General features: G+C 72.0%; 48 protein-coding genes (1 of these 48 only partly in view). 16 read left to right on the forward strand and 32 right to left on the reverse strand.

Annotated elements, in window-relative coordinates; genetic code table 11:
- Positions 1 to 158: 158 nt before the first annotated feature.
- Positions 159 to 3,698 carry a DNA polymerase III subunit alpha gene (dnaE, locus tag ACFV88_RS03545; RefSeq protein WP_385485539.1) on the reverse strand — a complete coding sequence of 1,180 codons (3,540 nt, stop codon included), beginning with the start codon at positions 3,696 to 3,698 and terminating at the stop codon, positions 159 to 161.
- A gap of 268 nt (positions 3,699 to 3,966) precedes the next feature.
- Between dnaE and ACFV88_RS03550 the strand changes: the two genes are divergently transcribed.
- The 4 genes from ACFV88_RS03550 (at position 3,967) to ACFV88_RS03565 (ending at position 7,785) form a co-directional block, all read left to right on the forward strand.
- Positions 3,967 to 5,346, forward strand: coding sequence for a DUF2252 domain-containing protein (locus ACFV88_RS03550; protein WP_385485541.1), 1,380 nt, complete (start codon positions 3,967 to 3,969; stop codon positions 5,344 to 5,346).
- A gap of 101 nt (positions 5,347 to 5,447) precedes the next feature.
- The gene (locus tag ACFV88_RS03555; RefSeq protein ID WP_385485543.1) at positions 5,448 to 6,143 is read left to right on the forward strand and encodes a hypothetical protein; all 696 of its coding nucleotides are present in this window, start codon (positions 5,448 to 5,450) and stop codon (positions 6,141 to 6,143) included.
- Positions 6,144 to 6,265: 122 nt separating this feature from the next.
- The gene (locus tag ACFV88_RS03560) at positions 6,266 to 7,084 is read left to right on the forward strand and encodes a thioredoxin domain-containing protein (protein ID WP_385485545.1); all 819 of its coding nucleotides are present in this window, start codon (positions 6,266 to 6,268) and stop codon (positions 7,082 to 7,084) included.
- Between the two features lie 314 nt (positions 7,085 to 7,398).
- Positions 7,399 to 7,785, forward strand: coding sequence for a hypothetical protein (locus ACFV88_RS03565; protein WP_385485547.1), 387 nt, complete (start codon positions 7,399 to 7,401; stop codon positions 7,783 to 7,785).
- 68 nt (positions 7,786 to 7,853) lie between these two features.
- Here ACFV88_RS03565 and ACFV88_RS03570 read toward each other — a convergent pair whose 3' ends face one another.
- Both ACFV88_RS03570 and ACFV88_RS03575 read right to left on the reverse strand, forming a co-directional pair.
- A complete protein-coding gene (locus ACFV88_RS03570) occupies positions 7,854 to 8,555 on the reverse strand; it encodes a bleomycin resistance protein (RefSeq protein ID WP_385485548.1) in 702 nt (233 codons plus the stop codon).
- Positions 8,556 to 8,746: 191 nt separating this feature from the next.
- Positions 8,747 to 9,646, reverse strand: coding sequence for an alpha/beta fold hydrolase (locus ACFV88_RS03575; RefSeq protein WP_385485550.1), 900 nt, complete (start codon positions 9,644 to 9,646; stop codon positions 8,747 to 8,749).
- Between the two features lie 81 nt (positions 9,647 to 9,727).
- Between ACFV88_RS03575 and ACFV88_RS03580 the strand changes: the two genes are divergently transcribed.
- Entirely contained in the window at positions 9,728 to 10,348 is a 621-nt protein-coding gene (locus ACFV88_RS03580; RefSeq protein WP_385485552.1) for a CGNR zinc finger domain-containing protein, read from the forward strand.
- A gap of 61 nt (positions 10,349 to 10,409) precedes the next feature.
- Positions 10,410 to 11,450 (forward strand): mechanosensitive ion channel family protein, encoded by a 1,041-nt coding sequence (locus ACFV88_RS03585; protein WP_385485554.1) that lies wholly within the window; start codon positions 10,410 to 10,412, stop codon positions 11,448 to 11,450.
- A 7-nt stretch (positions 11,451 to 11,457) separates the two neighbouring features.
- Here the strand turns inward: ACFV88_RS03585 and ACFV88_RS03590 are convergent, their stop codons facing one another.
- The 3 genes from ACFV88_RS03590 to ACFV88_RS03600 all read right to left on the reverse strand — a co-directional run bounded on the left by ACFV88_RS03590 (position 11,458) and on the right by ACFV88_RS03600 (position 14,289).
- Positions 11,458 to 12,399, reverse strand: coding sequence for an RluA family pseudouridine synthase (locus ACFV88_RS03590; protein WP_385485556.1), 942 nt, complete (start codon positions 12,397 to 12,399; stop codon positions 11,458 to 11,460).
- Between the two features lie 89 nt (positions 12,400 to 12,488).
- On the reverse strand, positions 12,489 to 13,118 hold the full coding sequence (gene lspA / locus ACFV88_RS03595; RefSeq protein WP_385485558.1) for a signal peptidase II: 630 nt from the start codon (positions 13,116 to 13,118) through the stop codon (positions 12,489 to 12,491).
- Positions 13,119 to 13,233: 115 nt separating this feature from the next.
- Positions 13,234 to 14,289, reverse strand: coding sequence for a TraR/DksA family transcriptional regulator (locus ACFV88_RS03600; protein ID WP_385485560.1), 1,056 nt, complete (start codon positions 14,287 to 14,289; stop codon positions 13,234 to 13,236).
- Positions 14,290 to 14,862: 573 nt separating this feature from the next.
- Between ACFV88_RS03600 and ileS the strand changes: the two genes are divergently transcribed.
- A complete protein-coding gene (gene ileS / locus ACFV88_RS03605) occupies positions 14,863 to 18,030 on the forward strand; it encodes an isoleucine--tRNA ligase (RefSeq protein WP_385485562.1) in 3,168 nt (1,055 codons plus the stop codon).
- Positions 18,031 to 18,126: 96 nt separating this feature from the next.
- Here the strand turns inward: ileS and ACFV88_RS03610 are convergent, their stop codons facing one another.
- The gene (locus ACFV88_RS03610) at positions 18,127 to 19,038 is read right to left on the reverse strand and encodes a LysR substrate-binding domain-containing protein (protein ID WP_385485564.1); all 912 of its coding nucleotides are present in this window, start codon (positions 19,036 to 19,038) and stop codon (positions 18,127 to 18,129) included.
- Positions 19,039 to 19,189: 151 nt separating this feature from the next.
- Between ACFV88_RS03610 and ACFV88_RS03615 the strand changes: the two genes are divergently transcribed.
- Complete coding sequence (locus ACFV88_RS03615) at positions 19,190 to 19,495, forward strand: DUF1330 domain-containing protein (protein WP_385486024.1); 306 nt, start codon at positions 19,190 to 19,192, stop codon at positions 19,493 to 19,495.
- 255 nt (positions 19,496 to 19,750) lie between these two features.
- Here ACFV88_RS03615 and ACFV88_RS03620 read toward each other — a convergent pair whose 3' ends face one another.
- The 16 genes from ACFV88_RS03620 to rsmH all read right to left on the reverse strand — a co-directional run bounded on the left by ACFV88_RS03620 (position 19,751) and on the right by rsmH (position 38,210).
- Entirely contained in the window at positions 19,751 to 20,992 is a 1,242-nt protein-coding gene (locus ACFV88_RS03620) for a DivIVA domain-containing protein (RefSeq protein WP_385485566.1), read from the reverse strand.
- A gap of 62 nt (positions 20,993 to 21,054) precedes the next feature.
- Entirely contained in the window at positions 21,055 to 21,339 is a 285-nt protein-coding gene (locus tag ACFV88_RS03625; RefSeq protein WP_385485568.1) for a YggT family protein, read from the reverse strand.
- 75 nt (positions 21,340 to 21,414) lie between these two features.
- Entirely contained in the window at positions 21,415 to 22,068 is a 654-nt protein-coding gene (locus tag ACFV88_RS03630; RefSeq protein WP_385485570.1) for a cell division protein SepF, read from the reverse strand.
- Between the two features lie 139 nt (positions 22,069 to 22,207).
- Positions 22,208 to 22,927, reverse strand: a complete 720-nt coding sequence (locus ACFV88_RS03635; protein ID WP_385485572.1) for a YggS family pyridoxal phosphate-dependent enzyme — start codon at positions 22,925 to 22,927, stop codon at positions 22,208 to 22,210.
- Positions 22,928 to 22,930: 3 nt separating this feature from the next.
- A complete protein-coding gene (gene pgeF / locus ACFV88_RS03640) occupies positions 22,931 to 23,662 on the reverse strand; it encodes a peptidoglycan editing factor PgeF (RefSeq protein ID WP_385486026.1) in 732 nt (243 codons plus the stop codon).
- Positions 23,663 to 23,679: 17 nt separating this feature from the next.
- On the reverse strand, positions 23,680 to 24,897 hold the full coding sequence (gene ftsZ, locus ACFV88_RS03645) for a cell division protein FtsZ (RefSeq protein ID WP_385485574.1): 1,218 nt from the start codon (positions 24,895 to 24,897) through the stop codon (positions 23,680 to 23,682).
- A 275-nt stretch (positions 24,898 to 25,172) separates the two neighbouring features.
- Entirely contained in the window at positions 25,173 to 25,994 is an 822-nt protein-coding gene (locus ACFV88_RS03650) for a cell division protein FtsQ/DivIB (RefSeq protein WP_385485576.1), read from the reverse strand.
- Positions 25,995 to 26,038: 44 nt separating this feature from the next.
- A complete protein-coding gene (murG, locus tag ACFV88_RS03655) occupies positions 26,039 to 27,133 on the reverse strand; it encodes an undecaprenyldiphospho-muramoylpentapeptide beta-N-acetylglucosaminyltransferase (protein WP_385485578.1) in 1,095 nt (364 codons plus the stop codon).
- Between the two features lie 6 nt (positions 27,134 to 27,139).
- Positions 27,140 to 28,498: a putative lipid II flippase FtsW gene (gene ftsW / locus ACFV88_RS03660; protein ID WP_385486028.1), complete on the reverse strand. Its 1,359-nt coding sequence runs from the start codon at positions 28,496 to 28,498 to the stop codon at positions 27,140 to 27,142.
- A 95-nt stretch (positions 28,499 to 28,593) separates the two neighbouring features.
- Positions 28,594 to 30,060, reverse strand: coding sequence for a UDP-N-acetylmuramoyl-L-alanine--D-glutamate ligase (murD, locus tag ACFV88_RS03665; protein WP_385485580.1), 1,467 nt, complete (start codon positions 30,058 to 30,060; stop codon positions 28,594 to 28,596).
- Complete coding sequence (gene mraY / locus ACFV88_RS03670) at positions 30,042 to 31,115, reverse strand: phospho-N-acetylmuramoyl-pentapeptide-transferase (protein ID WP_385485582.1); 1,074 nt, start codon at positions 31,113 to 31,115, stop codon at positions 30,042 to 30,044. The genes murD and mraY overlap by 19 nt, the downstream gene beginning before the upstream one ends.
- The gene (gene murF / locus ACFV88_RS03675) at positions 31,112 to 32,548 is read right to left on the reverse strand and encodes a UDP-N-acetylmuramoyl-tripeptide--D-alanyl-D-alanine ligase (RefSeq protein ID WP_385485584.1); all 1,437 of its coding nucleotides are present in this window, start codon (positions 32,546 to 32,548) and stop codon (positions 31,112 to 31,114) included. Before murF ends, mraY begins: the two co-directional genes overlap by 4 nt.
- Before the next feature lie 4 nt (positions 32,549 to 32,552).
- Entirely contained in the window at positions 32,553 to 34,217 is a 1,665-nt protein-coding gene (locus tag ACFV88_RS03680; RefSeq protein ID WP_385485586.1) for a UDP-N-acetylmuramoyl-L-alanyl-D-glutamate--2,6-diaminopimelate ligase, read from the reverse strand.
- 208 nt (positions 34,218 to 34,425) lie between these two features.
- The gene (locus ACFV88_RS03685; RefSeq protein WP_385485588.1) at positions 34,426 to 36,603 is read right to left on the reverse strand and encodes a peptidoglycan D,D-transpeptidase FtsI family protein; all 2,178 of its coding nucleotides are present in this window, start codon (positions 36,601 to 36,603) and stop codon (positions 34,426 to 34,428) included.
- 4 nt (positions 36,604 to 36,607) lie between these two features.
- Entirely contained in the window at positions 36,608 to 37,213 is a 606-nt protein-coding gene (locus ACFV88_RS03690) for a hypothetical protein (protein WP_385485590.1), read from the reverse strand.
- 52 nt (positions 37,214 to 37,265) lie between these two features.
- Positions 37,266 to 38,210, reverse strand: a complete 945-nt coding sequence (gene rsmH, locus ACFV88_RS03695; protein WP_385486030.1) for a 16S rRNA (cytosine(1402)-N(4))-methyltransferase RsmH — start codon at positions 38,208 to 38,210, stop codon at positions 37,266 to 37,268.
- Positions 38,211 to 38,784: 574 nt separating this feature from the next.
- Here rsmH and ACFV88_RS03700 point away from each other — a divergent pair.
- The 4 genes from ACFV88_RS03700 (at position 38,785) to ACFV88_RS03715 (ending at position 44,480) form a co-directional block, all read left to right on the forward strand.
- Positions 38,785 to 39,333 carry a beta-class carbonic anhydrase gene (locus ACFV88_RS03700; protein ID WP_385485592.1) on the forward strand — a complete coding sequence of 183 codons (549 nt, stop codon included), beginning with the start codon at positions 38,785 to 38,787 and terminating at the stop codon, positions 39,331 to 39,333.
- Between the two features lie 346 nt (positions 39,334 to 39,679).
- Positions 39,680 to 40,726 carry an AAA family ATPase gene (locus ACFV88_RS03705; protein WP_385485594.1) on the forward strand — a complete coding sequence of 349 codons (1,047 nt, stop codon included), beginning with the start codon at positions 39,680 to 39,682 and terminating at the stop codon, positions 40,724 to 40,726.
- Complete coding sequence (locus ACFV88_RS03710; protein WP_385485596.1) at positions 40,726 to 42,087, forward strand: DUF58 domain-containing protein; 1,362 nt, start codon at positions 40,726 to 40,728, stop codon at positions 42,085 to 42,087. The genes ACFV88_RS03705 and ACFV88_RS03710 overlap by 1 nt, the downstream gene beginning before the upstream one ends.
- A complete protein-coding gene (locus ACFV88_RS03715) occupies positions 42,084 to 44,480 on the forward strand; it encodes a transglutaminaseTgpA domain-containing protein (protein ID WP_385485598.1) in 2,397 nt (798 codons plus the stop codon). Before ACFV88_RS03710 ends, ACFV88_RS03715 begins: the two co-directional genes overlap by 4 nt.
- 500 nt (positions 44,481 to 44,980) lie before the next feature.
- On the opposite strand, the gene ACFV88_RS03720 is transcribed toward ACFV88_RS03715, so the two are convergent.
- The 3 genes from ACFV88_RS03720 to ACFV88_RS03730 all read right to left on the reverse strand — a co-directional run bounded on the left by ACFV88_RS03720 (position 44,981) and on the right by ACFV88_RS03730 (position 47,183).
- The gene (locus ACFV88_RS03720) at positions 44,981 to 45,385 is read right to left on the reverse strand and encodes a DUF3040 domain-containing protein (RefSeq protein ID WP_385485600.1); all 405 of its coding nucleotides are present in this window, start codon (positions 45,383 to 45,385) and stop codon (positions 44,981 to 44,983) included.
- Positions 45,386 to 45,659: 274 nt separating this feature from the next.
- Positions 45,660 to 46,430: a class I SAM-dependent methyltransferase gene (locus ACFV88_RS03725; protein ID WP_385485601.1), complete on the reverse strand. Its 771-nt coding sequence runs from the start codon at positions 46,428 to 46,430 to the stop codon at positions 45,660 to 45,662.
- 192 nt (positions 46,431 to 46,622) lie between these two features.
- Positions 46,623 to 47,183, reverse strand: a complete 561-nt coding sequence (locus tag ACFV88_RS03730; RefSeq protein ID WP_385485603.1) for an SAV_6107 family HEPN domain-containing protein — start codon at positions 47,181 to 47,183, stop codon at positions 46,623 to 46,625.
- A 173-nt stretch (positions 47,184 to 47,356) separates the two neighbouring features.
- Between ACFV88_RS03730 and ACFV88_RS03735 the strand changes: the two genes are divergently transcribed.
- From ACFV88_RS03735 to ACFV88_RS03750, 4 genes are all read left to right on the forward strand, one after another.
- The gene (locus ACFV88_RS03735) at positions 47,357 to 48,097 is read left to right on the forward strand and encodes an ATP-binding cassette domain-containing protein (RefSeq protein ID WP_385485605.1); all 741 of its coding nucleotides are present in this window, start codon (positions 47,357 to 47,359) and stop codon (positions 48,095 to 48,097) included.
- Positions 48,084 to 50,276 carry a YhgE/Pip family protein gene (locus tag ACFV88_RS03740; protein ID WP_385485607.1) on the forward strand — a complete coding sequence of 731 codons (2,193 nt, stop codon included), beginning with the start codon at positions 48,084 to 48,086 and terminating at the stop codon, positions 50,274 to 50,276. Before ACFV88_RS03735 ends, ACFV88_RS03740 begins: the two co-directional genes overlap by 14 nt.
- A 32-nt stretch (positions 50,277 to 50,308) precedes the next feature.
- The gene (locus tag ACFV88_RS03745; RefSeq protein WP_385485609.1) at positions 50,309 to 50,914 is read left to right on the forward strand and encodes a TetR/AcrR family transcriptional regulator; all 606 of its coding nucleotides are present in this window, start codon (positions 50,309 to 50,311) and stop codon (positions 50,912 to 50,914) included.
- A gap of 418 nt (positions 50,915 to 51,332) precedes the next feature.
- Positions 51,333 to 52,853 carry a phytoene desaturase family protein gene (locus ACFV88_RS03750; RefSeq protein WP_385485611.1) on the forward strand — a complete coding sequence of 507 codons (1,521 nt, stop codon included), beginning with the start codon at positions 51,333 to 51,335 and terminating at the stop codon, positions 52,851 to 52,853.
- A 33-nt stretch (positions 52,854 to 52,886) separates the two neighbouring features.
- On the opposite strand, the gene ACFV88_RS03755 is transcribed toward ACFV88_RS03750, so the two are convergent.
- The 6 genes from ACFV88_RS03755 to ACFV88_RS03780 form a co-directional block, all read right to left on the reverse strand.
- A complete protein-coding gene (locus ACFV88_RS03755) occupies positions 52,887 to 53,783 on the reverse strand; it encodes a hypothetical protein (protein WP_385485613.1) in 897 nt (298 codons plus the stop codon).
- Between the two features lie 45 nt (positions 53,784 to 53,828).
- Positions 53,829 to 54,749, reverse strand: coding sequence for a methylenetetrahydrofolate reductase [NAD(P)H] (metF, locus tag ACFV88_RS03760; protein WP_385485615.1), 921 nt, complete (start codon positions 54,747 to 54,749; stop codon positions 53,829 to 53,831).
- 129 nt (positions 54,750 to 54,878) lie between these two features.
- A complete protein-coding gene (gene thiE / locus ACFV88_RS03765) occupies positions 54,879 to 55,535 on the reverse strand; it encodes a thiamine phosphate synthase (RefSeq protein ID WP_385485617.1) in 657 nt (218 codons plus the stop codon).
- A gap of 255 nt (positions 55,536 to 55,790) precedes the next feature.
- Positions 55,791 to 56,156, reverse strand: coding sequence for an Rv2175c family DNA-binding protein (locus ACFV88_RS03770; protein ID WP_385485619.1), 366 nt, complete (start codon positions 56,154 to 56,156; stop codon positions 55,791 to 55,793).
- A gap of 91 nt (positions 56,157 to 56,247) precedes the next feature.
- Complete coding sequence (locus ACFV88_RS03775) at positions 56,248 to 57,411, reverse strand: NAD(P)/FAD-dependent oxidoreductase (protein WP_385486032.1); 1,164 nt, start codon at positions 57,409 to 57,411, stop codon at positions 56,248 to 56,250.
- A 259-nt stretch (positions 57,412 to 57,670) separates the two neighbouring features.
- Position 57,671, reverse strand: a 1-nt sliver of a protein-coding gene (locus ACFV88_RS03780) for a hypothetical protein (RefSeq protein WP_385485621.1). The gene runs 416 nt beyond the window's last position; only 1 of the gene's 417 nt is visible here; its start codon lies off the right edge, out of view — the gene reads right to left on this strand; its stop codon straddles the right edge of the window (only 1 of its three bases is visible, at position 57,671).

Genomic DNA, 57,671 nt, shown 5'->3' on the forward strand with positions numbered 1-57,671 from the left:
CTTTTTTCACCCCCCCCCCCCCCCCCTCAAAAAACCCCCCACCTACGGCCCCCCCCCTACTGTTTACTACCCCCCCCCCCCCCCCCCCCGGGGGGGGCCCCCCCCCGGCCCGCCCCCCCCCCTCTCGCTCGTTCACCCCCCGCACGGGGGTGCGGAACTCAGCCGGCCAGGCAGGACGGGCCGAGCAGCACCTTCAGGTCGCCGAAGAGCGCCGGGTCGGGCTGCACCCGGTGCCGGTCCAGCCGCAGGACGGTGGTCTTGCGGGGGCCCTCCAGCCTGATCCGCACCTCGCTGTTGCCCTTGTGGTGCCCGAGGATCTCCCCGAGGCGGCTGATCATCGGCGGGGTGACCTTCACCGCCGGGATGGTGATCACCACGGCGGCGTCGGTGCCCGCGTTCGACAGGTCGGGGACCATCAGCTCCATCGCGACCAGCCGGGGCACGTCCTCCCGCTTGTCGAGACGGCCCTTGACGAAGACCACGGCGTCCTCGACCAGCTGCGTGGACACCAGTTGGTAGGTGGCCGGGAAGAACATGCACTCGATGGAGCCGGCCAGGTCCTCCACGGTGGCGATGGCCCAGGCGTTGCCCTGCTTGGTCATCTTGCGCTGGAGGCCGGAGATGATCCCGCCGATGGTGACGACCGCACCGTCCGCGTGTTCCCCGCCGGTGAGCTGGGAGATCGAGGCGTCCGCCTTGTCCGACAGGACGTGCTCGATGCCGAACAGGGGGTGGTCGGAGACGTACAGGCCGAGCATCTCGCGCTCCTGGGCCAGCAGGTACGTCTTCTCCCACTCGTCGGGCGAGAACTCCACGTCCAGCCCGAAGCCCGGCTCGTCGGCGGCCTCGTCACCCATCCCGCCGAAGAGGTCGAACTGCCCCTCGGCCTCCTTGCGCTTCACCTGGACGACGTTGTCGATCATGGGTTCGTACTGGGCGGTGAGGCCCTTGCGAGTGTGCCCCATGGTGTCGAAGGCGCCGGCCTTGATCAGGGACTCGGTGGTGCGCTTGTTGCAGACGACCGCCTCGACCTTGTCCAGGTAGTCGGGGAACGACCCGTACTTCCCCTTGGCCTTGCGGCTGCGGATGATCGATTCCACGACGTTCGTGCCGACGTTGCGCACCGCGGAGAGCCCGAAGAGGATCACGTCGTCACCCTGCGCGGCGAAGTTCGCCATCGACTCGTTGACGTTGGGCGGCAGCACCTTGATGCCCATCCGGCGGCACTCGTTGAGGTAGACGGCCGACTTGTCCTTGTCGTCCTTGACCGAGGTGAGCAGCCCCGCCATGTACTCGGCGGGGTAGTTCGCCTTGAGGTACGCCGTCCAGTACGAGACCAGTCCGTACGCCGCCGAGTGGGCCTTGTTGAACGCGTACCCGGCGAACGGCACCAGCACGTCCCACAGGGACTGGATGGCCTCGTCGCTGTACTCGTTGCGCCGGGCGCCGGCCTGGAAGATCGCGAAGTTCTTCTCCAGTTCCTCCGGCTTCTTCTTGCCCATCACCCGGCGCAGGATGTCGGCCTCGCCGAGCGAGTAGCCGGCGACGATCTGGGCGGCCTTCTGCACCTGCTCCTGGTAGACGATCAGGCCGTGGGTGACGTCCAGGACCTCCTTCAGGGGCTCTTCCAGCTCCTTGTGGATGGGCGTGATCTCCTGCTGGCCGTTCTTGCGCAGGGCGTAGTTCGTGTGCGAGTTCATGCCCATCGGGCCCGGCCGGTACAGGGCGGACACGGCGGAGATGTCTTCGAAGTTGTCGGGCTTCATCAGCCGCAGCAGGGACCGCATGGGTCCGCCGTCGAACTGGAAGACGCCGAGGGTGTCGCCGCGCTGGAGGAGTTCGAAGGTCTTCGGGTCGTCCAGCGGCAGTCCCAGGAGGTCGATGTCGACGTCCTTGTTGGACTTCACCATCTTGACGGCGTCGTCCATGATCGTCAGGTTGCGCAGCCCGAGGAAGTCCATCTTCAGCAGGCCGAGCGACTCACAACTCGGGTAGTCCCACTGGGTGATGGTGACCTGGTCGGAGTGGCGCACCCAGACCGGCACGTGGTCGGTGATCCGCTCGCTGGACATGATCACGCCGGCGGCGTGCACGCCCATCTGCCGGACCAGGCCCTCCACGCCGCGCGCGGTGTCGATGACCTTCTTGACGTCCGGCTCGTTCTCGTACATCCCCCGCACCTCGCCCGCCTCCGAGTAGCGCGGGTGGGCGGGGTCGATGATGCCGGACAGCGGGATGCCCTTGCCGAGGACGTCGGCGGGCATGGCCTTGGTGATGCGGTCGCCCATGGCGTACGGGTAGCCGAGGACGCGCGCGGAGTCCTTGATCGCGTTCTTGGCCTTGATGGTGCCGTAGGTGCCGATCATGGCGACCTTGTCGGCGCCGTACTTCTCCGTCACGTACCGGATCACCTCGACGCGCCTGCGCTCGTCGAAGTCGATGTCGACGTCGGGCATGGAGATGCGCTCGGGGTTGAGGAAGCGCTCGAAGATCAGACCGTGCGGGATCGGGTCGAGGTCGGTGATGCCGAGCGCGTACGCGACGATCGAGCCGGCCGCGGAGCCCCGGCCGGGGCCCACCGCGATGCCCTGGTTCTTGGCCCACATGATGAAGTCGGCGACCACGAGGAAGTACCCCGGGAACCCCATCGAGATGATCGTGTCCATCTCGTACTCGACCTGCTTGATCCGGTCGTCCGGGATGCCGCCCGGGAAGCGGCGGTCCATGCCGCGCATGGTCTCCTCGCGGAACCAGGAGACCTCGGTGTAGCCCTCGGGGATGTCGAACTTCGGCATCAGGTCGCGCTTGCCGAACATCCCTTCGGTGTCGACCTGCTCCGCCACCAGCAGCGTGTTGCGGCACCCCTCCTGCCAGGCGTCGGAGGAGTCGATGGCGTACATCTCCTCCGTCGACTTCAGGTAGTAGCCGGTGCCGTCGAACCGGAACCGGTCCGGGTCCGAGAGGTTCTTGCCGGTCTGGATGCACAGCAGCGCGTCGTGCGCCACCGACTCCGACGCGTACGTGTAGTGCGAGTCGTTGGTGACGATCGGGGGGATGCCCAGCTTCTTGCCGATCTCCAGCAGCCCGTCGCGCACCCGCCGCTCGATCTCGATGCCGTGGTCCATCAGCTCCAGGAAGTACCGGCCCTTGCCGAAGATGTCCTGGTAGTCGGAGGCGGCCTTGAGCGCCTCGTCGAACTGGCCGAGCCGCAGCCGCGTCTGGAGTTCGCCCGAGGGGCAGCCGGTGGAGGCGATCAGCCCCTCCGACCACTGGGCGATGGTCTCCCGGTCCATCCGCGGCCACTTCTGGAGCCAGCCCTCGGCGTACGCGTCCGAGGACAGCCGGAAGAGGTTGTGCAGTCCCGTCGCGTTCGACGCCCAGATCGTCTTGTGGGTGTAACCACCCGAACCGGACACGTCGTCCCGCTTCTGGTGCGGCTGACCCCACTGGATCTTGCGCTTGTTGCGCCGGGACTCCGGCGCCACGTACGCCTCGATCCCGAGGATCGGGGTGATGCCCGCCTTCGTCGCCTGGTGGAAGAAGTCGTACGCCCCGTGCAGGTTGCCGTGGTCCGTCATGGCGATGTGGGTCATGCCCATCTCGCCGCAGGCGTTGAACATGTCCTTCAACCGCGCGGCACCGTCCAGCAGCGAGTACTGGGTGTGGACGTGCAGGTGCGTGAACGGCGGTTTCGACACGGAGCGGCCTCCAGCGGAAGGGTCGGCGACGGTCTGGGGGGACAGCGTGGAAGTCTACGTCTTCGGCCCGGCCCGGTCCCCGCGACGGCGACGGGCGGAACCACCCCACGGGCGGGCCGCACTTCTGACGGGTGACCCCGGAACACCCGTTCGGGCACTCGGCGGCGGGCCCGGACGTTGGGAGGGAGGGGCACCGTGCGTGCGGGCGACGACGTCCGTGCACGGCACCCCCGGATCCGTGATGTTCCGCAGCAGGAGGCACCCTCATATGTCGGTTCTGTCCGTACCCCCGGTCCAGCGGCCCAACGCCGGGCAGCGGGCTGAGGAGATCCTCAGCGTCTTCGACTCCGCCTTCGGCGAGCTGCTGGCCGCCGACCCCGCGGCGTTCCGGGTGAAGTTCCGCAAGATGGCCGCCTCCGCCTTCGCCTTCTACCGCGGCACGGCCTGCCTCTTCTACCGGGACCTCGCCGCGGAGGGCGCCGGCGTGGCGGCGCCGGGCACCGCGGGCCCCGCCGGCGGCCCGTACCTGGACGAGCGGACCTCCCGGGTGTGGATCCACGGCGATCTGCACGCCGAGAACTTCGGCACCTACATGGACTCCCAGGGCCGGCTGATCTTCAACGTCAACGACTTCGACGAGGCGTACGTCGGGCCCTTCACCTGGGACCTCAAGCGCTTCGCGGCCTCCGTGGCGCTGATCGGCTACGCGAAGGCGCTGAGCGACGAGCAGATCTCCGGCCTGGTGCGGACGTACGCGGACGCCTACCGGGGACGCATCCACACCCTCGCGAGCGGGACCCCGGGCGAGGAGGTGCCCCCGTTCAGCCTGGACACCGCCGAGGGTCCGCTGCTGGGCGCACTGCGCACCGCCCGCTCGCTGACCCGGTTCTCGCTGCTCGACTCGATGACGGAGATCCGTGACTTCGAGCGCCGCTTCGCTCCCGGCGGCGGCTCCATCGAGCTGGACGCCGCCACCCGGTACAAGGTCCTCGCGGCCTTCGACGGCTACCTGGAGACGCTCCCCGAGTCCTCCTTGACCCGGCCCGACTCGTACCGGGTGAAGGACGTGGTCGGCCGGCGGGGCGTCGGGATCGGCTCGGCGGGCCTGCCCTCGTACAACATCCTCCTGGAGGGCAACAGCGACGCCCTGGAGAACGACGTCGTCATCTACCTCAAGCAGGCCCAGACCCCGGCCGTGTCCCGGCACGTCACGGACCGGGCGATCCGGGAGTACTGGCAGCACGAGGGGCACCGCACCGTGATCTCGCAGCGCGCCCTCCAAGCGCACGCGGACCCGTGGCTGGGCTGGACCGAGCTGGACGGCGCCGGCCAGCTGGTCGCCGAGGTGTCGCCGTACGCGGTGGACCTCGACTGGTCGGACATCGACGACCTGGACGAGATCACGGCGGTGGTCGCCGACCTCGGCCGGGCGACGGCCACGATGCACGCGGCGGCGGACGACGAGAGCGGGCACTCGGAGCTGGTGCCGTTCTCCACCGAGCGGGCGATCGACGCCGCCATCGCCGCGGACGAGGACGGCTTCGCGCAGCTGCTGGTCGACTTCGCCCACCACTACGGGGCGCGGGCCCGCCACGACCACCAGACCTTCGTCGACCTGTTCCGCAACGGCCGGATTCCCGGCCTGTAGGCCCGCCGGGGCGGGCCCGCCGGGGCGGATCACCCGCCCCGGCGAACGCACAGCAACCCTTTAGTGCTCTCTTACCCCCGGCCATGGGAGACTCCTGGGCGATGGACATACCCGGTACCCCGCTCAGAGCCGTGCGCGCGGCACTGTTCACGGCACTGACCGTGACACTGTCGACCGCGTCGCACGTGCTGCTGTCCGGGGTGCCGCTGCCCCTGTCGACGACCGTGTGCGTCACCGTCGTCGTCTTCCTCCTCGCCTACGCCCTGGCGGGGCGACGGGAACGCGGCTTCGGCCCCATCGCGGCGCTGCTGGTGCCGCTGGAACTGGTCGCGGACACCGTGTTCACCGTCGGGCAGCACACCTGCTACGGCCCGGCCGGCGGTCCCGTCACCGGTCCGCTGCGTTCGGTGGGCCTGGACGTGCTGTGCGCGGGTACGGAGGTCGGCACCCCGCTGGCGGCGGCCGTGGTGGCCGGCGAGCGGGGACGCGCGGCGGACCTGCTCGTCCACACCACCCCCGGCACCGCCTGGCTGCTGCTCGCCGCGCACCTGGGCATCGGGCTGCTGGCCTCGGTCTGGCTGTGGCGCGGCGAGCGGGCGTTGGCGCGGCTGCTGCGCACGGTGGCCGTCAGCACCTTCCGACCGCTGTTGCTCGCGGTCGCCGCGGTGTGCGCCCACCGGGGGACCGGACACCCGCCGGTCGCCGCCCCGGCCTTCCCCGGCGTGATCGTCCGCCCTCGACTGTGGGCGCATTCGGTGGTCCGCAGGGGCCCTCCCCCCGCCCTGCTCCTCGGCTGACCGGTCGCCCCCGCGGCTGACCGGTCCCCGGCACGACGGACCCGCCGGGCGATCCGGCAACCCCACTTCCCATCCCGTACTCCGCCGCGCGCGGATTGCGTCATCACACGGAGATCTCCCCCATGAGCAAGAGGAACAGCCAGGCGGCGAAGACGGCGGCCCGCGAGCGGCTGCGGATCGAGCGCGAGAAGCAGGCCAAGCGGGACAAGACGCGGCGCCAGATGATCGTGGGCGCCTCGATCGTCGGCGTGCTCGCGGTCGCGGCGGGCGCCGGCTACCTGGTCATGGAGGCCAACAAGCCCGAGTACTGGGAGAAGGCGGCCAAGGCCAAGCTGGTCAAGCCGGCGAACTCCAGCGGCGAGAACGGCACCACCGTCGTCATCGGCAAGGACTCGGCCAAGAAGACCCTGAAGCTGTACGAGGACCCGCGCTGCCCGGCCTGCGCGGGCTTCGAGCAGACCCTCGGGTCGACCATCAAGCAGGACGTCGCGGACGGCAAGTACAAGGTCCAGTTCATAGGCGCGACCTTCCTCGACGGACGCCTCATGGGTGAGGGCTCGCGCAACGCGCTGAGCGCGCTCGGCGCCGCCCTGAACGTCAGCCCCGAGGCGTTCATGGCGTACAAGGAGCAGCTGTACTCCACGAAGCACCACCCCGAGGAGTCGAAGGACGACTTCAAGAAGGACTCGTACCTGATCAAGGTGGCGGACGACGTCAAGGAGCTCAAGGGCAACAAGGAGTTCCAGAACGCGGTCGAGGACGGCACCTACGACCGCTGGGCGCTGGAGATGTCGGAGACGTTCGACAAGAACAAGGACGGCGTCACCGGCACCCCGTCCCTGGTGATGGACGGCAAGAAGGTCACTGCCGAGGGCTCGGAGAACTCGCCCGGAACGGTGGAGGAGTACAACAAGGCGTTGGACAAGGCCCTGAAGGGCTGACGTCCGCACGCCCGTCGTACGGGGTGCCCGCCGGGCGCCCCGTACGGCTCACCGGGGCGCCCGGACGGAGCGCGCGACTGTGTCCGCGCTCCGTTCCGAGCGCCCCGTCGTCTTGCGGTTGGCCGGGGCCCGGGTCCCGGGACGGGCACCGCCGAGCGGGGGTCGAGCCCCCCGTTCGACGGTCCTCACTGCACCTTTCAACACCACGGCCACCCCTGTCGGGAAAGGACCTTGTTCGCTTCCGCGCCCCGCACATAGTCATGACACGCAAGCTTTCTGCACCTCTGATTCCACGACGAGAGGGATCCATGAGCATGCGTATGAAGACCCTGGGTGGCGGATTGGTCCTCGGAGCCGCCGCACTGATGTTCGCGGCAGGCCCGGCCGTGGCGGGCACGGACGTCTACGTCAACACCACTGACCCCTTCAACGGCGGGGCGGCGGGCTTCGCCCACAACGGCGACGTGTTCACCGTCTGCGACAACAGGTCGGACGGCCTGCGCGCGAGCGGCCACATCGGTTGGTCCACCCCCGAGATGAGCTACTGGATCCCGCTGGAGGACGCCAATGGCTCCGGCAATCCGTGCGCGCGCAATGACCTGGAGATTCCCGAGGGGAAGCGCGTCACCGTCGAGATCTGTCTGAAGGACGGGGCCGCCGGCACTCCGAGGTACTGCGCCACGGAGCACGGCACCGCGTAGCACCCCGTTCCCCGGCGAGGACCCACAGGACGGGGTCCGGACGTCGGGAACGGGTGAACCCGGGCGGGTCACTCCTGCAACTCCTCCAGCCGCCGCAGGTCGTCGCCGACCAGGGCGCGCTCCGGTGCGGTGAGGGGGACCGCCGCCGCCCGGACGAGCACGGACGCGGCCCCTTCCCCGTCGCCCAGGCGGCCCGCGACGTCGGCCCGGAGCACCAGCAGGCGCAGCAGCTGCACGGGCGCGGGTCGTTCGTCCCGCAGTTCCAGCACCCGGTCGATGACCTTGGCGGCCGCCACCGGGTCCTCCTTGGAGCCGGCGAGGAGCGCGGCGTGGTGCAGGGCCCGCGCGAAGGTCTCCTCGGGCGCGGGCCGGTGGCGTTGGTCGGTGTCCGTGGGTTGGCCCACCCGGACGCAGTTGCCGCCCGGGTCGGTCAGCAGGAACTGGCGCACGCCGTGCGAGGTGTCGCTCAGCGCCCCGATGCGGGGCAGCCCTCGGGTCGGGACCTTGCCGTACGCCGCCTTGAGCCCGGCGCGGAAGGCCTGGTGCAGTCCGTCGACGTCATCGGTCCGGACGTAGCACGTGCTGTACGACTCGGTCGGCTCGTACCCTTTCATCGCGAAGAAGTGCAGCTCCGCTCCGCCGCGTCGGACCACCGCGTAGGGGTTGGGGCTCCGCTGCCGGAAGGTCACCTCGAACCCCAGCGCGGTGTAGAAGTCGAGGACCGGCGGGAGGGTCCGACAGGGGAGGATCGGAAGGCTCGTCTCACTCATCACAGCAGTCTAGTCAAACTTGCCTAGCCACTCATGAGCCTTCTTCAAATCGCCGGGAACCGGCCCGCCCGGCTTTCGGGCAGACCGGGCGGGGGGCGACCCGCCGCCCCGACCCCGCAGACTGGCGGGCGAAGCCGGAGAGCGGAGGGTCGTCGACGGGCCCCGGAGGCGAGCCGGTCGCCCGCGGTGGATCACGTCCCGTTCCGGTCGAGGAAGTCGGCGATCAGGGGGGCGATCCCGGCAAGGTCCTCCTCCAGGGCGAAGTGGCCGGTGGGGAAGGTGTGCAGCGCGGCGTCGGGCACATCCTTGAGATAGGCGTGCGCCCCCGGCTCGGGGAAGAACGGGTCGTTGCTGCCCCAGACGATCAGCACCGGCGGGGTGTGGGTCCGCAGCCACTCCTGCCACCGGCCGTACTGTTCGACGTTGGTGTGGTAGTCGAAGGCGAGCGCCTCCTGTGCGTCCTTACGGCCGGGCTGGTCCAGGAAGTACTGGTCGAGGATCCAGCCGTCGGGGGCGATCCGCTCCGGATCGCGGGTCCCCGCCTCGTACTGGAAGCGCGTGCCGGAGAGGGTGAAGAGCGCGCGGACGGTCTCCCGGGCGCCTTCCTGCTCCGGGCGCAGGGCGATGAAGTCCCGTGCGGCGTCGGACAGCCCCTCCTCGTACGCATTGCCGTTCTGGACGACCAGTCCCGCGATCCACTCGGGGTGTCGGGTCGCGAGCCGGAACCCGACGGGCGCGCCGAAGTCGAAGACGTACAGGAAGAACCGGTCCAGACCGAGCCCCTGCACGAACCCCTCCATGACGTCGGCGAGCCGTTCGAAGGAGTAGGTGAAGTCGGCGGGCGCCTCGGTGTGGCCGAAGCCCGGGTAGTCGGGGGCGATCAGCCGGTACCGGGAGCCGAGGGTGTCGAGCAGACGCCGGAACTGGTGGGAGGCGGAGGGGAATCCGTGCAGCAGCAACAGGACCGGGGCGTCCGGGCGCTCCGGCAGGGACTCCCGGTAGAAGACCCGCACGCCGTCGACGTCGAGGTGACGGTGGACCGCCGGGGCCGGGGCCGCGACGAGCGGATGGGTGGGGGAATACGCACTCACTAATGCCTCCATGGTTAGTTGATGCGTTAGCTTCCCCTGACCATACCTAATGGATGAGTGTGGCGATATACCATTAGGTTCATGAGTGACACGACACCGTTCACCGGCGAGCCCCTCGCCCTCGACCTGGTCAACACCCGGCCGAGCAGCGGCGATCTCCTCACCACGGCCGAGCAGCTGCGCAGCTGGCTCGCGCTCCAGGCCGACCGGCTGCCCGAAGGCGACGGAGCGGAGGTGACGCTTTCGGACCTGGAAGCGGTGCGGGAGGTACGGGACGCCACCGCGACCGTCCTCGCACGGGTGCGCAGCGGCGCGCGACCCCCCGAATCCGCACTGGCCGCACTGAACCGGGCGCAACGCACGGCGCCCGGCACGCTCCGACTGGACTGGGACGGAACGGCCGTCACCGCGGTTCTCCGACGCACCGGCGGCACCCCGGGGCAGTGGATCGCCGCCCGGTTGGCCGAGTCGGCCGCCGTCCTCATCGCCGGCCCCGACCTCCAGCGGGTGCGCGTCTGCGAGGCCCCCGACTGCGTGCTGCTGTTCCTCGCCGCGAACCCCCGCCGGCGCTGGTGCTCCGCCACGCGCTGCGGCAACCGCACCCGGGTGGCCCGCCACTACCAGCGGCACAAGCACCACCAGGACCAGGACGACCGGGACCGGGCGCCGGCGCCGTCGACGGAATCCGACGCCCGGCCGTGAGCGGGGCACCGCCCGGAGATCGGATGTTCACGACCGGCCGGAGCCGGTAACAAGCGCAGGCATGGAGAACGTACTACGCCCCGCCCTGGTCCTCGGCGGTTCCGTCGTGCTCACCCTGCTGCTCGGGTGGGCCGTCGACCAGCTGCTCCGCCGGGCCGACCGCCGCCACCCCCAGGCCCCGTTGTGGGGACTGCTGCGACGCTGCCGACTCCCCCTCCAGGTGATGCTGTGCACGGCCCTGCTCAGGGGCTCGTACCGACAGGCCGGCCTCTGGGGGGATCACACGGCGAGCGTGGGACGGCTGCTGTCGCTGGTCCTCATCGGGGCCACCGCCTGGCTCCTGGTGCGCGTCGCCGCGGCGGTCGTGGAGTCCTCGTACCGCCGCTACGCCACCGCGCACCGCGACCCCGCGCGACTGCGCAGGGTGCGCACCCAGGTGACCCTGATCCAGCGGGTCGTCACGGCCGTGGTCGCAGTGGTCGCCGTCGCGGCCATGTTGCTGACGTTCCCCGCGATGCGGACGGCGGGCACCTCGCTGCTGGCCTCCGCAGGAGTGCTCGGGATCGTGGCGGGTGTCGCCGCGCAGTCCACCCTGGGGAACCTGTTCGCCGGGTTCCAGATCGCCTTCGGCGACATGGTCCGGATCGGCGACACGGTGGTGGTGGACGGCGAGTGGGGCACGGTGGACGAGATCACGCTCACCTTCCTCACCGTCCGCACCTGGGACGAGCGGCGCATCACCATGCCCGTCTCGTACTTCACCAGCCAGCCCTTCGAGAACTGGTCCCGGGGCGGGGTGCAGATGACGGGCACCGTCTTCTTCCACCTCGACCACAGCGCTCCGGTGGACGCGATGCGCAAACGACTGGCCGAGGTCCTGGGCGACTGCCCGGCCTGGGACCGGCGCGAGTTCGCCCTCGCGGTCACCGACACCACCCCGACCACGATGCAGGTGCGCGCCGTGGTCACCGCGAAGGACGCCGACGACATCTGGACGGTCCGGGTCGCGGTCCGCGAGCGGATGCTGAGCTGGCTCGCCGAGCACCACCCCTACGCGCTGCCGCGGATCAACACCACGGCAGCCGTCCTGCCCCCCGGCTAGGGGTCGCCTACGAGGACTCGGCGCGCACCCGGTCCAGCGCCCGCTGGAGGTCCTCGGGATAGGTGCTCTCGAACTCCACCCAGCGGGCCTCCCCCGGGTGCTCGAACCCGAGGCGCACCGCGTGCAGCCACTGCCGGGTCAGCCCGAGCCGGGCGGCGAGCGTGGGGTCGGCCCCGTAGGTGAGGTCACCGACGCACGGATGGCGGTGCGCCGCCATGTGCACCCGGATCTGGTGGGTGCGGCCGGTCTCCAGCTTCACGTCGAGGAGCGAGGCAGCCCGGAACGCCTCCAGCAGGTCGTAGTGGGTCACCGACGGCTTGCCCTCGGCGACGACCGCCCACTTGTAGTCGTGCTGGGGGTGCCGCCCGATCGGCGCGTCGATGGTGCCGCTGGTCGGGTCGGGGTGCCCCTGGACCAGGGTGTGGTACCGCTTGTCCACGGTCCGCTCACGGAACTGCTGCTTGAGCGAGCTGTACGCGTACTCGGACTTCGCGACCACCATCAGCCCCGAGGTCCCCACGTCGAGCCGGTGCACGATGCCCTGGCGCTCGGCGGCACCCGAGGTGGAGATCCGGTAGCCGGCGGCGGCCAGCCCGCCGATGACGGTGGGGCCGGTCCAGCCGGGGCTCGGGTGCGCGGCGACCCCGACGGGCTTGACGATCACCACGATGTCGTCGTCGTCGTGGACGATCTCCATGCCCTCGACGGGCTCGGCGACGACCTGCACGGGTGCGGGCGGCAGCGGCATCTCCACCTCCAGCCAGGCCCCCCCGTGCACGCGCTCGGACTTGCCGACCGCCGTGCCGTCGACCAGCACCTTGCCCGCGGCGGCCAACTCCGCCGCCTTCGTACGGGAGAAGCCGAACATCCGGGAGATGGCGGCGTCGACGCGCTCGCCCTCCAGGCCGTCCGGCACGGGCAGGGTTCGGATCTCGGGAATAGCGCTCACCCGTCGAGTATGCAGGACGCAGCAGCTGTCCCCGCCCGGACCTCGTCGTTCGCCGGGTCCGGCCCGCCCCCGCACCGGGGCCGAGGACCTCAGTCCTTGTGGACGGTCCCGTCCGGGTCGAGGCCGCGGAAGGACAGCAGCACGATCAGGATGCCGCCGCACACGATCGCGGAGTCCGCGAGGTTGAAGACCGCGAAGCCCTTGGGCGCGATGAAGTCCACGACGGCGCCCTCGAAGACGCCCGGGGCCCGGAAGATCCGGTCGGTGAGGTTCCCCAGGGCGCCGCCGAGCAGCAGGCCCAGGGCGATGGCCCAGGGGGCGCTGTACAGCTTGCGGGCCAGCCGGACGATCACCACGATCACGGTCGCCGCGATCAGCGTGAAGATCACGGTGAACGCCTCGCCCACACCGAAGGCCGCACCGGGGTTGCGGAGCGCCTCGAAGCGGAGCCACTCGCCGATGACGTTGATCGGCTCGTGGTGCTCCAGCTTGGCGACGACGAGCAGCTTGCTGCCCAGGTCGAGCGCGTAGGCGAAGGCGGCCACCGCGAGCAGCACCGCGATCCGCCGCTTGCCGCGCGAGGCCGGGGTGCCTTCCCCGTCCGCGACGGCACCCGAGGCCGCGTCCCGCTGGTCGTCGTGCTCGCCGCCGGAGGCCGACGCCGCGCCGGCGGGGTCCGGGGAGTCCGGGGTGTCGATGGTGCGCTCCGCCTCTGCCACGTGAGTCCCTCAGCCTAGGTACCTGACTGAGGACGAGGGTACGGCACCGGTCCCCCGGCTGATCAGGGGAGCAGCCGCACCGCGGGCGCCGCCCGGGCCCCGGCGGCGGAGGGGGTCAGCCCCGCCGCTCCTGCTTCTGCTTGCACTCCACGCACAGGGTGGCCCGGGGGAACGCCTGCATGCGGGCCTTGCCGATGGGCTTGCCGCAGTTCTCGCAGAGCCCGTACGTCCCGGCGGCGAGCCGTTCGAGGGCGTGTTCGGTCTGTTCGAGCATGGTGCGGGCATTGGCCGTGAGGGAGAGTTCGTGCTCGCGGGTGATGTTCTTGGTCCCGGTGTCGGCCTGGTCGTCGCCCGCGCCGTCCCCGGAGTCCCGCATCAGCCCCGCCAGCGACGCCTCGGAGGAGCTGATCTCCTCGCGCAACCGGGTCGCGTCAGCGGACAGCAGCGCCCGGGCCTCGGCGACCTCCTCGGCCGTCCAGGCGTCCTCGCCGGGGCGCACCGGCAGTTCGCCGGGTTCCGCTGCGGCGAGCCGTGCTCCCGGCACCGAGGTGGGCGCCTTCGTCCCCGTGGTCGTGCCCCGCGTCTTCTTCGCAACCACTGTCGTGGCTCCCGTCGTCTCCGCGACCGCAGTCGCCCTGTCGGTGCTGCGCGTGCCCCTACGGCTCCCCGAACGCTTCGTCGCCCCGCCCGGGGTGGTCTCGGCCGCTCCTGGGATGTCTGCCCGGCCGGCGGCCCGCTTACTGCTCCGGCCCGCGCTCGTGGACGTGGTCGTGGTCGTGGTCGTACGTCCGCCCTTCCCGGCCGTCGCCTTCCTGGCCGCCGTCCTCTTCGCCGCGGTCGACTCCTTGGCGGGCCCTTCGCCGACCGCCGGTTCCCCGGCCACCACCTCCTCGTGCACGGCCTTCTGAGCGACACCCTTCTGCGCAGCCGTCTTCTTGGCCGCGGTCTTCTTGGCCGCCGTCCTCTTGGCAGGGGCCTTCTTCGGGGCGGCCTCCTTGGCTGCCGTTCCCTTCGCAGCCGCCTTCTTGGTCGCCTTCTTGGTCGTGGCCTTCGCCGGCGCCTTCTTCGCCGGCGCCTTCCCGGCGGCCCCGGGCCCGTCGCCGCCAGCACCGCCCGAAGGGGCGTCCGCCCCGGAGGGCGCGTACTGCGCGGCGGTCTTCTTCGCCACCATGGCCGCGGCCCCTTCAGCTGTCGGGATCGTGCACCCACATCGCTCTCGGGACGATAAATCGCCACGCTAAGAGCGGCAAACGGTGACGAACCCACCGAAACAGTCACTCCCGGTCGACGGACCGCTCCCGCCGGTGCCACAGCCGCACCAGTACGCACGGGCCCGCCGTCCCCCGTTCGAGTCACCCCTGGCGCGCTCGGCCTCCCGGAGCGCCCGGGCTGGTGCGGCCCCTCGGCAAACCGGTTCGGCAGCCGCGCCCGGGGCCCGTACACTGGCGGAGCGAACAGGTGTGGATGGGGCCGAGTAGCGGCGTACGCAGCCCAGAGCGACCCGGGGACGGTGGGAGCCCGGGGGCGAGCGCGGTGCGAAGATCTCCCCGGAGCCGTCGGAGGAAAACCCGCCCAACGGGCGCCAGGGGCCAGTAGAACCGACATCGCACCCCAATGAGGGGGCCGTCCGGCGCAGCCGTACCGGAAGGCCAAGGAGGGTGGTACCGCGGGAGCACGCCTCAGCAGGCGCACCGGCTCTCGTCCCTCCGACGGAAGGCAGCAGTCCGTTGGAGGAGCCGTCGCGATGACCCCGCCCCCGCAAGAATCCGCGCACAGCGTCGAGGCGCAGTACCAGCAGGTGCCCGCCCAGATCGACCTGCCCGCCCTGGAGCACGCCGTGCTCGACTTCTGGCGCGAGAACAAGATCTTCGCCAAGAGCCTGGAGCAGTCGGAAGGGCGCCCCGAGTGGGTGTTCTACGAGGGCCCGCCGACCGCGAACGGCATGCCCGGCGCCCACCACATCGAGGCCCGGGTCTTCAAGGACGTGTTCCCCCGCTTCCGGACCATGCGCGGCTACCACGTGGCGCGCAAGGCGGGCTGGGACTGCCACGGCCTGCCGGTGGAGCTGGCCGTCGAGAAGGAGCTCGGCTTCAGCGGCAAGAAGGACATCGAGGCGTACGGGATCGCCGAGTTCAACGACCGGTGCCGCGCGTCAGTGACCCGCCACACGGACGCGTTCGCCGAGCTGACCAACCGCATGGGCTACTGGGTCGACCTGGACGACGCCTACCGCACCATGGACCCGGAGTACATCGACTCCGTGTGGTGGTCGCTGAAGGAGATCTTCGGCAAGGGCCTGCTGGTGGAGGACCACCGGGTGGCGCCCTGGTGCCCGCGCTGCGGCACCGGCCTGTCCGACCACGAGCTGGCCCAGGGCTACGAGACGGTCGTCGACCCGTCGGTGTACGTGCGCTTCCCCCTGACCTCCGGCCCGCTGGCGGGCGAGGCGGCGCTCCTGGTCTGGACGACCACCCCGTGGACGCTGGTGTCCAACACCGCCACCGCCGCCCACCCCGAGGTCGTCTACGACGTGGTGACCGACGGCACCGAGAAGCTCGTCGTCGCCCGACCGTTGGTGGCGAAGGCGCTCGGCGAGGGCTGGGAGCCCACCGGACAGAGCTACACCGGCGCCGAGATGGAGCGCTGGTCCTACCGGCGCCCGTTCGACCTGGTGGAGTTCCCGGCCGACGCCGGCCCCGCGCACTACGTCGTCAACGCCGACTACGTCACCACCGAGGACGGTACGGGACTCGTCCACCAGTCCCCCGCCTTCGGTGAGGAGGACCTGTTGGTCTGCCGCGCGTACGGGCTGCCGGTGGTCAACCCGGTCCGCCCGGACGGCACCTTCGAGGAGGATCTGCCGCTCGTCGGCGGCACCTTCTTCAAGAAGGCGGACGAGGCGCTGACCCGGGATCTCCAGGAACGGGGCCTGCTGTTCAAGCACATCCCGTACGAGCACAGCTATCCGCACTGCTGGCGCTGCCACACCGCACTGCTGTACTACGCCCAGCCCTCCTGGTACGTCCGGACCACCGCGATCAAGGACCGTCTCCTCGAAGAGAACGAGAAGACGAACTGGTTCCCCGACTCCATCAAGAACGGTCGCTACGGGGACTGGCTCAACAACAACATCGACTGGGCGCTGTCCCGCAACCGCTACTGGGGCACTCCGCTGCCGATCTGGCGCTGCGAAGAAGGCCATCTGACCTGCGTCGGCTCCCGCGCGGAGCTGACGGAGCTGACCGGCACCGACCAGTCGGAGTTGGACCCGCACCGGCCGTTCATCGACGCGGTCACCTTCCCCTGCCCCGAGTGCACGGCCACTGCGACCCGCGTCCCGGAGGTCATCGACGCCTGGTACGACTCGGGTTCGATGCCGTTCGCGCAGTGGGGCTACCCGTTCCAGAACAAGGAACTGTTCGAGAGCCGCTACCCGGCGCAGTTCATCTCCGAGGCGATCGACCAGACCCGCGGCTGGTTCTACACGCTGATGGCGGTCGGCACCCTGGTGTTCGACAAGTCCTCGTACGAGAACGTGGTCTGCCTCGGCCACATCCTCGCCGAGGACGGCCGCAAGATGTCCAAGCACCTCGGGAACATCCTGGAGCCCATCGCGTTGATGGACCAGCACGGCGCCGACGCCGTGCGCTGGTTCATGGCCGCCGGCGGCTCCCCCTGGGCGGCCCGCCGCGTCGGGCACGGCACCATCCAGGAGGTGGTCCGCAAGACGCTGCTGACCTACTGGAACACGGTCGCCTTCCAGGCCCTGTACGCCCGTACGTCCCGGTGGGCGCCCTCCGCGGCCGACCCCGCGCCCGCCGAGCGCCCGGTGCTCGACCGGTGGCTACTCTCGGAACTGCACGCACTGACCGACCAGATGACCCGGGCGCTCGACGCGTACGACACCCAGCGCGCCGGCAAGCTGCTGTCGGCCTTCGTCGACGACCTGTCCAACTGGTACGTCCGGCGCTCCCGCCGCAGGTTCTGGCAGGGCGACAAGGCCGCGCTGCGGACCCTGCACGAGGTGATCGAGACGATCACCCGACTGATGGCGCCGCTGACCCCGTTCATCACCGAGCGGGTCTGGCAGGACCTGGTGGTCCCGGTGACGCCGGACGCGCCAGGATCGGTGCACCTGTCGACGTGGCCCGAGGCGGACCTCGACGTGATCGATCCCGAGCTGTCCCGACAGATGGTGCTGGTGCGGCGGCTGGTGGAACTCGGGCGGGCGACCCGTGCGGAGTCCGGGGTGAAGACCCGTCAGCCGCTGTCCCGGGCCCTGATCGCGGTGTCCGGCTTCGACTCGCTCCCGGTGGAACTGCACGCGCAGATCACCGAGGAGCTGAACGTCACCTCGCTCGCCTCGCTGTCCGAGGTGGGGGGCTCCCTGGTCGACACCACGGCGAAGGCGAACTTCCGCGCCCTCGGCAAGCGGTTCGGCAAGGGGGTGCAGGCGGTCGCCAAGGCCGTCGCCGAGGCGGACGCGGCGGCGCTGTCGCTCGCACTGCGCGAGGGTACGGCGTTCGTCGAGGTCGACGGCGAGAAGGTGGAACTCGCGGCGGACGAAGTCATCATCACGGAGACCCCGCGCGAAGGCTGGTCCGTGGCGTCCGACTCGGGGGCGACGGTCGCCCTCGATCTGGAGATCACCGACGAGCTGCGCAGGGCCGGACTCGCCCGGGACGCGATCCGGTTGATCCAGGAGGCCCGCAAGAACAGCGGGTTGGACGTCGCCGATCGGATCGCGCTGCGCTGGAACGCGGGGGACGAGCGGGTCGTCGAGGCGCTGTCGGAGCACGGAGGGCTGGTGTCCGAGGAGGTGCTCGCCTCGGAGTTCGTTCGGGCGGAGCCCGAAGCCCCCGTCTTCTCGGACCCTGCGCTGTCCCTGACCTTCAGTCTCCGCAAGGTCTGACCCCGGGCCCGGGGCGCACCCGTTCCCTGCGGGTGCGCTTCGGGACGCACGGTTCCCTGCGGGTGCGTTGTGGACTTCGCGCAGTTCCCCGCGCCCCTATCGGGGCCCGTTCGGTAGCCAGTGCAGCTCGTGCGCCAGGGTTTTGGCGACGGCACGGATGCGGCGGTGTAGCGGGGACTGCTCGCGCGGGAGCACCAGGTGGATCGTTAGGCTGGGCGCGCCCCGCAGCGGTCGCCAGGTGAGACCGGCCGGCTGTGTCGTGACCACGGCTTCTCCGGCCGGGGCGAGGGTGACCCCGTCGCGCAGGTCGCTCTGAGACATGTCGAAAGAGACTGCGGGCGTGTGGAATCGGGGGTGTGGTCGGGCATCTCGGAACAGTGCGGACAGCTGATCGTGGATCACAGGATTGGCCGCACGGTCCGGGAGTCGCAGCGGATACGCGGCCGCCTCGGCGATCTCGATCTCCGGGTGTTCGGCCAGTGGATGGTGTTGCGCGAGCTGGACCCCGATGCGCGCACGCCGCAGCAGGAACCGGCGCACGCCACGGCCCGGCTGTTCACCGCGGGTGATCCCGGCATCGATGCGGCCGTCGGCGACCGCGGGGGAGATCTCCGGTGTCGCCATCGGGACCGCACTGACCTCGAGTCCGCTGTTGCCGCGAATCAGCCTGTCCACCAGGGCCGGTGCCGTCTCGGCCCCGGCGCTGAGGCTGTATCCGATGCGCAGTGTGCCCAGTTCACCGGCCGCGGCGCTCCGGGCGGTGTCCCAGGCCCGGTCCAGCGCCGCCAGCGCGGGCGGCGCGGACTCCGCCAAAGCCGCACCGGCCGTGGACAATACGACGCTGCGCGTGTTGCGGACCAGCAGGGCCGTACCGAGTTCCGCCTCCAATCGGCGCATCCGGGCGCTGAGTGCGGGCTGTGCGATACCGATCCGGGCGGCCGCGCGGGTGAAGTTCAACTCCTGTGCCAGCACCAGGAAGTACCGCAGGCTCACCGTATCCGGCGCCACGCGCCCTCCCTGCCGATTGATAACGATCCGTTCTGAGTCTATCCCGCACCGGTCTTTCCCTCGACCGCAGATCAAGCCCTAACCTGCGCATATGACGATTCAACTGACCGCAGTGCCCGTCACCGGGATCGGTCGAACACAGGAGGTTTCCATGGCTAAGGGCTACTGGGTCAGTGTCTACCCCGCCATTTCCGACCCCGAGAGGCTGACTGCCTACGACGAGCTGGCCGGTTCGGCCGTCCAGGCTGGGGGCGGGCGCACCCTGTCCCGGATCCCGTCCCTCGGTGGTCGAGTCGTCGCCCACGAGGCCGGAATCACGCAACGCGTCGTTCTGATCGAGTTCGACAGCTTTGAACAGGCCGTCGCGGCCTATGAGAGCGAGGCGTACCAGAAGGCGCTGGTGGCCCTCCCCGACGGCGTCGAGCGCGACTTCCGCATCATCGACGGCATCGACTGACCGGCGAGGCAGACGACGACGGCGAGAAGCACCCGAGACCCAGGGGCGCGGGGAACTGCGCGAATCGCACTGCGTACCCGCAGGGAACAGCGCACCGCCAGGTGTACGCACCAAAGGGGGCGCGGGGAACTGCGCGGGTGACCGCAGCGCACCGAGCAGGACAGCGCACGTACAGGTGGACGTACAGGGCTGCGCAGCAAAAGGGCGGGGCCCCCGGAGTACCGGGGGCCCCGCCCTACGTGGGTCAGCGACCCGTCAGTTGTCGTCCTCGTCGATGAGGAAGCCCCGCATCGGAGAGGGAGCCTGCTGCATCGGCTGCGGCGCCTGCGGCCGAACCGGAGCCATCGGCTGCGTCATCGCGGGCGACATCGCCTGCTGCCCACCGTACGACGGACCACCCTGCGCGGGCGCCCCACCCATGGACTGCCCGCCGTAGGAGGGCGCACCCGCCCCGGCCGGAGCCATCGACGGCGCGGGCGACGGCGGCAGCGACGCGGCGGACGGCGTCCGCGGCGGGGCCAGCGAGTCATCGGCCTGGGTCTCCAACTGACGCAGCTGGGACTCCAGGTACGACTTCAGCCGCGTGCGGTACTCGCGCTCGAAGCCGCGCAGGTCCTCGACCTTGCGCTCCAGCGTGGCGCGGGCGGACTCCAGGGAGCCCATCGCGACGCGGTGCTTCTCCTGCGCGTCCCGCTCCAGCGCATCGGCCTTGGCGCGGGCGTCCCGCTCCAGACCCTCGGCGCGACTACGGGCCTCACCGACGATCTTGTTGGCCTCGGACCGGGCTTCGGCGATGGCCTGGTCGGCCGTCTGCTGCGCGAGCGAGAGCACCCGGGCGGCGCTGTCGCCACCGGGACCCTGACCGGGCTGGGACATCTGCGGACCGTGGCCGCCCATGGGTCCACCCATGGGGCCGCCCATCTGCTGCATCTGGCCGGGGACACCCTGCTGCATCGGACCGGGACCCTGCTGCATCGGTCCACCGGGACCCTGCTGCATCTGACCGGGGACACCCTGCTGCATCGGTCCGCCAGGACCCTGCTGCATCTGACCGGGAACACCCTGCTGCATGGGACCGGGGCCCTGCTGCATCGGGCCGGGACCCTGCTGCATGGGGCCCGGGCCGTGGCCACCCGGACCGGCCGGCAGCTGCGGTGCACCGCTCGGCAACTGCGGCGGGCCGCCCATCGGGCCACCCATCTGCTGCTGTTGCTGCGGCGGCACCGGCTGCGGTCCCGATATGGCAGCGGGCACCGGACCCGGTCGCTCCTGCTGCTGCTCCGGAGGCTTGCGCATTCCGGCCTGCTGCTGGTTCTGCGCGGCGGCCCGGGTCGCCGCGGCCAGTTTGGCGCGCAGGTCCTCGTTCTCGCGTAGCAGGCGGGTCAGTTCGGCTTCGACCTCATCGAGGAAGGCATCGACCTCGTCCTCGTCATAGCCTTCTCGAAGGCGGACGGTCGTGAACTGCTTGTTCCGCACGTCCTCGGGGGTCAATGGCATCTCTTTACCTCAACGTAGTCGTCGGCGGGATCAACCCCCGCATCAGCGGGGACCGTCATCGTTCACAGTCGGCTCACGACGGAGATCAAGATGTAGACGATGATCATCAGAACGAAGAAGGACAGGTCGAGCGCCACGCCCCCGAGACGCAGCGGTGGGATGAACCGTCGCAGCAACTTCAGCGGTGGATCAGTGACAGTGTAAGTGGCCTCCAGAACGACCACCATCGCCTTGCCGGGTTGCCACGAGCGGGCGAACTGGAAGACGTAGTCCATGACCAACCGGAAGATGAGCACGATGAGGAAACACATCAGCGCGATGTAGATCACGTCCAAGAACACGCGCATCTGGTGCTGTCCCTCTCCCCTGGTTCGTGCCTGCGTCGTCGTACCGGATTATCGGCCTGCGGCCGGTCCTGCGTCTCAGCTCTGGTTGAAGAACCCGCCCTCTGCGATGCGAGCCTTGTCCTCCGCCGTGACATCGACGTTAGCAGGAGACAACAGGAACACCTTCTGGGTCACGCGTTCAATACTGCCGTGCAGACCGAAGACGAGGCCAGCGGCAAAGTCGACAAGTCGCTTCGCGTCGGTGTCGTCCATCTCGGTCAGGTTCATGATCACCGGAGTGCCCTCACGGAAGTGTTCGCCGATGGTACGGGCTTCGTTGTACGTCCGCGGGTGCAACGTGGTGATCCGGTACGGCTCCCGCTCGGACACGACCTTGGGCATGATCACCGGCGCGTTCTTCTCCAAGCTCTGGCGGTCGGGTGTGATGGATGCCACGGGAGCGATGCGCGCCGGGCGTGCCGATTCCACCGCGAGCGCGGCGGACTGGGGCACGGGGTCGCGCTGCACGGGAGGTTGCACCACTCGTACCGATTCGTCCCGCTGGGACTGTAGCGGTTGGCCATGGCCCTGATGGGACTGGTGCGGCGTGTCGTGTCGTCGGTGATCCCGCTCGGACTCCGGGTCCAACTCGGGTTCGAAATCGTCATCGGGGTCGAAACCCCTGCCGTCGTACCCATCGTCCTCCACGAGGCCGAGGTAGACCGCCATCTTGCGCATCGCGCCGGCCATGCTCTGAGTCCTCCGCTCTGTGGTGGATCGGCGTGGTGGATCGGCTGACGCCAACCAAGTCTCCGCGATCCACGTGGTCCACCCGTCAAACCAACGGTAATGACCATATTTTCTGCTGTGGTCCGACTTCTTGGTGACGTTACCCGAGCCCGGGACGGACTCCGAGTACCGCACTACCGACGCGCACATGTGTCGCTCCGGCCGCAACGGCCTCTTCGAGGTCCCCGCTCATCCCTGCTGACACCATGTTCGCAGTAGGATGCTCCGCGCGCAGGGCAGTCGACAAATCCATCAACCGCCCGAACGCCTCGCGTTGCCGTCCGGCGTACGGACCGGTGAGCGGTGCGACGGTCATCAGACCGTCCAGCCGGAGCCCTTCGGCCCCGGCGATCAGGGCCGCCAACTCCCCGATCCCGTCGGGTCCGACCCCGCCGCGCTCACCGCGGGCGCTCTCCCGGGCGTCGAGCGCCACCTGGACGAGACAGCCGACCTCGCGACCGGCGCGCACCGCCTCCCCCGACAGCGCGGTCACCAGCCTGGCCCGGTCGACGGACTGCACCTCGGAGGCGTAACCGAGGACCGAGCGGACCTTGTTGGTCTGCAACTGCCCGACGAAGTGCCAGGTCAGCGGGAGGTCGGCGCAGGCTGCGGCCTTGGGGGCGGCGTCCTGGTCCCGGTTCTCCGCGACCTGCCGGACGCCGAGCTCCCACAGGAGGCGGACATCACTCGCCGGGTAGGTCTTGGTGACCACGACGAGAGTGACGTCCGCCCGGTCCCGTCCCGAGGCGACACAGGCCGCCGCGAGGCGTTCCTCCACCTTCGCCAGATTAGCTGCTAGTTGTCCCTTACGGTCCGTCATGCCCTACCAGTCCAACCAGACATAGCCCGCGAGCCGACCCGTGGTGCGGTCGCGGCGGTACGAGAAGTGGTGGTGCGACTCCCGCGTACACACCTCGGAACGCTTCCGGTCGTGCACTCCGAGGCGCTCCAACTGCGCGTGCACTCCGGCGGACACGTCAACGGCGGGGGTGCCCCAGGTGGTTTCCGCATGGGCGGCCGGTTCGACGGCGGCCACCTCGGCGCGCATCTCCTCGGGCACCTCGTAGCAGCCGCCGCAGACCGCGGGACCGGTCCGCGCGATGATCCGGGCGGGTTCGGCGCCGAGTTCCGCCATGGCGGCCACCGCGGCGGGGACCACCCCGGCGACCAGACCGGGGCGTCCGGCGTGGGCGGCGGCGGCGACCCCCGCGACCGGGTCCGCCAGCAGGACGGGCACGCAGTCCGCGGTGAGCACGGCGAGCGGAACTCCGCGCCGGGCGGTGACCACGGCGTCGACCCGGGGGGCCGGGGACTCGCCCCAGGGCCCGTCGGTCACGGCGACGCCCTTGCCGTGGACCTGGTTCATCCAGACGACGGAGGCCGGGTCGAACCCCAGGTTGCCGGCGGCGATGCGGCGGTTGGCACGGACTGCGGCGGGGTCGTCTCCGACGGCCCCGCCGAGGTTCAGCTGTTCATACGGAGCGGCGCTCACCCCGCCCCACCTGTCGGTGAAGGCGAAGTGCGCGCCGCTCGTGGTGCTCCGGTCCGGGATCACCTCGCCGGATCGACCTATCACTTGAGGAAGTCCGGCACGTCCAGCTCCTCCGCGGCGCTGTCGTACCGGGCGGGCGGGACCTGCGGCGAGAGGCCGGAGGAACCCGGGGCGCCGGAGGAACCCGAGACCGGAGCCTCGACGGGCTCCGACTTCACCGGCGGCTCCTCGCGCGGCGTGACGCTGCCGAGGCCGCCGTACGTCGGACGGGACTCGACGGAGCGGGCGGGAGCGGACTCCTCGCGCTTGGTGCTGCTGGCGCCGAGGCTGCCGTGCTGCTTGGGCGGGGGCTGACCCCCGTCGAACCCGGCGGCGATGACCGTGACCCGCACCTCGTCACCGAGGGCGTCGTCGATGACGGCGCCGAAGATGATGTTGGCTTCGGGGTGAGCGGCCTCACTGACGAGTTGGGCGGCCTCGTTGATCTCGAAGAGGCCGAGGTCCGAGCCGCCGGAGATGGACAGCAGCACTCCGCGGGCCCCGTCGATGGAGGCTTCGAGCAGCGGCGAGGAGATCGCCATCTCGGCGGCGGCCACCGCGCGGTCGTCGCCACGGGCGGAACCGATGCCCATGAGCGCGGAACCGGCTTCGGACATCACCGACTTCACATCGGCGAAGTCGAGGTTGATGAGACCGGGGGTGGTGATGAGGTCGGTGATGCCCTGGACGCCCGAGAGCAGGACCTGGTCGGCCGACTTGAACGCGTCGAGCACGCTGACCTGGCGGTCCGAGATGGACAGCAGTCGGTCGTTGGGGATGACGATGAGGGTGTCGACCTCTTCGCGGAGTTCCGCGATGCCGTCCTCGGCCTGGTTGGCGCGGCGGCGGCCTTCGAAGGTGAAGGGCCGGGTGACCACGCCGATGGTGAGGGCGCCCAGCGAGCGGGCGATGTTGGCGACGACGGGTGCGCCGCCGGTGCCGGTGCCGCCGCCTTCGCCGGCGGTGACGAAGACCATGTCGGCCCCCTTGAGGACCTCCTCGATCTCTTCGCGGTGGTCCTCGGCGGCCTTGCGGCCGACGGCCGGGTTGGCCCCGGCTCCCAGGCCCCGGGTGAGTTCGCGACCGACGTCGAGCTTGACGTCGGCGTCGCTCATCAACAACGCCTGGGCGTCGGTGTTGATCGCGATGAACTCGACACCCTTGAGGCCGACCTCGATCATCCGGTTGATGGCATTGACACCACCGCCGCCGACACCGATGACCTTGATGACTGCGAGGTAGTTCTGCGGTGCTGCCACGTCGAGAGCCTCTCGCCTCGATTTACGTGCCGTCGCTCGCCGTGTCGCGCCGCGACGGCCAATGCCGAATTGGGACGGTCCGAACGCCGACCCGAACCCTAACGCTGAAGTTTAGGGTTACCAGTGTGCCTGTTCCTTGGACTCTTCCGAACAGGACACTAAGTCGACAAGTGGCGCGCGTTCAACGAACACGCCGAACCTCCCGTTTTTCTTTTCACCCTATGTGATCAGCCGTAGCGCTGCCCACTCAGGGTGCTGGCCTGGGCAAATGTGCGTCAACTCGCCGCTGACGCCGGGGCGGTGGGAACACTGACGTCGAAGTGCCTGGCCTTGGGAGCCGCTTTCATCAACGCAGTGAGGGTGACGCCCTTCGCCTCGCCCTTCTCGACGCTGCCCCAGTCGACCGTACGACCACCGGCCAACTCCAGCGTGATCGAGTCATAACTGCGGACCTTGAGGGTACGCGTCTGCCGGGCCACCCGGGCCGGGACGGCGGACATGACCTCGACGGCGGCACGGGTGAGTTCCCCGGTGGCGAAGCGCTGGGGCCCCGGGGTCCGACGGGGCGTCAATTCCAGTACGGGAACACCCGAGGGTGCCCGGGCGACGGTCGCGAACCGCACCGCCTCCTCGTCCACTTCGATGAACTTTCCGCCCTTTTCCACAATCAGGACCGGTTTCCGCTCGGTGACTTCCAGTCGGATTCCCCGCGGCCAGGAACGAATGACGTCAACCTCGTCGATTCTGGGCAACTCGCCGGCGAGCCGATCCGCGATCCGGTCCGTGTCGACGGAAATCAACGGGGTGCCGAGCCGGATCCCGGCGGCCTCCCGCACCTCGTCCGGACCGAGGACGCCGGTTCCGGAGACGTTCACCTTGCCGACCCTCAGCCACGGGGACCCGTACAGGGCCCAGATCCCCCCGCCGACGAGGACGGCCAGGGCCGCCGCGGACAGTACCAGCGTGCGGGTACGGGCCCGGGGCAGACGGCCGGTCAGCCGGGACGCCAGGGCGGCGAACCGGCCCGGCTCCTCGGGGGGACCGGGCGGGCCGGAGCCCGGGTCCCGCTCACCGTCCGCGGTCGTCGGTCCGGCCACGTTCCCTGCCTTCCGTCACGCTCTGGGCGCGAACCGCACTGGGGTCACGCCCTGGCGCGTGACGCGATCGCTTCGTACACCATGCCGACGAGCAGGTCGTCGGCGTCCCGGCGGCCGAACTCCGACGCGGCACGGGACATCTGGTACAGCCGGTGCGGGTCCGCCAGCACCGGCAGGACGTTGCCCTGCACCCACTGCGGCGTCAGCTCGGCGTCGTCGACAAGCAGTCCACCGCCGGCCTTGACCACCGGCTGGGCGTTGAGCCGCTGTTCCCCGTTGCCGATGGGCAGCGGGACGTAGGCGGCCGGAAGTCCCACGGCGGACAGTTCGGCGACGGTCATCGCGCCCGCGCGGCAGAGCATCATGTCGGCCGCGGCGTACGCGAGGTCCATCCGGTCCACGTACGGTACCGGGATGTAGGGCGGCATCCCGGGCATGTTGTCGATGTGCGGCAGTTCGTTCTTGGGGCCGACCGCGTGCAGGATCTGGATGCCGGCCTGCTGGAGGTACGGCGCGGCCTGCTGGACCACCTCGTTGAGGCGGCGGGCACCCTGGGAGCCGCCCGACACCAGGAGCGTCGGCAGGTTGGGGTCGAGTCCGAAGGCGGCCCGCGCCTCGGGCCGGACGGCCGCCCGGTCCAGGGTGGCGATCGAGCGGCGCAGCGGAATGCCGATGTAGCGGGCACCGCGCAGCTTGTTGTCCGGGGTGGAGACCGCGACCTGGGCCGCGTACCGGGAGCCGATCTTGTTCGCCAGGCCGGGGCGGGCGTTGGCCTCGTGGATCACGATGGGCACGCCGCGGCGTTTGGCGGCCAGGTAGCCGGGCAGGGCGACGTAGCCGCCGAAACCGACCACGGCGTCCGCCCGGGTGCGTTCGAGGATCTGCTCCGCCGCCTTGATGGTGCCGCGCAGCCGTCCGGGAACGGTGATCAGCTCCGGGGTCGGCTTGCGGGGCAGGGGCACGGCGGGGATCAGCGCCAGTTCGTAGCCCCGCTCGGGGACCAACCGGGTCTCCAGGCCGCGCTCGGTGCCCAGCGCCGTGATCCCCACGGTCGGATCGTGCCTACGCAGGGCGTCCGCCAGGGCGAGCGCGGGCTCGATGTGTCCGGCGGTACCTCCGCCGGCGAGTACGACATGCACCGAAATTCACCGCTCTCCGGACGGGCGCGTCCTGACGCGCCGTCGCATCGTGTTCCAACTCCGGGACGTCCGGTCCGTCCCGGAGCCCCTTCCCGCGGTCCGCTTGCGGCCGTGGGCCCGTTGCCGGGCGAGTGCCGCCCGGGCCGCGGGTTCGTCCCTCGCGAAGGCGATCAGCAGGCCGACGGCGAACATGGTCGGCAGCAGGGCCGACCCCCCGTATGAGAACAGCGGGAGCGGGACACCGGCGATCGGCAGCAGGCCGAGCACCGCACCCATGTTGATCACGGCCTGGGCCATGATCCAGGTGGTCACGCCACCCGCGGCGTACCTCACGAAGGGGTCCTCCGTGCGTCCGGCCACGCGGATACCCGCATAGCCTAGGGCCGCGAAGAGCCCCAGCACGGACAGAGTGCCCGCGAGACCCAGTTCCTCACCGGCAATCGCGAAGATGAAGTCAGTGTGGGCTTCCGGGAGTTGACCCCATTTTTCCACACTGGCACCGAGTCCGGAACCAAAGAGTCCGCCGGACGCCAGTGCGTAGATTCCGTGGACGGCCTGCCAACAGGGGTCGGTGGGTCCGCCCAGTTCCGAGGCGCCGATGCACTGGAGGCGGGACATCCGGTTGGGGCTGGTCCTGATGAGGACCGCGCCGACCACCAGCGCGACGGCGAGGACTCCGGCGAACAGCCGGGTGGGCGCCCCCGCGAGCCACAGCAGCCCGAACAGGATGGCGGTCAGGATGATCGCCGTTCCCATGTCCCCGCCGAGCATGATCAGGCCCAGCACCATGAACGCGACCGGGACCAGGGGCACGAGCATGTGCTTCCACTGGTTCAGCAGTCGTTTGTCCTGTTTGCGAGCGAGGAGGTCGGCGCCCCACAGCACGAGGGCCAGCTTCCCGAACTCGCTCGGCTGGAGCTGGAAGATGCCGAACTCGATCCAGTTCTGGTTGCCGTTGACCGCGACCCCTATCCCCGGCACCTGGACGAGCACCATCAGGGTGACCGCACCGGCGAGCATCGGATAGGCGAGCGCCCGGTGCAGCTTGATGGGCATGCGGGAGGCGACCAGCAGCAGGACCGCGCCGAGCGTGGCGGCGAGCAACTGCTTGCGGAAGAAGTACGACCCGGGCAGGGAGAGCTGCAACGCCCGGATGATGGACGCCGAGTAGACCATCACCAGCCCCAACAGGGTGATGAGGAAGCTACTGCCGAGAATCAGATAATAGGCGGTCAACGGGCGGTCCCAGGCCCGTCGGGCCCGGCCGCGCAACCGCCTCAACGACGACTCGCGCCGCCCTGCGACGGGTGCCGCGGGCGCCGGCTCCCGCCGGGTGGCCGCCGCGGCCCGCCCGCTGCCGCTCACCACGCGCAACCCCGATCGCCACCACGCTCCGGCCACGACGCACTCACGCGAACCCTCCCAGGCCTACGGGCGCCCCGCGCGTCCACGTGACCGGCTCAGGCGCCGTCGGAGTCGAGTTCGCGGACCGCCGCCGCGAACGCGTCCCCGCGCTCGTTGTAGTTGGTGAACATGTCCATGGAGGCACAGGCCGGGGCCAGGAGGACGGTGTCCCCCGCGCGCGCCAGCCCCCGGGCGGCCTCGACCACCGCGGACATCGCCCCAGTGTCGGTCCGGTCCACGTCGACCACGGGCACCTCGGGCGCGTGTCGCGCCAGGGCTTGTCCGATCAGCGCGCGATCGGCACCCAGCAGGACCACGCCCCGCAGCCGCTCGGCCGCGGAGGCGACGAGTTCGTCGAAGGACGCCCCCTTGGCGAGCCCGCCCGCGATCCACACGACCGGCGCGTAGGCGGCGAGCGAGGCCTCGGCGGCGTGCGTGTTGGTGGCCTTGGAGTCGTCCACGTAGGCGACCGAGTCCACGTCGGCGACGTGCGAGATCCGGTGGGCGTCCGGGCGGAAGGCGCGCAGCCCGTCCCGTACCGCCGCGGCGGGCACGCCGAAGGCCCGGGCGAGCGCGGCGGCGGCGAGCGCGTTGGCGATGTTGTGCGGGGCCGGCGGGTTCACGTCCGCGACCTCGGCGAGCTCCTGGGCCTGCCGCTGCCGGTCCGCCACGAACGCGCGGTCCACGAGGATGCCGTCGACGACCCCGAGTTGGGAGGGGCCGGGCGGGCCGAGCGTGAAGCCGACGGCCCGACAGCCCTCTTCGACGTCGGCCTCGCGCACCAGGTCCTCGGTGGCCCGGTCGGCGGTGTTGTAGACGCAGGCGACCCGGTTGCCCTCGTAGACGCGTCCCTTGTCCCGGGCGTAGGCGGCCATGGAGCCGTGCCAGTCCAGGTGGTCGGGGGCGAGGTTGAGGACGGCGGCCGAGTGGGCGCGCACCGAGGGCGCCCAGTGCAGTTGGTAGCTGGAGAGTTCGACGGCGAGCACGTCGTAGGTCGCGCCGTCGCCGCGTTCCTGACCGAGGACCACGTCGACGATCGGGGTGCCGATGTTGCCGACCTCGGCGGTGCGCAGTCCGGCGGCGCGCAGGATGGAGCCGAGCATCCGGGTCGTCGTGGTCTTGCCGTTGGTGCCGGTGACCGCGAGCCAGGGGGCCGCGTCGGGGCCGCGCAGCCGCCAGGCGACCTCGACGTCACCGATCACGTCGACGTCCGCCGCGGCGGCCGCGGCGAACAGCGGCGAGGAGGGCTTCCAGCCGGGCGAGGTGACCACCAGGCCGGTCCCGTCGGGCAGGGAGTCCGCGTCGCCGAGGCGGACCGCGATGCCCTCCTCGGCGAGGACGGCCGCCGTCTGCCGGCGGGTGTCGTCGTCACCGCCGTCGACGACGGTGACGTGCGCACCGCAGCCGGCCAGGGCGCGGGCGGCGCTGAGGCCGCTCACGCCGAGGCCGGCGACGGTGATGTGCTGCCCCGCGAAGGAATCCGCGGGTCGGGTGCCCTCGAAGGTCACTTGTCCGCTGCCCATCCGGCGTAGAAGAGGCCGAGTCCGACGATCACGCACATGCCCTGGATGATCCAGAAGCGGACCACGACCAGGACTTCGGACCAGCCCTTGAGTTCGAAGTGGTGTTGGAGCGGTGCCATCCGGAAGACGCGCTTCCCGGTGAGCCGGAAGCTGCCGACCTGGATGACGACCGACATGGTGATGAGGACGAAGAGGCCGCCGAGCAGCGCGAGCAGCAGCTCGGTGCGGGAGCAGATGGCGAGGCCCGCGAGGGCGCCGCCGAGGGCCAGCGAACCGGTGTCACCCATGAAGATCTTGGCCGGCGAGGTGTTCCACCACAGGAAGCCGAAGCAGGCGCCCATCAGGGCGGCGGCGACCACCGCGAGGTCCAGCGGGTCCCGGACCTCGAAACACGCACCCGGGTTGGTCAGCTTGTTCGCGTCGGCGCAGGACTCCTGGTACTGCCAGACGCCGATGAAGGTGTAGGCGCCGAAGACCATCACCGAGGCACCGGTGGCCAGGCCGTCGAGTCCGTCGGTGAGGTTCACGCCGTTGGACATGGCGAGGATCATGAACAGCGCCCACACCACGAACAGGACGGGACCGATGGTCCAGCCGAAGTCCATGACGAAGGAGAGCTTGGTGGAGGCCGGGGTGAGTCCGCGCTGGTCTTTGAACTGCAAGGCCAGGAGCGCGAAGGCGATGCCGACGGTGAGCTGTCCGGCCATCTTCGCCTTGGCCCGCAGGCCCAACGAGCGGCGCTTGACGATCTTGATGTAGTCGTCGAGGAAGCCGACCAGGCCCATTCCGGCCATCAGGCCGAGGACCAGGAGTCCGGAGACCGTGACCGGGGCACCGGTGATGAGCTTGCTCAGGAAGTACGCGATGAGCGTCGCCAGGATGAAGGCGATGCCACCCATGGTCGGCGTGCCGCGCTTGCTGTGGTGCTCGCGCGGGCCGTCGTCGCGGATGTACTGGCCGTAGCCCTTGCGGGCCAGCAGCTTGATCAGCAGCGGCGTGCCCCCCAGTGTCAGGAACAAACCGATGACACCGGCGAAGAGGATCTGATTCATCATCGGGCGGCGACCTCACCCTCGCCGCTCGCGTCCCCTTCCAGCAGCCCCAGGGCCACCCGCTCCAAGCCGATCGCCCGGGATGCCTTGACGAGGACTACGTCCCCCGGCCGCAGTTCACTGCGCAATAGGTCGATCGCCGCCTGTGCGTCGGACACGTGCACCGACTCCTCACCCCACGAACCCTCGTTATAGGCGCCCATGCGCAGCCAGGCCGCTTCCCTGCCCCCGACTGCCACGAGCTTGCTCACGTTGAGCCGGACGGCTAGCCGTCCGATCGCGTCGTGCTCGGCGAGCGCCTCGTCACCGAGCTCGGCCATCGCACCGAGCACCGCCCACGTGCGGCCCCCTCGGTCCCGGGAGCCGCCTCCCATCGCGGCAAGCGCGCGCAGGGCGGCCCTCATGGACTCGGGGTTCGCGTTGTAGGCGTCGTTGACCACCGTCACGCCGTCGGGGCGCTCGGTGACCTCCATCCGCCAGCGGGAGAGGGTGCCCGCTCCGGAGAGCGCGCGTGCGACCTCATCCACGGGCATGCCCAGCTCATGGGCGACGGCCGCCGCGGCAAGCGCGTTCGACACGTGGTGCTCACCGTACAGGCGCAAGGTCACGTCTTCGCACCCGGAGGGTGTGTGAAGGCTGAAGCAAGGCTGTCCGGACGCTGTGAGCCGGACGTTCTCGGCCCGTACGTCCGCTTCGCCGGATTCCCCGAAGAGCACGACCCGGGCCTTGGTGCGGGTGGCCATCGCGCGGACGAGCGGATCGTCGGCGTTGAGGATCGCGATTCCGCCCTCGGCGGCGGCCGGAAGGGCTTCCACGAGTTCGCCCTTCGCCCGGGCGATCTGCTCCCGACCGCCGAACTCGCCGATGTGGGCGCTCCCGACGTTGAGGACGAGTCCGATGCGCGGTGGGGTCAGTTCGGTGAGGTACTGGATGTGGCCGATTCCGCGCGCCCCCATCTCCAGGACCAGGTAGCGCGTGTCGTCGGTGGCGCTGAGGGCGGTGAGCGGGAGCCCGATCTCGTTGTTGAGCGATCCCGGCGTCCAGACCGTCGGCCCGTGGTGCTGGAGCACCTGGGCGAGGAGGTCCTTGGTGCTGGTCTTGCCCGCCGAACCGGTGAGGGCGACCAGGGTGGCGCCGAGGCGTTCCACGACGGCCCGGGCCAGGGCGCCCAGGGCGCTCTGGACGTCGTCCACGACGATCGCGGGGACGCCGACGGGCCGGGCGGCCAGCACCGCCACCGCGCCCGCGGCGACCACCTGGGCGGCGAAGTCGTGGCCGTCGACGCGTTCCCCGGCGAAGGCGACGAAGAGGCTGCCGGGGACCACCTCGCGGGAGTCACGGACGACGGGTCCGGTGACGCGTACCGAGGGGTCCGGTATGTCGTGTGGTTGCCCGCCGACTACGGAGGCGATCTCGGCGAGGGAGAGGGCGATCACGTGTTCATCCCTGGGTCTGCTGGGCCGCTTCGCCGGCTTGCGCACCGCCGGCGTCGGCAGCGGCGGCTGCGGGGGCGGAGGCGGCGGCGAGGGCGCGCCGGGCGGCACGGGAGGACTCGATGGCGTCACGCAGCACGTGTCGGTCGTCGAAGGGTCGGAGCACCCCGCCGATGTCCTGGCCCTGTTCGTGGCCCTTGCCGGCGACGAGCACGGTGTCGCCCGGTCCGGCGAGCGCGACGGCCGCGGTGATCGCGGCCGTCCGGTCCTCGAAGACCCGGACCTCGCCGCGTTCGTGGGCGGGCACCTCGGCGGCGCCCGCGAGCATGGTCGCGAGGATCGCGAGGGGGTCCTCGGAGCGGGGGTTGTCGGAGGTCAGCAGGGCGGTGTCGGCGAGCCGGGCGGCGGCGGCGCCCATCGGACGGCGCTTGGTGGTGTCGCGGTCGCCGCCGCAGCCGAGCACGATGTGCAGCCGTCCCTCGGTGACCTTGCGCAGGGCGCGCAGCACCGATTCGACGGCGTCGGTCTTGTGGGCGTAGTCGACGACCGCCAGGTAGGGCTGGCCGACGTCGACGCGCTCCAGCCGACCGGGGACCCCGGGGACGGCGGCGATGCCCTCGGCGACGGCGTGCGCGTCGAGGCCGGCGGTGGCCAGGGTGACGATCGCGGCCAGGGTGTTGGCGACGTTGAACGGGCCGGGCAGCGGGGCGCGGGCGCTGAGCCGCTCCCCCGCCGGGCCCAGCACGGTGAAGGTGGAGCCGAGCGGGCCGATCTCCACGTCCTCGGCGCGCCAGTCGGCGTCGGGGTGGCCCTCCGCGGAGAAGGTGACGACCGGGACGGTCGCCTCGGCGACCAGTCGACGGCCGTACGCGTCGTCGTAGTTGACGACGCCCTGTTTGCTGCGGTCCGGGGTGAACAGCTGTGCCTTGGCCCGGAAGTAGTCCTCCATGTCGGAGTGGAACTCCATGTGCTCCGGGCTCAGGTTGTTGAAGACGGCGACGTCGAAGACGCAGCCGTCGACCCGGCCGAGGACCAGTGCATGGCTGGAAACCTCCATCGCGACCGCTTCGGCGCCGCGTTCGCGCATCACCGCGAACAGCGCCTGGAGGTCGGTGGCCTCGGGGGTGGTGCGCTCGGACTTGACGCGTTCGTCGCCGATCCGCATCTCGACGGTGCCGATGAGCCCGCTGACCCCGCCGACCGCCGCGTCCAGGCCGCCCTGGACCAGGTACGCGGTGGTGGTCTTGCCGGAGGTGCCGGTGATGCCGATCTGGAGCAGCTCCTCGCCGGGGTGCCCGTAGACGGTGGCCGCGAGGGCGCCCATCCGGGCGCGGGGATCGTCGACCACGAGGACCGGGAGCCCGGTGGCGGCGGCGCGGTCGGCTCCCGACGGGTCGGTCAGGACGGCCGTGGCGCCGAGCCCGGCGGCCTGGTCGGCGAAGTCGGCACCGTGGAGCCGGGCGCCGGGCAGTGCGGCGTACAGGTCGCCGGGGCGCACCGCGCGGGAGTCGTGGGTGATGCCGGTGACCTTCCCCCGGGCGGGGGCCGTCAGGCCCAGCTGATCGGCCAGCTCCGCGAGGGTGGTCTCAGAGACATGGGCCGGTCGCGGCGGCCCCGGGTAGCTCACGGAAGCGCCCTTCTGGGTGAGGTGTGACGGATCGGCGTGTGACACGGCGGTGAGCGTACCCGGCGCACCGTACTGGGGGCTAAATGGCCGGTTCGCGACGGTCACGGCCGGTCCGTCGGTGGGTGCGGGGCGCCGGGCGGGAACTCCGGGTCGGTTCCCCGGCGGAGGGGTGTTCGTGGTCACGGGCGGTTCCTGGTGGCTCTCGGGTGGTGCGGCGGTCGCTCGGTGGGCCGGTCAGGACCACCGCGTGCGGTCAGGGCGTGAACGTGACGGGGAGCCGCGCGGGCGGGGTGCCGGTCGGTGGCACCTGGAGGCTCTTGAGGGCGAACTGCATGACTTCCTTGTAGACGGGGCCACAGATCTGGCCACCGAAGTAGCTGCCCTTGGTGGCGTTCTGGATGGCGCAGTAGACGGTGACCCGGGGTTGGTCGGCCGGGGCGAAACCGGCGAACGACGAGGTGTAGCCGCGGTACTTGCCGGTGACCGGGTCGACGCGGTTGGCGGTGCCGGTCTTGCCCGCCACGCGGTAGCCGGGGATGCGGGCCTTGACGCCGGTGCCCTGCTCGTCGTCGACCACCGACTCCAGCATCCGGGAGAGGGTCCGCGCGGTGCGCTCGCTGACGACCCGGGTCTCCTTGGGTTCCGGAGCGGGGGTGAACCGGTCGTCGGGTCCGTGGTGGCCGCGTACGAGGCTCGGTTCGACGCGGACCCCGCCGTTGGCGATGGTCGAGTAGACGGAGGCCGCCTGCATCGCGTTGATGGACACGCCCTGGCCGAAGGGGATCGTGTACTGCTGCGAGGTCGACCACTTGTCGGGGGCCGCGAGGATGCCGGGGGTCTCGCCCGGGAAGTCGAGCCCGGTCGGGCCGCCGATGCCGAACTTGCGCAGGTACGAGTGGAGGACCCGGTTCGCCTGGGGCTGCGTCTTGCCGAGTTGGCCGGTGGCGAGGATGGTGCCGATGTTGCTGGACTTGGCGAGGACGCCGTTCAGGGTGAGGTACCAGGTGGGGTGGTCGACGTCGTCCTGGAAGAGCCGGTCGCCGCGGTGCAGCCGGTTGGGGACGGTGACCTTGGTGGACGGGGTGGCCGCGTTCTCCTCCAGGACGGCCGCCATCGACATGACCTTGGCGGTGGAGCCGGGTTCGAAGGCGTCCTGGAGCGCGGCGTTGCCGAGGGAGGCGGAGCCGGCGGCGGAGAGGTCGCCGGGGTCGAAGCCGGGGGCGTTGGCCATGGCCAGGACCTCGCCCGTGCGGGTGTCCTGGACTATCACGTAGCCGCGGTCGGCCTTGGACTTCTTGACCTGCTCGGAGATGGCGTTCTGGGCCGCCCACTGGATGTCCCGGTCGATGGTCAGCTCGACGTCGGAGCCGGGGACCGCCGGCGTCTCGGTGCCGCCCGCGGTGGGGACCTGGCGACCGCCCGACTGGGCGTAGGTGACCTCGCCGTCACGGCCCGCGAGTCGCCGGTCGAGTTGCTGTTCCATGCCGCCGCCGCCCTTGCCCTGGGCGTTCACGAAGCCGAGCAGGCCGGCCGCGAGGTCGCCGTTGGGGTAGACGCGCTGGCTGGTGGGCTCCTGGAAGACGCCCCCGAGGACGTTCGGGGCGTCCTTGTCGCCGGCCGCCTTGTCGGCACGGGCCTTGTCGGCGAGCGTGCTCTTGAGGTCCTTGATCTGGTTCCAGACCTGCGGGGTCTGACGGCGTGCCAGCACCACGTACCGGGTCTTGGGCGTCCTGAGCTTCTTGGTCAGTTCACCGGTGTCCTGGCCGAGGATGGGGGCGAGGAGCGCGGCGGCCTGCTCGGCGGCATCCGCGATCTTGGTCTCCTCCGGGCTGAACATCACCGGATCGGCGGTGATGTCGTACGCGTCGACGCTGGTCGCCAGGGCGACCCCGGAGCGATCGGTGATCGCACCGCGCTCGGCGGCGACCACCCGGGTCAGATAGCGGTTGGCCTCGGCCTTCGCGGAGTACTCGCTCGCGTCGACGGCCTGGACCTGGAGCAGCCGGACCACGAAGGCGAGCATGACGAGGGTCATCGCCACGCTGACCATCCGCAGCCGGGGCCGGGGGCTGCCCAGCCTCAGCGTCTTGCCCTGCCGGGGTCCCTTGGGCGGGCCGGAGGGCCCCGTGGAGGGGCGGGGGCGGGGGCGGCGCGGGGGGCGCACGCTGGCGGTGGGCTCCCCTTCACCGGCCCGTGCGCGCTCGGAGCCGCCCGGGGGGCGGGGGGCGGCGGGTCGACGGATGCGCTCGGACCCGCCCCGGCGCTCGCCCTCGCCGTGCGCGTGCCGGTCGGCACCGTCCGGCCGGCTGCGGTCCGGGCGGGCCGGGCGGTCGGGGTCGTGGGAGAGGCGTTCACCGGGGTCGCGGCGGGGTCGGCGGTCCGGACGCGACGGGCCGGGGACCCTGCGTCGCGGAGGTTCCCTGTCGGTCACCGTGTCACCTGCCGGAGGTCGTCGGTTCGGGGCTGGGCGAGGAAGCGGGAAGAGAAGGGGGCGCGGCCGAGGCCGAGGGGGCCGGCGGGGCGGCGGTCGCGGACGGCGTCGAGGTGGCGGTCCCCGTCGGGGCGGCGGACGCGCTCGCGGTGGACGAGCTCGCGGCGGGGGCGGCCGGGGTCGAGGGGCCCGGGGAGGGGGTGCCCGAGGCGGCCGGGAGCGTTCCGGGGGCGCTCAGCGCGGTGGGCGCCGGCTCGCCGGGGACCCCGCGCACCCTTCCGTCGGGTTCCAGGAAGGCGGGGTTGCCCCCGGGCACCATGCCCAGCTCCCGGGCGCGGCGCAGGAGCGCACCGGGCTTGGAGTAGGCGTCGACGTCCCGTTGGAGCGCCTGCTCCTCGTCGGTCAGCTCGGTGGTCTCCCGCTTCAGTTCGCTCAGCCGGAAGGACCCCTCGTTGAGGGACGAGTTCAGCATCAGCAGGGTGATCAGACCGCCGCCGAGCAGCAGCACCATCAGCAGGACGAAGGGGGTGCGGGCGGCCCGGCTGGGTCCGGCGGGCAGCAGCCCGGCGAGTTGGGCGGCCCGTCCGCGCAGCACCGGTCGCCTGCTCATGCGCCCCTCCCCGGTCGTGCCGCCCGTACCGCGTGACCGCTCGCCCCGCGGGTCATCCGGCGTCGTCCTCGCGGATGCGTTCGGCGCCGCGCAGCCGCGCGGGGGCGGCCCGGCGGTTCTCGGCGATCTCCTGCTCGGTGGGGAGTTCGGCGCCGCGGGTCAGCAGCCGCAGCCGCGGCTGGTACCGCTCCGGCACCACGGGCAGCCCGGGGGGTGCGGTGTTCGCCGCGCCCGCCGCGAGCACCTGTTTGACGAGGCGGTCCTCCAGCGAGTGGTACGACAGGACGGCGATCCGGCCGCCGACGGCGAGGGAGGCCACCGCCGCGGGGACGGCCCGCTCCAGGACGGACAGCTCGCCGTTCACCTCGATCCGCAGTGCCTGGAAGGTGCGTTTGGCGGGGTTGCCGCCGGTGCGCTTGGCGGCCTGCGGCAGGGCGTCGCGGATCACTTCGACCAGTCGGGCGCTGCGGGTGAACGGCTCCTTCGCCCGCTCCTGCACCACGGCGGAGACGATCCGCTTGGCCTGCTTCTCCTCGCCGTAGGCGCGCAGCAGTCGGACCAGTTCGCCCGGCGGGTAGGTGTTGAGGACCTCGGCGGCGCTGATGCCGGTCGTCTGGTCCATGCGCATGTCCAGGGGCGCGTCCTGCGCGTAGGCGAAGCCCCTCTCGGCCTCGTCCAGTTGCATGGAGGAGACCCCCAGGTCGAACAGGACGCCCGCGACCTTGGGCACCCGTAGACGGGCGAGGACCTCGGGCAGTTCGTCGTACACGGCGTGCACGAGGGTCGCCCGGTCGCCGAAGGGCGCCAGGCGCTCACCGGACAGGCGCAGGGCCTCCGGGTCCCGGTCCAGGGCGATCAGCCGGGCGGCGGGGAACTCGGTGAGGAGGGCCTCGCTGTGGCCGCCGAGACCGAGGGTGCAGTCGACCACCACGGGCGCCGGGCCGGTGGCGGGTTGCAGTGCGGGGGCCAGCAGGTCCAGACAGCGCCGCAGCATCACGGGAACGTGCCGGGTACCGGGGGGCCTCGGTGCGCCCTCGGCCGCGGGAGCTCCGTCGCCCCCTTCGTCACCGCTGCTGGTGACGGTGCTGCCGTCGGGTCCGGGGGTGTCCCCTGCGCGCCCTTGCATGTGCCCTCTCAGGTCCGGGCGCGGCGCCCGCACCGCCGGGCCGCCGCCCGCCGGTGGGGAGAGGGGACCGCCGGCGCGGGCCCCTTCGTCGGGGAGCGCGCGGCCGTCCGGAGCGGGAGGGGGCCGAGCCGTACGGGGCGCGTCGCGCGCGCGGGGAGATCGTTCGGATCTCTGGATGTCCACAGTCCAGCAGGGAGCGCTCGGGGCCTCCCGCTTCGCGTCACTTTAGTCCACCCTGTCGCACGGTCAATCAACGCGCCTGCGCGTCGCGGGCGGCGTTCGCACACAAACTCGATGAGTGCGCGCCCGGGCCGGGACCGCGGCTGCGTCACCCGTTCGGCGGGTGACCTTCACACCTGTGGGTTACCTCACAACAAGGCGCAATGACGTTCTTTGTCCACTCTCACGCCCTGCCCGTCGGGCCGGTCCCCACTACGGTCGGAGCATGACGACTTCCGCACCCCTCCCGTCAGGCACCGAAGCCGCCATAAGTGCCGGTCAGACCGTCACCGACCGGCTCATCGAGGCGAACACCGACTACGCCGCTGCCTTCACCGACCCGGGCATGGACGCCCGCCCCGTCCTCAAGGTCGCCGTGGTGGCCTGCATGGACGCCCGTCTCGACCTGCACGCGGCGCTCGGCCTGGAGCTGGGCGACTGCCACACCATCCGCAACGCCGGCGGTGTCGTCACCGATGACGTGATCCGCTCGCTCACCATCAGCCAGCGGGCGCTCGGCACCCGCAGCGTCGTCCTCATCCACCACACCGGATGCGGTCTGGAGACCCTCACCGAGGAGTTCCGGCACGAGCTGGAGATGGAGGTCGGCCAGCGGCCGGCCTGGGCGGTGGAGGCGTTCCGGGACGTCGACCAGGACGTCCGGCAGTCCATGCAGCGGGTGCGGACCTCGCCGTTCCTGGTGGAGACCGGGCACGTGCGCGGATTCGTCTTCGACGTGCGCACCGGACTGCTGCGCGAGATCGACCCGTCGTAACGGCGGTCGGGTGCCGCGCGCGGGCGCGGCACCCGGCCCGTTCACCGGAACTCCCCTCCCCACCGGGACGATCCGCCTGGGAGCCACGGGCCACGCCACCCGCCGGGACGGCATACGCTGAGGCACCGGAGCACCACAAGCGGGGCATACGACGCGGACCTTGTCCGGCGCCGCGTGACACGAGGCGTCCAGGACACGTCAGAATGCGCGTACGAGCACCGCGCCGAACGCCTGACGCGTGGTGCCCGTGTTTCGGGGTGGGCCGGTCCGCGGCGCAGCGCACCGGCCCGAAGTTGGGGAATCCCCGGCACCGCGAGGAGCCAGGGGGAGGGCCGAGGAGGGCCGGGTGACGACCTATGACGATCGAGCGAGCCTCACTGATCTGACCACCACAGCGGAGCGCGTCCGCGGGTCGGTGGAGAGCGTGATCGAGGGCAAGCCGGAGGTCGTACGGCTTTCGCTGACCGTGCTCCTCGCTGAGGGGCACCTGCTCATCGAGGACGTACCGGGCGTGGGCAAGACCATGCTCGCCAAGGCGCTCGCGCGGTCCATCGACTGCTCGGTGCGCCGCATCCAGTTCACGCCCGACCTGTTGCCTTCGGACATCACGGGCGTGTCGATCTGGGACCAGGAAGCACGGGACTTCGAGTTCAAACCGGGCGCGATCTTCGCCCAGATCGTGATCGGCGACGAGATCAACCGGGCCTCGCCGAAGACGCAGTCGGCGCTGCTGGAGTCGATGGAGGAACGACAGGTCACCATCGACGGCCACAGCTACGAACTGCCGGACCCGTTCATGGTGGTGGCCACGCAGAACCCGGTCGAGATGGAGGGCACCTACCCCCTCCCCGAGGCCCAGCGCGACCGCTTCATGGCCCGGGTCTCCATCGGCTACCCGAGCCCCGAGGCGGAGTTGGAGATGCTCGGCGTGCACGGCGGGGTGTCCCCGCTGGACGACCTCCAACCGGTCGCCCACGCGCACGACATCGTGAAACTGATCGAGGCCGTCCGCTCGGTCCACGTCGCCGACACCGTCCGCCGCTACGTGGTGGACCTCGTGTCCGCGACGCGCAGCCACCCGGACCTCCGGCTCGGCGCCTCCCCGCGCGCGACGCTGCACCTGCTGCGCGCCGCCAAGGCCGCCGCCGCCCTCGCGGGCCGCGAGTACGCGCTACCGGACGACGTGCAGTCGCTCGCCGCGCCCGTACTCGCACACCGGCTGCTGCCCACGCCGCAGGCCCAGCTGAACCGACGCACCGCCGAGCAGGTCGTGCTGGACATCCTCCAGCGCACCCCCGCACCGGTGGCGCACCACGGTCCGGGCGGTTACCCGGGCCGCGGGCCGGTCCCGCCGGCCTACGGCGAGCGTCCGCCGGGCGCCCGGAGGCTGTGATGACGGCTCCCGCCGATCCGTCGGGCGCCCGCCCCCAGGAGGACCGGGGCGGGGCCCGCGCGGCGCTGGCGGGGCTCACCACCCGCGGCAGGTCCTTCCTCGCCGCCGGGGTCGCCGCCGCGGTCTGCGCCTACGTGCTGGGCCAGGGCGACCTGCTGCGCGTGGGGCTGCTGCTCGCCGTCCTGCCACTGGTGTGCGCGCTCGTCCTCCAGCGCACCCGGTACCGGGTCGCGAGCAGCCGCCGGCTCTCGCCCGGGCGGGTGCCGGCGGGTTCGGAGGCCCGGGTCCACCTGCGGATGGAGAACGTCTCCCGGTTGCCGACGGGGCTGCTGATGCTCCAGGACCAGGTGCCGTACGTGCTCGGGCCGCGGCCCCGGTTCGTGCTGGACCGGGTCGAGGCGGGCGGCCGGCGCGAGGTGTCCTACCGGGTCCGGTCGGACCTGCGGGGCCGCTACCCGCTGGGACCGCTCCAACTGCGGCTGAGCGACCCGTTCGGGATGTGCGAACTGACCCGCTCCTTCGCCACGCACGACGACCTCACGGTGGTCCCCCGCGTCGAGCCGCTGCCGCCGGTCGGGCTCAGCGGCGACGCCAAGGGGTACGGGGAGGGGCGGCAACGGTCGCTCGCCCTCTCCGGGGAGGACGACGTCATCCCGCGCGGCTACCGCTACGGCGACGACCTGCGTCGGGTCCACTGGCGGTCCACCGCCCGCCACGGCGAACTGATGGTCCGCCGCGAGGAACAACCACAACGCGCCCGCTGCTCGGTCCTGCTGGACACCCGCTACCTCGCCTACGAGGGGGCGGGGCCCGACTCCTCCTTCGAATGGGCCGTGTCCGGAGCCGCTTCGGTCCTCACCCACATGATCGAACGGGGCTTCTCGGTCCGGCTGCTCACCGACACCGGGGCCTCGGCGCCCGACGAGGGGGGCGACGGCTTCGCCGGGGCCGCCCAGGAGTCCGCGGAGACGGCCGGGCTGATGTTGGACACGTTGGCCGTGGTCGACCACTCCGACGGGGAGGGCCTGTCGCGCGCCTTCGACCAGGTGCGCGGCGGCCGTGAGGGGCTGTTCGTGGCGTTCCTCGGCGACCTCGACGAGGAACAGGCCGCGGTGGTCGCCCGGATGCGGCAGCGGGTGGGCGCCGCCGTCGCCTTCGTCCTGGACCCGGTGCAGTGGGCGGGCGGCCCTGGCGCACGCCCGGGCGACGAGGCCGCGCACCGCCTGCGGCTGCTCCAGGAGGCGGGGTGGACCGCCCTCGCCGTGGCACCGGGGTCGAGCGTCGCCGAGGCGTGGCGCAGGGCGGATCAAGAACGCGTCGGATCGGGCCCGGCACCGGGAACCACGGGGGGTTGGTCATGAGCGGCCGGATACGACTGGCGCTGTGCGCCTGGCTGGCCACGTTGCTGGCGGCGACGGCGCTGATCCCGCTGGTCGAGCCGACCTCCTGGCTGCTCCAGGCGGCGGCGCTGCTGGGCGTGCAGACGGCGGTGGGCGCTCTGGCCCGGCGGGTCCCGCTGTCCCGGGGGTTCACGGTGTTCGCCCAACTCCTCGTGACCGTGCTGCTGCTGACCGCGTCCTTCGCCGGGGACCGCGCGCTGCTGGGGTTCGTCCCCGGTCCCGACACCCTCAACGCCTTCGCCGAGCTGCTGCGGGACGGGGGCGACGACGCGGGCCGCTACGCGCCCCCGGTGCCGCTCTCGGACGGGATACGGCTGATGCTGGTCAGCGGGGTCCTGCTGATCGGGCTCGTGGTGGACCTCTTCGCGGTGACCCTGCGCAGCGCGGCCCCGGCGGGCCTGCCGCTGCTCGCGCTGTACTCGGTCGCCGCGGGGATCGCCGGCGGCGACGCGGGCTGGGCCTGGTTCCTGCTGGCCGCCGTCGGCTACCTGCTGCTCCTGCTCGCCGAGGGGCGGGACCGGCTCGCCCAGTGGGGGCGGGTCTTCGGCGGACCGGTCCCGACCCGCGGCGGGCCGGTGACGGCCGGGATGGAGAGCGGCCGGGCCACCGTCCGGGTGCGCACCGGTCACCGGATCGGCGCCCTGGCCCTCGGGATCGCCGTGGTCGTGCCGCTGGCGCTGCCCTCGCTGGACGGTGGCCTGCTGGACCGCGAGCGCGGCGGAACGGGCGACTCGGAGGGGGGCACCATCTCGGCGGTGAACCCGTTGGTCTCGCTCCAGAACAGTCTGAACCAGCCCGAGGACCGGGAGGTGCTGAAGTACACCACCAGCACCCCCGACACCCAGGAGCTGTATCTGCGGATCGTCGCCCTCGACGATTTCGACGGCAGTGCGTGGAAGCCCTCGCAGCGCGAGGTCACCGATGTCCCGGCCTTCCTGCCGACGCCCCCGGGCCTCAGCCCCGAGGTGGCGCGCCGCGGGGTCACCACCCGGATCGAGGCCGCGGACTGGTACGCCCAGGACTGGCTGCCGATGCCGTTCCCGGCGAGTCGGGTGGACATCGACGGGAAGTGGCGGTTCGAGCCGGTGGGCCGCACCCTGGTGGGCGACCACGAGCAGACCACCCGTGGCGCCCGGTACACGGTCGAGAGCCTGATCGTGGAGCCCACGGCGCAGCAGCTGGCGAACGCCCCCGCACCGCCGCCGGAGTTCGAACGCGAGTTCACCAAGGTCCCGGCGTCGCTGCCGGACGAGGTCGCCGAGCAGGCCCGCAAGGTCACCGCGGGCGCCTCGAACGACTACGAGCGGGCCGTGAAGCTCCAGGAGTGGTTCGCCTTCGACGGCGGCTTCACCTACGACACAGAGGTGACGGCGGGCACCGGGAGCGCCGCGATCGCCCGGTTCCTCCAGCAGAAGCAGGGCTTCTGCGTGCACTTCTCGTTCGCGATGGCGGCGATGGCCCGCACCCTCGGCATACCGGCCCGGGTCGCGGTCGGCTTCACCCCCGGCTCCCCCGGTGCGAACGGGGAGATGTCCGTGGGGCTGAAGGACGCGCACGCCTGGCCCGAACTGTACTTCGAAGGGGTGGGCTGGACCCGCTTCGAGCCGACGCCGAGCCGTGGCTCGGCACCGGACTACACCCGGCCCGAGGCCCCCTCGGCGGCACCGAGCACCGAGGCGCGGCCCACCGAGTCGGCGTCCGACGCGCCGTCGACGGCACCGTCCGAGACGGAGAGCTGCTCGGCGGAGCAGAAGCGGTTGGACGGCAGCTGCGGGACCACGGCGCCCGCCGTGGCCGCCGGTTCCTCGGGCGACGGCGGTCCGCGGTGGCAGGCCGTGCTGATCGGGGCGGGGGTGTTGGCCGCGCTGGCCCTGCCGTTCCTGCCGATGTTGTGGCGGTCCCGGGTGCGGGCCCGCCGGCTGGGGTCCTCACCGGGGCGCACCGAAGCGGACGCCCAGGCACGGACCCTGGCGGCGTGGCGGGAACTGGTCGACACCGCCTGGGACCACGGGATCGGTCCTGACGCCTCCGAGACGCCCCGGGCCGCGGCGGCTCGGATCGTGCGGGTCGCCCGGCTGGACGAGTCGGCCGCGGGTGCGGTGCGGCGGGTGGCCGAGGCGGTGGAGCAGACGCTGTACGCGCCGGTTCCCCGGCCGGTGACGGGGCTCGGGGACGAGGTCCGGACCGTGCGGGGGGCCCTGCGGGCGGCGGTGGGGCGCGGGGCTCGGGTGCGGGCGCTGTGGGTGCCGCGGTCCGCGGTGCGGGTGGTGTGGGCGGTTGCCGAGCGGTGGACCGGGTTGCGGGTCCGGGTTTCCGGTGCGGTGCCGTCCTGGGCGGGGGCGCTGCGTCGCTGAGCGGTTCGTGGGCGCCCGCTCTTCGGTACGTCCACTTGGCCGGTGCGTTGCTCCGTGCGGGTGCGTGGTGGTTGCTCGCGCCGTTCCCCGCGCCCCTTCGGTACGTCCACTTGGCGGTGCGCTGCTCCGTGCGGGTGCGCGGTTGTTTTGCGCAGTTCCCCGCGCCCCTTTCGGGGCACCTCCACCTGCGGTGCGTTGCCCGGTGTGGGTGCGCGGTGGTCGTCCGCGCCGTTCCCCGCGCCCCTTCGGGGCGCATCTCAGCCGATACGGGCCCCGTCAGGGGCGCGGGGAACGGCGCGAGCAAGCACCGTGCGCCCGCACCCGGCGACGCACCGGCGGAGGCAGCCCCGGAAGGGGCGCGGGGAACGGCGCGAAACGACGACGCACCCGCACGGAGCAGCGCACCGCCAGGTGGACGTACCGAAGGGCCGCCGGAAACGGCGAAGGGTGCCCTTCCGGGGAGGGGCACCCTGAGAGAAGCCGAGGGACGGGCGGGCGCCTCAGCGACCGCCTTCTTGCTCGTCACGGCGGCGCTGCCACCGCTGCTCGATCCGGTTCATCATGGACCGGCGCTGTCTGTTCTGCTGCCGAGCAGACGGGGCACCGGGTGGGGAACCCGCCTGTTCGCCCGGCTTGGGCGCCTTGCGCCATCCGGTAACGGCGAGCACCGCGCACCCCAGCATGACGAGGAAGCCGACCACGCTGATCCAGATCTGCTGGGCGACCATTCCGGCCATGAGGAGCGCAATACCCACCAGGAAGCCGGCGACCGCCTGGTACACCCGACGCCGGGTGTACGTACGCAGCCCGCTTCCCTCAAGCGCTGTCGCGAACTTAGGATCTTCGGCGTACAGCGCTCGCTCCATCTGCTCGAGCATTCGCTGCTCGTGCTCCGAGAGCGGCACGGAGTCCTCCTCATCGTGCAGTCGCCGGGGCGACCGGGGGGTTCCCTTCAGGATAGGCAGGGAATCGCCCCCGTGAAACCCGCCCCTCTACGCCAATTCGCCAGTCAGAACCCGTCGTGGCGGTTCGGCCCGCTGAGGCGTCCATTCCCCGACGGGCAGTCCGTCATGCCGGACCGTCTCCCTCGATCATACGGCGAGTGGCGCCCGATCGGGTGGCCGGTGGCGTACTCCATGTGCTGCTGCGTTCCTGATCAGCGGCATCCCCGCCAGGAGCTCAGACGTCCGCGGGGTCCTGACGGGCTCCGAGCAGGTGCAGCTGGGTGGCTACCGAGTGGAAGGCGGGCAACTCGGCCGCCGCCGCCTCCAGCCGCAGCAGGGCGTCCAAGGCTCCCGGCTCGGTGTCCACGAGGACGCCGGGGACCAGGTCCGCGAAGACCCGCACACCGTGCACGGCGTCCACCCTGACGCCCGAGGCGGTCACCAGTTCGGTGAGCTGTTCGGCGGTGAAGCGACGGGGCACGGGATCGCTGTCGCCCCAGCGTCCGTCGGGGTCGCCCAGGGCCCGGCGGGCCTCGGTGAAGTGGCCGGCGAGGGCCCGGGCGAGGACGGCGCCGCCGACACCCGCCGCGAGCAGGCTGAGCACGCCGGCGGGGCGCAGGGCGCCGATCGTGTTGCGCACCCCCTCGGCGGGATCGTCCACGTACTCCAGCACTCCGTGGCACAGCACCGCGTCGTAGCCCCCGCGCTCGACGACGTCGAAGAGGCCGTGGGCGTCACCCTGGACGCCCTGGACCAGGCCGTCGACACCGGCTTCCGCGGCCCGGCGCTCCAGGGCGAAGAGGGCGTTCGGGCTCGGGTCGACGACGGTCACCCGATGGCCGAGTCGGGCGACGGGCACGGCGAAGTTGCCGCTGCCGCCGCCCGTGTCCAGGACGTCGAGCACCTCGCGTCCCGTGGACGTGGCCCGCTGGTCGAGGGCGTCCTTCAGCACGTCCCAGACCACGGCGGTACGGAGAGAGGCGCGGGGGCGCATCGGGTCCGACACTGCAACTGACTCCTCGGCACGGCACCGCCCGTCCTGCGGCGGTAGCGATCGGGTGTGCCTCGCTCTGTCCCGGCCGGGCACGGGGCCCGGGCGTGTGCCCGGCGAAGCTTCAGGTCGTCCCACCCTATTGCCTCGCCGCGGCACCGGGCCGCCTCCCCCGCGTCCGTCCCGCGTCCACCGTCGACGGGGGCGTCAGACGGCGTCCGGCACGGCGGGCGGCTCCCGGTCCCCGAGGGCCCCGGGGCGGTGACGGGGACGGGGCACCGGCTGGAGCACCAGCATCCGTTCGACGAGCCTGAGGAACATCGCGGCGTCCCGCAGCAGGTCATCGGCGTCCCGGGGGCCCGCCGCGTCCTTGATCCCGGCCTCGGCACGGGCCCGGCGGGCGGCGCCGGAGGCGAACAGCGCACTCCACTCGGTCAGCTCGGGGGCGATCTCCGGCAGGACCTCCCAGGCGCTCCGTATGCGGACCCGGCGCCGGGCGGGCGGCTCGGGGCGGCCGCGGGCGGCGAGGACGGCCGCCGCGGTGCGCAGGGCGGCCAGGTGCGCGGTGGCGTAGCGCTCGTTGGGGGTGGTGAGGGTGGCGGCCTCGGCCAGCCCGGCACGGGCCTTGGCGAGCATGTCGAGGGCGGCGGGCGGGGCTCCGGTGCGGCGCGGCACGGGGTGCACGTCGCCGGCGGAACCGGTCAGCGAGGGGGCGGGGCCGGCGGCGACGTGGCGGAGTGCGGCGGCTGCCGCTGGGGAACTGGCCATGACGAGCCTCCTGTCGTCAGTTGACAACACTGGTGCCGTTATGTGCCCCATCGTGGAGTACGCCACTGACAACACGGGCTGACCTGCGGTTCTTTGCCGGTTTGGGTGCGGGCGGACCGCCGGGATACTTTTTGCACTGACCAGTCAGTTCAAAGAATGCTCGGAGGGGAACGGTGGACGGAGCCGCGGTGACGGCGGACCGGCTGGGGGTCAAGGGACCCCGGGGCTGGGCCTTCGAAGGGGTCGGGGTCGATGCGCCGGCGGGTTCGCTGGTGGCGGTCGAGGGCCCGTCCGGGGCGGGCCGCACCTGCCTGCTGTTGGCGCTCACCGGGCGGATGCGGACCTCCGCGGGCCGTGCCGAGGTGGCCGGTCTGCGGCTGCCGAAGCAGTCGGCCGCGGTCCGTCGGATCAGCGCCCTCGCCCACGTCCCGGGGGTCGCCGACCTGGACCCGGCGCTCACCGTCGACGAACACCTGCGGGAACGGGCGCTGCTCCAGCGGCGGTTCGGCGGCTCCCTGCGGTCGCTGCTGCGTCCGCGCGCCGACCGGGCGGCCGAGACCCGTCGCCGGATCGACGACGCGCTCACCGCCGCGGGCCTCGACCCCGAGGCACTGCCCAAGGGGGCGCGGACCGCGGTGCGGGACCTCGAACGGCTGGCGGCGTTGCGCCTGTCGGTGGCCCTGGCCCTGATCGGGCGGCCGCGGGTGCTGGGCGTCGACGACCTGGACCTCAAGTTGTCGGACCGTGAGCGCGCGGCGGCCTGGCGGCTGTTGCGGGACCTCGCCGCCGAGGGACTGACCGTCCTCGCGGTGTGCAGCGAGGCGCCCCGGGACCGGGGGGACGCCGGGGACGTGATCGTCGTGACGACGGCGCCCGCCCCGCAGGAGCAGGAGGAGTGCGATGCGTCCGCCTAGGCTCGCCGTGCTGGAACTGCGACGGTTCGGCCGGGGACGGCTCCCGCGCGCGGCGCTCGTCGCGGTACTGGTGCTGCCCCTGCTGTACGGGGCGCTGTACCTGTGGTCGTTCTGGGACCCGTACAGCCGCATGGACCGCGTGCCGGTCGCCCTGGTGAACGAAGACGAAGGCAGCACCGCCACCACCGCAGCCGGGGAACGGATCGCGGTGGGCGACGAGATCGCCGGGAAACTGCGGGAGGGCGGCGCGTTCCAGTGGCACGAGGTGGACGCCCGGCAGGCGCGGGAGGGCGTGGCGGACGGCAGGTACTACCTCTCCCTGACGATCCCCGCCCGCCTCAGCGAACGGATCGCCGGCGGCGCCGGGGACTCCCCCGCGGCGAGCGCCCTCAAGGTGCGCACCAACGACGCCAACAACTACCTGGTCGGGCAGCTGTCCCGCTCGGTGTTCGCAGAGGTGCGCCGGGCGGCCTCCGCCGACGCGTCCCGCCAGTACCTGGACCGCATGTTCGTCTCGTTCTCGGACCTCCACGGGGAGGCCGAACGGGCGGCCGGCAACGCCGACGCACTCGAAGGCGGGCTCGGGAAGGCCAAGCAGGGCGCCGAGGACCTCGCGGACGGCCTTCGGGACGCCAAGGACGGCAGCAGCGACCTGGCGGGCGGTCTGGGCGAGCTCACCGGCGGGGCCCGCAGCCTGGAGACGGGGACCCGGGACATCGCGGACGGGACCCGAGCGCTCGTGGACGAGGTCAGCGGGGCGGCGGAGCGGGTGCGCCCGTTCCTCAAGGACGACGGGCGCCGCGTCGAGGACACCGCGCGGGCGGTCGCCGGGGCGGCCGGCACCCTGCACGAGCACCTGGAGGCCGTCGTGACCACGGCCCCCGCGGCCCGGGCCGGCACCCGGGAGGCCGCCGACGCCCTGAGCTCGGTGTACGAACGCCGGTGCGCGGCACCGGGAGTGCCGACGGTCGCCGGCACTGCCCCGGCCGCCCCGCAGGAGACACCAGGCCCGCAGGAGTCCTCCGGCCCGTTGCCGGACGCGGCAGCGCGCACACCCGGACCCGACGCCTCGTGCGCCGACCTCAAGAAGGCGCGGGACGAGTCGGCCAGGGCCGCGCGGCTGGTGGCGGACGTCGACACGGTCGTCACCGACCACCGGGGCGACACCACCGCCCTGGAGAAGGACCTCACCACGCTCCAGAACCAGGCCGAGGCCCTGGCGGACGCGGCACCGACCCTGAGCAAGGACCTGGACGGCGCGGTCACCGGGGTGACCGCCCTCGACGAGGGCGCCCAGAAGGTCGCCGACGGCGCTGCGGACCTCCAGCTGGGGCTCACCGCGGCGGCCACCGGCTCCGCCGACCTGGACGCCGGCGTGGACCGTCTGAAGACCGGCGCGGGCGATCTGGACGGAGGTCTGTTCCCCCTGGTCGACGGCGTGCACGCACTGGCGAACGGGCTGCACGACGGGGCGGGGAAGATCCCCGACCACTCCGCCGACGACCGCGACCGGCGCACCGAGGTGATGGCCGATCCGGTGCGGCTGGCCGCCGAGTCGGTCCACCGGGCGGCCAACTACGGCACCGGGTTCGCGCCCTACTTCATCCCGCTCTCCCTGTGGGTGGGCGCGATGGTGGCGTACATGGTGATCGCGCCGCTCAACCGGCGGGCGCTGGCGGCCGGGGCACCCGCCTGGCGCGTCGCGCTCGCGGGCTGGCTGCCGGTGGCCGCGCTGGGGGCGCTCCAGACGGGCGCCCTGATGTCGGTGCTGCACTGGGGGCTGGGACTCCAGCTGGCCCGTGCGGCGGGGACGGTCGCCTTCCTGTTCCTGGTCACGGGGTGCTTCGCGGCGGTCGTCCAGTGGCTCAACGCCCGCTTCGGCGCAGCCGGGCGCATCCTGGTCCTGGCGATGCTGATGCTCCAGCTCACCTCGGCGGGCGGCACGTACCCGGTGCAGACCAGTCCGGGATTCTTCAACGCGATCCACCCGTTCCTCCCGATGACCCACGTGGTGGCGGCCCTGCGGCGGCTGATCACCGGCGGTGACCTGGGCCCGGTGTGGCAGGCGTGCGCGGTGCTCCTCGCCTTCACCGCGGGGGCGCTCGCACTGACCGCGCTGACCGCCCGCCGCCGCCAGTCGTGGACCCTGGACCGGCTCCACCCGGAGCTCAGCCTGTGAGGCCCGGGGCCGAGCCTGTGAGAATCGACGCCATGCAGAGCAGCACCCGACGTCAGGCGACCCGTCAGAAGCTGTACGAGGCCGCCGTGACCCTGATCGCCGAGCAGGGGTTCTCGGCAACGACCGTGGACGAGATCGCCGAACGGGCCGGAGTGGCCAAGGGGACGGTGTACTACAACTTCGCCAGCAAGTCGGTCCTGTTCGAGGAACTGCTCCGGCACGGCGTGGGACTGCTCGCCGCGTCCCTGCGGGACGCGGCCGACGGCTCCAGACGCGCGGGCGGCAGCAACGTCGACGCGTTGGACGCGATGGTCCGGGCGGGGCTCGTCTTCATCGAGCGCTACCCGGCCTTCACCCAGCTGTACGTCGCGGAGCTGTGGCGCACCAACCGGGCCTGGCAGTCCACGCTGATGGTGGTGCGCCAGGAGGCGGTCACGGTGGTCGAGGACGTCCTGCGGGCCGGCGTCGAGGCGGGTGAGCTGAGCGGCGAGATCGATGTCCCGCTGACGGCTTCCGCGCTGGTCGGGATGGTGCTGGTGGCTGCGCTGGACTGGCAGTCGTTCCAGCCCCAGCGGTCCTTGGACGACGTCCACGCGGCGTTGTCCCGGCTGCTCCAAGGGCGGGTCGGCGGCGGCTGACGACATCCCCGTACCCACGGTACGCCCCGTACCCACGGCGCGGCGCCCCGTACCCCGAACCCGGCCCGAACAGCGGCCGACGGGGAGCGCGCCGCTCCAGCGGGGCTCATCCCCCTGAGCCCTCGCCGCAGCGGCGCGTTCCCCGTTGCTCCCGTCGCCCGATCAGTCCCGTGACCGAGCGGACGGGTTCCCGGCCGAAGCCGCGGTCGAGGGCCGCGGCCGTTCCGCCGCCCCGTGTCGGCGGTGCGGTCCGCGGGGTCCCTCTCCCGTGCCCTCACTCTTGCGCGTCCGGGGGCCGTTTCCATCCGTACGGGTACTCAGGCGGCCGCCTGAGTACCCGTACGGACCCCGGGCGGCCACGACCGGCGGGCCCCGGGCGCGTGGCGGGGCCGTCGGTGGCGGCGGATAGGGTCGCGGCATGGGACGGATTGCGGTGATCGGCGCGGGCATGGGCGCCATGGCTGCCGCCGCGCGGCTGGCCGTGGCGGGCCACCGCGTGGTGGTCTACGAGCGCGGGGAGACGTACGGCGGGGCGCTGGGCCGCTTCGAGCGGGACGGCTTCTCGTTCGACACCGGGCCCGGACTGCTGCTGTTGCCCGCCGTACAGCGCGACCTGTTCGTCAAGACGGGCAAGGAGCCGCTGGAGAGTCGCGTCGAGCTGTGCCAGGTGGAGCCCGCGGTGCGGCACGTCTTCGCGGACGGCACGGTGGTGTCCCTGCCGAACGCGTCCCGCGCGGGCGTCGCCGAGGCCCTGGACGCGGCCCTCGGCGGGGGCGCGGGTGACCGGTGGGCCGCCTTCGTCAACCGTGCCCGGGACGCCTGGGACCGGTCCCGCCGTCCGCTGCTGGAGGAGCCCCTGTGGCCCAACTGGCAGGTGCTGGCGGAGCGGGAGCCGTATCCGGCGCGCCCCGTCAAGCGGCTGCTGCGCCCAGGCCGGACGGCGACGACGGTCCGGGAGATCGCGGAGCTGGAGTTGGCGGGCGAGCCGCGACTGCGGGCACTGCTGGAGTGCCACCCCCTCGCCTGGGGACTCGATCCACGGACGGCCCCGGCGAGCGCCGCGGTCCTGCCCTACCTGGAGCAGACGTTCGGCGTGTGGTCGGTGGGCGGCGGGATGCGCGCACTGGCCCGTGCCGTGTACGAGCGCTGCACGGCCCGCCGGGTGGAGTTCCGGTTCGACACGGCGGTGACCCGGATCGTGGAGGCGGACGGCCGCGCGGCGGGCGTCGAGTTGGCCGACGGCACGGTGGTCGAGGCGGACCACGTGATCGCCGGGGTGGCGCCGCCCGTACTGGCCTCGCTGTTGCCGGACACCGAGCTGCGCGCGCCGGGTGACGTGCCGCCCCGACCGGGCGGTGCGAGCCGGCTCACGGTCTTCCTGGCGCTGCGCGGGGGACGCCCCGAGGGCACCGCGCACCGCACGGTGGTCCACTCGACGGATCCGGAGGGCGAGTTGGACGCCCTGTTCGGCGCCGTGCCCGGCTTGCCCGCGCACCCGACGGTGGAGGTGCTGCGCACGGGCGACCCGGCGGGCGCACCGGACCCGGAGCACGAGGCGGTGACGTTGACGGCGACCGTCCCGGCGCTGGGCAGCGGGGGCGACAGCGCGCTCGTCGAGCACCGTCGGGCGGCGCAGCGGATGGTCGAGTCGTCCGGTCGGGCCGTGCCGGACCTGCGGGAGCGGCTGCTGTGGCACGAGGTGCGCACCCCGGCGGACGTGGCGGTGGCGACCGGGGTGCCGGACGGGGCGGTGCCCGGCCCGGCGCTCGCGGCGGCCGGGGGGCGGCTGCTGCACCAGGCGAACAGCACCCGGTTGCCGGGGCTGTTCCTGGTCGGCGGGTGGTCGCACCCGGGCGGCGGACTGCCGCACGCGGGCATGTCGGGCGCGCTGGTCGCCGGACTCGTCGTCGAGGGGCCGGAGTTCCGCGGCTCCCAGTGACCGGCGGTCACCGGCGCCCGGCGCGCCGGGCGGTCAGTAGCGGTACGGCTGACGCTCGTCGTGACCGGGGTCGTAGGCACCCCGGCCGTCGTCCGACTGCGGATACGGGTACGGGTAGGGCTGGGCGTCCGGGAAGTCGTCGCCGTAGCTGCCGTCGGCGGCCGTGGTGCGCTGCTGGGGGACCCAGACCCCGCCGGGCGGCGTCTCCTGGTAGCCCGCGCCGTACGGGTCCTGACCGGGTGCGGGCTGGGCGTAGGGGTCGTGCGGGGCGCCGTCGTAGGTCGGGGCGGCGGTCGGGTAGGGGTCCGCGTAGGCGGCGTACTGCTGTTGCCCCTGGTCGTAGCCGTAGTCCTGCGCGGGGCCGGGGTGGGCGTCATGGCCGAACCCGTGATCCGGGACGCCCTGACCGTGCGGGGTGGGCACGGGATCGCCGTACACGCCGTACTGGCCGGTGTCGTCCGGCATCGGCTCGGGCGCGTAGACCTCGGTGGGGTGGTCGGGGCCCATCGCCGCGGGGCCGAAGGCGTCCGCGTCGAAGACCGGCCCGATGGTGGTGGCGGCGTTCGCGAAGGCGGCGTCGGAGGGGTACCCGCCCGTCTCCTCCATGCCGGACACCTGGAGCGTGGGCTCCGGTCGTCCCTCGGTCTCCGTCTTGCGGCGTTTACTGGCGCCCGGCCGACCGCCGATCGCCCAGCCCGTGGAGAAGCCCTTGCGGAAGGACATGGTCACGTACGTCTGCCCGATGGCGAACGCGATCGCGCCGATCCCGATCACCACGACCGACGAGACGACCACGCCGATGACCACGCCCAGGAAGCCGCAGAAGGCCAGCAACCGCCAGCGGAGCCTGGCCTTGTACTGCAACAGCACCTCGCCCAGCAGCCACAGCGCGACGACGCCGAACGCGATGTAGAGGACCGCCCAGCCCATGTACGCCCCTCTCGTGCGGTCGGCGCCCCACCGCGCACGACCGATCTAGACCTGCGTGTGGTGCAGCCCCAGATTCTCGTAGATTTCCAGCGTCGCGGTCGAGTTGTTGAGGGTGATGAAGTGCAGCCCGGGAACGCCCTCGTCCAGCAGCCGCGCACAGAACTCGGTCGCGAACGCGATTCCCATGGAGCGTACAGCGGCGGGATCGTCCCGCGCCGCGAGGATGCGGTCTTTCAGCTCGGCCGGGAAGGCGGCGTTGCTGAGCTGGGACAGCCGTTCGAGCTGTTTGACGTTCGTGACCGGCATGACCTCGGGAATGACGGGCGTGCTGCACCCGGCGGCGACCACCCGGTCGCGCAACCGCAGGTAGGACTCGGGGTCGAAGAACATCTGGGTGATGGCGTAGTCGGCGCCCGCCCGGCACTTGTCGACGAAGTGCCGGATGTCCTCGTCCCAGTCGGGGGAGCGCGGGTGCATCTCCGGGAAGGCGGCGACGCCGACGCAGAAGTCGCCCGACTCCTTGATGAGCCGCACGAGTTCGGCCGCGTAGGTGAGGCCCTGGGGATGCGGCACCCAGGCGCCCATGGGGTCGCCGGGCGGGTCGCCGCGGACGGCGAGCATGTTGCGGATGCCGGCGTCGGCGTACTGACCGATGATGTTGCGCAACTCCGCGATGGAGTGGTCCACCGCCGTGAGGTGGGCGACGGGGGTCAGGGTGGAGTCGGAGGCGATCTGCTCGGTGGCCCGGACCGTGCCCGCGCGGGTGGAGCCGCCGGCACCGTAGGTCACCGAAACGAAGCTGGGTGCGACGGCCTCGATGCGCCGTAGCGCGTTCCAGAGGTTCCGCTCGCCCTTCGGGGTTTTCGGTGCCCAGAACTCGAACGAGTACGTCGTTTTACCCGATGCGAGCATGTCACGGACCGTACGCGCGCGATCCGTCCTGGTGGAAGCTGTCCCAAGGGCCATACGGGCAGGTTAGCCACGCCGGGGCCGTCCCCCAACCGGGCGAGGGATAAATCAGACGAAAGACCCCCGCGATGTCCACCCCTCGGACACCGTCCGTCCTCAGAGTGAGCGGAGCGGGGAGATGGGGGCCTACGGGTTCCGCAGTCGGCGGGCGAACTCGGCGGCTGCCGCACCCGGGTCGGTCGCCTCGGTGAGGGCCCGGACGACGACCACCCGGCGGGCCCCGGCCTCGATGACCTGATCGAGGTTGCCCAGGTCGATGCCGCCGATGGCGAACCAGGGCCGCTCGGGGCGCAGCCCGGCGGTGTGACGGACCAGGGCCAGGCCCGGGGCGTGCCGTCCCGGCTTGGTGGGGGTGGGCCACACCGGGCCCGTGCAGAAGTAGTCGGCGCCCGGCTGCCGGGCCGCCGCCTGCGCCTCCTCGTCGGCGTGGGTGGAGCGGCCGATCAGGACGTCCGGGCCGAGGATCGCCCGGGCTGCGGGGACCGGGAGGTCGCCCTGGCCCAGGTGGAGCACGTCGGCGCCGATGGCGTGGGCGACGTCCGCCCGGTCGTTCACCGCGAGCAGCTTGCCGTGCCGCCGGCAGGCGTCGGCGAACACTCGCAGGTGGTCCAGTTCCTCGGCGGCTTCCATGCCCTTGTCGCGCAGTTGCACGATGTCCACGCCGGACGCGAGGACGCGGTCGAGGAACTCCGGGAGGTCGCCCTGGCGCGTGCGGGCGTCCGTGCAGAGGTAGAGGCGCGCGTCGGCGAGCCGGGCGCGGCGCGTGGGAATGGAATCTGCCATGGCGGTACTGGTCCCCCCGTGGACGGTGCGGTGGTGCGTGGGCGGTCCGCGCAGGACAGCGCACGCCGAGCGAGACGCGCCCGATCAGGGGCGCGGGGAACTGCGCGAAGCCACCGCGCACCCCCACCGAACAGCGCACCGCAGGTGGGCGTACGGAGGGAGCACGGTGTACCGCGCAGGTGAGTGCGGTGCGCGGACCACCTCGGGTCCGCGCACCGGCGGCGTCGGCCGCTCAGTCGGCGGCGGGTGCGCGGCTCAGACGGCGAGCGCCTGCGCGCGGCGCTTCACCTCCGTACCGCGGTTCTCACTCAGGGCCTGGGCGGGCGTGCCCGGCAGGCTGGGGTCGGGGGTGAAGAGCCATTCGAGCGTCTCTTCGTCCGTGAAGCCGTCGTCCCGCAGGAGCGTCAAGGTGCCGCTCAGGCCCTTGACGACCTTGTCGTCGTCGATGAAGGCCGCGGGTACGTGCAGGGCCCTGTTCTCGCCGCGGCGCACCGCGATCAGCTGGCCCTCCTTGACGAGCTGCCGAACACGGGTCACCTCCACGCCGAACCGCTCGGCGATGTCCGGGAGGGTCAGCCAGGCGGGGACGAGAGCATCAATCTTTGCGTCAATCTCGGTCACGTACCCCAGCCTGCCACTTCCTTCTGACATCGGAAAAGCGGCCCGCTGCCGGTGGGGCCGGTCGGCCCCACCGGCGGCCCGCCCCGACGGGTCAGCGGACGGCCGACTTCAGGGGGCGCGCGGGGTCCACCAGCAGCCCGGTGTCGAGCACCGCGCCGGACTCGATCAGCTTGCGGCCCTGGGCGAGGTCACGGGGGCGGCCCACGGCCAGCAGCGCCACCAGCCGCCCGCCGCGCAGCCAGCACACCGACCAGGCGGCACCGGAGGGCTCCCCGCGCCACACCACCGCGTCGGCGCCTTCGTGGTGGCCCGCGTACTGCACGAAGCGCCCGAACTGCTCGGACCAGAAGTACGGCACCGGGTCGTACACGGCGGGCACCTCGCCGACGATGCCGGCGGCGACCGTGCGCGGGCCCTGGAGCGCGTTGTCCCAGTGGTGCACCAGCAGGCGTTCGCCGTACCGGGCGGAGGGGAAGGAGGCGCAGTCGCCGACCGCGTAGACGTCGGGCACCGAGGTCCGCAGGTGGTCGTCGGCGAGCACTTCCCGGTGCGCGCCGAGTGCGATCCCGGAGCCGGCGAGCCAGTCGGTGGCGGGGCGGGCGCCGATGCCCACCACCACCGCGCCGGCGGGCAGCACGTTGCCGTCGTCCAGGACCACTTCGCCCGGCTGCACGCGGACCACGCGCGCCCGGGTGCGCAGGGTGGCCCCGGCCTCCGCGTACCAGTCGGTCATGGGGGCGGCGACCTCGGCGGGCAGGGCGCCCGCGAGCGGCCGGTCGGCGGCCTCCACCACGGTCACCGCGCAGCCCGCCTCACGAGCGGCCGTCGCGAACTCGGCGCCGATCCAGCCGGCGCCCACCACCACGACGTCGTGTTGGTCGGCGAGCACCGGACGCAACCGCTCGGCGTCGTCCAGGGTGCGCAGCAGGTGCACGCCGGGAACGCCGTCCGCGCCCGGCAACCGGATCGGTTCGGCGCCGGTCGCGATGACCAGCGTGTCGTACGGGACGGGCCCGGCCTCGGTGTCCAGTTCGTGGTCGTCGGGGCGGACGCCGGTGACCTCCAAGCCGAGCCGCAGGTCGATGCCGAGCGCCCCGAAGTCCACGTCGAAAGCGGAGTCCTCGGCCTTGCCCAGGAGCACGGCCTTGGACAACGGCGGCCGGTCGTAGGGCTGGTGGGGTTCGGCTCCGATCAGGACGACCGGTCCGGCGAAGCCCTGTTCGCGCAGGGCCACCGCGGTCTGCACCCCGGCCATGCCCGCGCCCGCGATGACGACGCCCGGTGGCCGGTCGGCCGCGCTGCCCGCTTCGGCCGTCGCGGCCGTCCGGCCCGCCGCGCCCGTCTCCGTCGCCTCGGTCGCCTCGGTCGTTTCGGGTGCCTTGGCTGTCTCGGCTGTCTCGGTTGTCTCTTCTGGCATGTCGCCCTCGTCCGCCTCGTCCGCCTCGTCGGGTGGTGGGGCCGTCGGCCGGCATCCGGCTGTCCCCGGTCGTCACCCTAGACACCCGGACGCCGGCT

The sequence above is a fragment of the Streptomyces sp. NPDC059816 genome (assembly GCF_042732055.1).
Taxonomy (GTDB): domain Bacteria; phylum Actinomycetota; class Actinomycetes; order Streptomycetales; family Streptomycetaceae; genus Streptomyces.

What these genes read in the sequence shown, in the direction of transcription:
- ACFV88_RS03550 (WP_385485541.1), top strand. Translation starts at nt 3,967, where the DNA reads ATGTCGGTTCTGTCCGTACCCCCGGTCCAGCGGCCCAACGCCGGGCAG.
- ACFV88_RS03555 (WP_385485543.1), top strand. Translation starts at nt 5,448, where the DNA reads ATGGACATACCCGGTACCCCGCTCAGAGCCGTGCGCGCGGCACTGTTC.
- ACFV88_RS03560 (WP_385485545.1), top strand. Translation starts at nt 6,266, where the DNA reads ATGAGCAAGAGGAACAGCCAGGCGGCGAAGACGGCGGCCCGCGAGCGG.
- ACFV88_RS03565 (WP_385485547.1), top strand. Translation starts at nt 7,399, where the DNA reads ATGCGTATGAAGACCCTGGGTGGCGGATTGGTCCTCGGAGCCGCCGCA.
- ACFV88_RS03570 (WP_385485548.1), bottom strand. Translation starts at nt 8,555, where the DNA reads ATGAGTGAGACGAGCCTTCCGATCCTCCCCTGTCGGACCCTCCCGCCG.
- ACFV88_RS03580 (WP_385485552.1), top strand. Translation starts at nt 9,728, where the DNA reads ATGAGTGACACGACACCGTTCACCGGCGAGCCCCTCGCCCTCGACCTG.
- ACFV88_RS03585 (WP_385485554.1), top strand. Translation starts at nt 10,410, where the DNA reads ATGGAGAACGTACTACGCCCCGCCCTGGTCCTCGGCGGTTCCGTCGTG.
- ACFV88_RS03600 (WP_385485560.1), bottom strand. Translation starts at nt 14,289, where the DNA reads ATGGTGGCGAAGAAGACCGCCGCGCAGTACGCGCCCTCCGGGGCGGAC.
- ileS (WP_385485562.1), top strand. Translation starts at nt 14,863, where the DNA reads ATGACCCCGCCCCCGCAAGAATCCGCGCACAGCGTCGAGGCGCAGTAC.
- ACFV88_RS03615 (WP_385486024.1), top strand. Translation starts at nt 19,190, where the DNA reads ATGGCTAAGGGCTACTGGGTCAGTGTCTACCCCGCCATTTCCGACCCC.
- ACFV88_RS03620 (WP_385485566.1), bottom strand. Translation starts at nt 20,992, where the DNA reads ATGCCATTGACCCCCGAGGACGTGCGGAACAAGCAGTTCACGACCGTC.
- ACFV88_RS03625 (WP_385485568.1), bottom strand. Translation starts at nt 21,339, where the DNA reads ATGCGCGTGTTCTTGGACGTGATCTACATCGCGCTGATGTGTTTCCTC.
- ACFV88_RS03630 (WP_385485570.1), bottom strand. Translation starts at nt 22,068, where the DNA reads ATGGCCGGCGCGATGCGCAAGATGGCGGTCTACCTCGGCCTCGTGGAG.
- ACFV88_RS03635 (WP_385485572.1), bottom strand. Translation starts at nt 22,927, where the DNA reads ATGACGGACCGTAAGGGACAACTAGCAGCTAATCTGGCGAAGGTGGAG.
- murD (WP_385485580.1), bottom strand. Translation starts at nt 30,060, where the DNA reads ATGGGCAGCGGACAAGTGACCTTCGAGGGCACCCGACCCGCGGATTCC.
- mraY (WP_385485582.1), bottom strand. Translation starts at nt 31,115, where the DNA reads ATGATGAATCAGATCCTCTTCGCCGGTGTCATCGGTTTGTTCCTGACA.
- ACFV88_RS03690 (WP_385485590.1), bottom strand. Translation starts at nt 37,213, where the DNA reads ATGAGCAGGCGACCGGTGCTGCGCGGACGGGCCGCCCAACTCGCCGGG.
- ACFV88_RS03700 (WP_385485592.1), top strand. Translation starts at nt 38,785, where the DNA reads ATGACGACTTCCGCACCCCTCCCGTCAGGCACCGAAGCCGCCATAAGT.
- ACFV88_RS03710 (WP_385485596.1), top strand. Translation starts at nt 40,726, where the DNA reads ATGACGGCTCCCGCCGATCCGTCGGGCGCCCGCCCCCAGGAGGACCGG.
- ACFV88_RS03715 (WP_385485598.1), top strand. Translation starts at nt 42,084, where the DNA reads ATGAGCGGCCGGATACGACTGGCGCTGTGCGCCTGGCTGGCCACGTTG.
- ACFV88_RS03730 (WP_385485603.1), bottom strand. Translation starts at nt 47,183, where the DNA reads ATGGCCAGTTCCCCAGCGGCAGCCGCCGCACTCCGCCACGTCGCCGCC.
- ACFV88_RS03740 (WP_385485607.1), top strand. Translation starts at nt 48,084, where the DNA reads ATGCGTCCGCCTAGGCTCGCCGTGCTGGAACTGCGACGGTTCGGCCGG.
- ACFV88_RS03745 (WP_385485609.1), top strand. Translation starts at nt 50,309, where the DNA reads ATGCAGAGCAGCACCCGACGTCAGGCGACCCGTCAGAAGCTGTACGAG.
- ACFV88_RS03750 (WP_385485611.1), top strand. Translation starts at nt 51,333, where the DNA reads ATGGGACGGATTGCGGTGATCGGCGCGGGCATGGGCGCCATGGCTGCC.
- ACFV88_RS03755 (WP_385485613.1), bottom strand. Translation starts at nt 53,783, where the DNA reads ATGGGCTGGGCGGTCCTCTACATCGCGTTCGGCGTCGTCGCGCTGTGG.
- metF (WP_385485615.1), bottom strand. Translation starts at nt 54,749, where the DNA reads ATGGCCCTTGGGACAGCTTCCACCAGGACGGATCGCGCGCGTACGGTC.
- thiE (WP_385485617.1), bottom strand. Translation starts at nt 55,535, where the DNA reads ATGGCAGATTCCATTCCCACGCGCCGCGCCCGGCTCGCCGACGCGCGC.
- ACFV88_RS03775 (WP_385486032.1), bottom strand. Translation starts at nt 57,411, where the DNA reads ATGGCCGGGGTGCAGACCGCGGTGGCCCTGCGCGAACAGGGCTTCGCC.